General features: G+C 70.1%; 56 protein-coding genes (1 of these 56 running past the window's edge). 33 read left to right on the top strand and 23 right to left on the bottom strand.

Features of this window, described 5'->3' with window-relative positions:
* Positions 1-1313, bottom strand: the 5' portion of a protein-coding gene (locus WBA97_RS29795) for a GMC family oxidoreductase (protein ID WP_424234276.1). The gene continues 241 nt to the left of window position 1, outside the view; 1313 of the gene's 1554 nt are visible here — the first part of the coding sequence; it begins with the start codon at positions 1311-1313; its stop codon lies off the left edge, out of view.
* Between the two features lie 21 nt (positions 1314-1334).
* Entirely contained in the window at positions 1335-2342 is a 1008-nt protein-coding gene (locus WBA97_RS29790) for an NAD-dependent epimerase/dehydratase family protein (protein WP_424234275.1), read from the bottom strand.
* 201 nt (positions 2343-2543) lie between these two features.
* On the opposite strand from WBA97_RS29790, the gene purS reads away from it, so the two are divergent.
* The 3 genes from purS to purL are packed head-to-tail and all read left to right on the top strand — an operon-like array spanning position 2544 to position 5706.
* A complete protein-coding gene (gene purS, locus WBA97_RS29785; protein ID WP_424234274.1) occupies positions 2544-2783 on the top strand; it encodes a phosphoribosylformylglycinamidine synthase subunit PurS in 240 nt (79 codons plus the stop codon).
* Entirely contained in the window at positions 2780-3451 is a 672-nt protein-coding gene (gene purQ / locus WBA97_RS29780; RefSeq protein ID WP_424234273.1) for a phosphoribosylformylglycinamidine synthase subunit PurQ, read from the top strand. Before purS ends, purQ begins: the two co-directional genes overlap by 4 nt.
* On the top strand, positions 3448-5706 hold the full coding sequence (purL, locus tag WBA97_RS29775; RefSeq protein ID WP_424234272.1) for a phosphoribosylformylglycinamidine synthase subunit PurL: 2259 nt from the start codon (positions 3448-3450) through the stop codon (positions 5704-5706). Before purQ ends, purL begins: the two co-directional genes overlap by 4 nt.
* Positions 5707-5830: 124 nt before the next feature.
* Here purL and WBA97_RS29770 read toward each other — a convergent pair whose 3' ends face one another.
* The 4 genes from WBA97_RS29770 to WBA97_RS29755 form a co-directional block, all read right to left on the bottom strand.
* Positions 5831-6172, bottom strand: coding sequence for a hypothetical protein (locus tag WBA97_RS29770; RefSeq protein ID WP_424234271.1), 342 nt, complete (start codon positions 6170-6172; stop codon positions 5831-5833).
* Positions 6173-6299: 127 nt separating this feature from the next.
* A complete protein-coding gene (locus WBA97_RS29765; protein ID WP_424234270.1) occupies positions 6300-7352 on the bottom strand; it encodes a pentapeptide repeat-containing protein in 1053 nt (350 codons plus the stop codon).
* Positions 7353-7381: 29 nt separating this feature from the next.
* Positions 7382-8440: a hypothetical protein gene (locus tag WBA97_RS29760; protein WP_424234269.1), complete on the bottom strand. Its 1059-nt coding sequence runs from the start codon at positions 8438-8440 to the stop codon at positions 7382-7384.
* A 154-nt stretch (positions 8441-8594) separates the two neighbouring features.
* Positions 8595-9458, bottom strand: a complete 864-nt coding sequence (locus WBA97_RS29755; RefSeq protein WP_424234268.1) for a lysozyme — start codon at positions 9456-9458, stop codon at positions 8595-8597.
* A gap of 309 nt (positions 9459-9767) precedes the next feature.
* On the opposite strand from WBA97_RS29755, the gene WBA97_RS29750 reads away from it, so the two are divergent.
* Complete coding sequence (locus tag WBA97_RS29750; RefSeq protein ID WP_424234267.1) at positions 9768-11843, top strand: putative bifunctional diguanylate cyclase/phosphodiesterase; 2076 nt, start codon at positions 9768-9770, stop codon at positions 11841-11843.
* A 189-nt stretch (positions 11844-12032) separates the two neighbouring features.
* Here the strand turns inward: WBA97_RS29750 and WBA97_RS29745 are convergent, their stop codons facing one another.
* Positions 12033-12581, bottom strand: coding sequence for a type VII secretion system-associated protein (locus WBA97_RS29745; protein WP_424234266.1), 549 nt, complete (start codon positions 12579-12581; stop codon positions 12033-12035).
* A gap of 30 nt (positions 12582-12611) precedes the next feature.
* Between WBA97_RS29745 and WBA97_RS29740 the strand changes: the two genes are divergently transcribed.
* The 5 genes from WBA97_RS29740 (at position 12612) to WBA97_RS29720 (ending at position 16451) form a co-directional block, all read left to right on the top strand.
* Complete coding sequence (locus tag WBA97_RS29740) at positions 12612-13202, top strand: DUF3558 family protein (RefSeq protein WP_424234265.1); 591 nt, start codon at positions 12612-12614, stop codon at positions 13200-13202.
* Between the two features lie 139 nt (positions 13203-13341).
* Positions 13342-13722, top strand: a complete 381-nt coding sequence (locus WBA97_RS29735; protein ID WP_424234264.1) for a hypothetical protein — start codon at positions 13342-13344, stop codon at positions 13720-13722.
* Between the two features lie 20 nt (positions 13723-13742).
* A complete protein-coding gene (locus WBA97_RS29730; protein WP_424234263.1) occupies positions 13743-15206 on the top strand; it encodes a hypothetical protein in 1464 nt (487 codons plus the stop codon).
* Between the two features lie 70 nt (positions 15207-15276).
* A complete protein-coding gene (locus WBA97_RS29725; protein WP_424234262.1) occupies positions 15277-16089 on the top strand; it encodes an ESX secretion-associated protein EspG in 813 nt (270 codons plus the stop codon).
* On the top strand, positions 16086-16451 hold the full coding sequence (locus WBA97_RS29720; protein WP_424234261.1) for a sterol carrier family protein: 366 nt from the start codon (positions 16086-16088) through the stop codon (positions 16449-16451). The genes WBA97_RS29725 and WBA97_RS29720 overlap by 4 nt, the downstream gene beginning before the upstream one ends.
* Here the strand turns inward: WBA97_RS29720 and WBA97_RS29715 are convergent.
* Together WBA97_RS29715 and WBA97_RS29710 are read right to left on the bottom strand one after the other, a co-directional pair.
* The gene (locus WBA97_RS29715; RefSeq protein WP_424234260.1) at positions 16448-18229 is read right to left on the bottom strand and encodes an alpha/beta hydrolase; all 1782 of its coding nucleotides are present in this window, start codon (positions 18227-18229) and stop codon (positions 16448-16450) included. The genes WBA97_RS29720 and WBA97_RS29715 overlap by 4 nt on opposite strands.
* Positions 18226-18516 (bottom strand): hypothetical protein, encoded by a 291-nt coding sequence (locus tag WBA97_RS29710; protein WP_424234259.1) that lies wholly within the window; start codon positions 18514-18516, stop codon positions 18226-18228. The genes WBA97_RS29715 and WBA97_RS29710 overlap by 4 nt, the downstream gene beginning before the upstream one ends.
* A 79-nt stretch (positions 18517-18595) precedes the next feature.
* On the opposite strand from WBA97_RS29710, the gene WBA97_RS29705 reads away from it, so the two are divergent.
* The 6 genes from WBA97_RS29705 to WBA97_RS29680 all read left to right on the top strand — a co-directional run bounded on the left by WBA97_RS29705 (position 18596) and on the right by WBA97_RS29680 (position 25742).
* Positions 18596-19318: a maleylpyruvate isomerase N-terminal domain-containing protein gene (locus WBA97_RS29705; RefSeq protein ID WP_424234258.1), complete on the top strand. Its 723-nt coding sequence runs from the start codon at positions 18596-18598 to the stop codon at positions 19316-19318.
* A 70-nt stretch (positions 19319-19388) separates the two neighbouring features.
* Positions 19389-20930, top strand: a complete 1542-nt coding sequence (gene purF / locus WBA97_RS29700; RefSeq protein WP_424234303.1) for an amidophosphoribosyltransferase — start codon at positions 19389-19391, stop codon at positions 20928-20930.
* Positions 20931-20944: 14 nt separating this feature from the next.
* On the top strand, positions 20945-22030 hold the full coding sequence (gene purM / locus WBA97_RS29695) for a phosphoribosylformylglycinamidine cyclo-ligase (protein ID WP_424234257.1): 1086 nt from the start codon (positions 20945-20947) through the stop codon (positions 22028-22030).
* 15 nt (positions 22031-22045) lie between these two features.
* Positions 22046-22483, top strand: a complete 438-nt coding sequence (gene arfB / locus WBA97_RS29690; protein WP_424234302.1) for an alternative ribosome rescue aminoacyl-tRNA hydrolase ArfB — start codon at positions 22046-22048, stop codon at positions 22481-22483.
* 118 nt (positions 22484-22601) lie between these two features.
* Entirely contained in the window at positions 22602-23447 is an 846-nt protein-coding gene (locus tag WBA97_RS29685) for an SGNH/GDSL hydrolase family protein (RefSeq protein ID WP_424234256.1), read from the top strand.
* 606 nt (positions 23448-24053) lie between these two features.
* Positions 24054-25742, top strand: coding sequence for a hypothetical protein (locus WBA97_RS29680; RefSeq protein ID WP_424234255.1), 1689 nt, complete (start codon positions 24054-24056; stop codon positions 25740-25742).
* A gap of 130 nt (positions 25743-25872) precedes the next feature.
* Here the strand turns inward: WBA97_RS29680 and WBA97_RS29675 are convergent, their stop codons facing one another.
* Entirely contained in the window at positions 25873-26853 is a 981-nt protein-coding gene (locus WBA97_RS29675) for a LacI family DNA-binding transcriptional regulator (protein ID WP_424234254.1), read from the bottom strand.
* 76 nt (positions 26854-26929) lie between these two features.
* Here WBA97_RS29675 and WBA97_RS29670 point away from each other — a divergent pair, with 76 nt between their 5' ends.
* From WBA97_RS29670 to iolD, 6 genes are read left to right on the top strand one after another with little or no spacing between them, the layout of a single operon-like run.
* Positions 26930-27907: a Gfo/Idh/MocA family protein gene (locus tag WBA97_RS29670; RefSeq protein WP_424234253.1), complete on the top strand. Its 978-nt coding sequence runs from the start codon at positions 26930-26932 to the stop codon at positions 27905-27907.
* Positions 27904-28773 carry a TIM barrel protein gene (locus tag WBA97_RS29665; protein ID WP_424234252.1) on the top strand — a complete coding sequence of 290 codons (870 nt, stop codon included), beginning with the start codon at positions 27904-27906 and terminating at the stop codon, positions 28771-28773. Before WBA97_RS29670 ends, WBA97_RS29665 begins: the two co-directional genes overlap by 4 nt.
* Positions 28774-28791: 18 nt before the next feature.
* Positions 28792-29790, top strand: a complete 999-nt coding sequence (locus tag WBA97_RS29660) for a sugar ABC transporter substrate-binding protein (protein WP_424234251.1) — start codon at positions 28792-28794, stop codon at positions 29788-29790.
* The gene (locus WBA97_RS29655) at positions 29787-30815 is read left to right on the top strand and encodes an ABC transporter permease (protein ID WP_424234250.1); all 1029 of its coding nucleotides are present in this window, start codon (positions 29787-29789) and stop codon (positions 30813-30815) included. Before WBA97_RS29660 ends, WBA97_RS29655 begins: the two co-directional genes overlap by 4 nt.
* Positions 30812-31606, top strand: a complete 795-nt coding sequence (locus WBA97_RS29650; RefSeq protein ID WP_424234249.1) for an ATP-binding cassette domain-containing protein — start codon at positions 30812-30814, stop codon at positions 31604-31606. The genes WBA97_RS29655 and WBA97_RS29650 overlap by 4 nt, the downstream gene beginning before the upstream one ends.
* 42 nt (positions 31607-31648) lie before the next feature.
* Positions 31649-33505, top strand: coding sequence for a 3D-(3,5/4)-trihydroxycyclohexane-1,2-dione acylhydrolase (decyclizing) (iolD, locus tag WBA97_RS29645; RefSeq protein ID WP_424234248.1), 1857 nt, complete (start codon positions 31649-31651; stop codon positions 33503-33505).
* A gap of 12 nt (positions 33506-33517) precedes the next feature.
* Here the strand turns inward: iolD and WBA97_RS29640 are convergent, their stop codons facing one another.
* The gene (locus WBA97_RS29640; RefSeq protein WP_424234247.1) at positions 33518-33697 is read right to left on the bottom strand and encodes a DUF3073 domain-containing protein; all 180 of its coding nucleotides are present in this window, start codon (positions 33695-33697) and stop codon (positions 33518-33520) included.
* A gap of 173 nt (positions 33698-33870) precedes the next feature.
* Between WBA97_RS29640 and WBA97_RS29635 the strand changes: the two genes are divergently transcribed.
* Entirely contained in the window at positions 33871-34752 is an 882-nt protein-coding gene (locus tag WBA97_RS29635) for a hypothetical protein (protein WP_424234246.1), read from the top strand.
* A gap of 34 nt (positions 34753-34786) precedes the next feature.
* Here WBA97_RS29635 and WBA97_RS29630 read toward each other — a convergent pair whose 3' ends face one another.
* The 4 genes from WBA97_RS29630 to WBA97_RS29615 all read right to left on the bottom strand — a co-directional run bounded on the left by WBA97_RS29630 (position 34787) and on the right by WBA97_RS29615 (position 38017).
* On the bottom strand, positions 34787-35353 hold the full coding sequence (locus WBA97_RS29630; protein ID WP_424234245.1) for an aerial mycelium formation protein: 567 nt from the start codon (positions 35351-35353) through the stop codon (positions 34787-34789).
* A 46-nt stretch (positions 35354-35399) separates the two neighbouring features.
* Entirely contained in the window at positions 35400-36230 is an 831-nt protein-coding gene (locus tag WBA97_RS29625; protein WP_424234244.1) for a 3-keto-5-aminohexanoate cleavage protein, read from the bottom strand.
* A gap of 339 nt (positions 36231-36569) precedes the next feature.
* Positions 36570-37640, bottom strand: coding sequence for a YgfZ/GcvT domain-containing protein (locus WBA97_RS29620; protein WP_424234243.1), 1071 nt, complete (start codon positions 37638-37640; stop codon positions 36570-36572).
* The gene (locus WBA97_RS29615) at positions 37637-38017 is read right to left on the bottom strand and encodes a Fur family transcriptional regulator (protein ID WP_424234301.1); all 381 of its coding nucleotides are present in this window, start codon (positions 38015-38017) and stop codon (positions 37637-37639) included. Before WBA97_RS29615 ends, WBA97_RS29620 begins: the two co-directional genes overlap by 4 nt.
* A gap of 93 nt (positions 38018-38110) precedes the next feature.
* Here WBA97_RS29615 and WBA97_RS29610 point away from each other — a divergent pair, with 93 nt between their 5' ends.
* Positions 38111-38953 carry an aminodeoxychorismate lyase gene (locus WBA97_RS29610; protein WP_424234242.1) on the top strand — a complete coding sequence of 281 codons (843 nt, stop codon included), beginning with the start codon at positions 38111-38113 and terminating at the stop codon, positions 38951-38953.
* Here WBA97_RS29610 and WBA97_RS29605 read toward each other — a convergent pair.
* The 6 genes from WBA97_RS29605 to WBA97_RS29580 form a co-directional block, all read right to left on the bottom strand.
* The gene (locus tag WBA97_RS29605; protein WP_424234241.1) at positions 38950-39585 is read right to left on the bottom strand and encodes an FABP family protein; all 636 of its coding nucleotides are present in this window, start codon (positions 39583-39585) and stop codon (positions 38950-38952) included. The two genes, WBA97_RS29610 and WBA97_RS29605, sit on opposite strands and share 4 nt — an antisense overlap.
* 161 nt (positions 39586-39746) lie before the next feature.
* Positions 39747-40058, bottom strand: a complete 312-nt coding sequence (locus tag WBA97_RS29600) for a DUF1416 domain-containing protein (RefSeq protein WP_424234240.1) — start codon at positions 40056-40058, stop codon at positions 39747-39749.
* Positions 40059-40081: 23 nt separating this feature from the next.
* Positions 40082-40924 carry a sulfurtransferase gene (locus WBA97_RS29595; RefSeq protein ID WP_424234239.1) on the bottom strand — a complete coding sequence of 281 codons (843 nt, stop codon included), beginning with the start codon at positions 40922-40924 and terminating at the stop codon, positions 40082-40084.
* Positions 40921-41364, bottom strand: coding sequence for a DUF4395 domain-containing protein (locus WBA97_RS29590; protein ID WP_424234238.1), 444 nt, complete (start codon positions 41362-41364; stop codon positions 40921-40923). Before WBA97_RS29590 ends, WBA97_RS29595 begins: the two co-directional genes overlap by 4 nt.
* A 287-nt stretch (positions 41365-41651) precedes the next feature.
* Positions 41652-42059: a TlpA family protein disulfide reductase gene (locus WBA97_RS29585; RefSeq protein ID WP_424234237.1), complete on the bottom strand. Its 408-nt coding sequence runs from the start codon at positions 42057-42059 to the stop codon at positions 41652-41654.
* Between the two features lie 13 nt (positions 42060-42072).
* Complete coding sequence (locus tag WBA97_RS29580) at positions 42073-42954, bottom strand: DUF2993 domain-containing protein (protein ID WP_424234236.1); 882 nt, start codon at positions 42952-42954, stop codon at positions 42073-42075.
* Between the two features lie 282 nt (positions 42955-43236).
* Between WBA97_RS29580 and WBA97_RS29575 the strand changes: the two genes are divergently transcribed.
* The 10 genes from WBA97_RS29575 to WBA97_RS29530 all read left to right on the top strand — a co-directional run bounded on the left by WBA97_RS29575 (position 43237) and on the right by WBA97_RS29530 (position 52943).
* Entirely contained in the window at positions 43237-43959 is a 723-nt protein-coding gene (locus WBA97_RS29575) for a winged helix-turn-helix transcriptional regulator (RefSeq protein ID WP_424234235.1), read from the top strand.
* 159 nt (positions 43960-44118) lie between these two features.
* Complete coding sequence (gene mshD / locus WBA97_RS29570) at positions 44119-44985, top strand: mycothiol synthase (RefSeq protein ID WP_424234300.1); 867 nt, start codon at positions 44119-44121, stop codon at positions 44983-44985.
* A gap of 171 nt (positions 44986-45156) precedes the next feature.
* Positions 45157-46257 (top strand): phosphate ABC transporter substrate-binding protein PstS, encoded by a 1101-nt coding sequence (pstS, locus tag WBA97_RS29565; RefSeq protein WP_424234234.1) that lies wholly within the window; start codon positions 45157-45159, stop codon positions 46255-46257.
* A 90-nt stretch (positions 46258-46347) separates the two neighbouring features.
* On the top strand, positions 46348-47331 hold the full coding sequence (gene pstC / locus WBA97_RS29560) for a phosphate ABC transporter permease subunit PstC (protein ID WP_424234233.1): 984 nt from the start codon (positions 46348-46350) through the stop codon (positions 47329-47331).
* A complete protein-coding gene (gene pstA / locus WBA97_RS29555; RefSeq protein ID WP_424234232.1) occupies positions 47331-48422 on the top strand; it encodes a phosphate ABC transporter permease PstA in 1092 nt (363 codons plus the stop codon). The genes pstC and pstA overlap by 1 nt, the downstream gene beginning before the upstream one ends.
* Positions 48423-48448: 26 nt before the next feature.
* Complete coding sequence (gene pstB, locus WBA97_RS29550; protein ID WP_424234231.1) at positions 48449-49228, top strand: phosphate ABC transporter ATP-binding protein PstB; 780 nt, start codon at positions 48449-48451, stop codon at positions 49226-49228.
* Positions 49229-49460: 232 nt separating this feature from the next.
* On the top strand, positions 49461-49844 hold the full coding sequence (locus tag WBA97_RS29545) for a hypothetical protein (RefSeq protein ID WP_424234230.1): 384 nt from the start codon (positions 49461-49463) through the stop codon (positions 49842-49844).
* Positions 49837-50406 (top strand): DUF3558 family protein, encoded by a 570-nt coding sequence (locus tag WBA97_RS29540; protein WP_424234229.1) that lies wholly within the window; start codon positions 49837-49839, stop codon positions 50404-50406. The genes WBA97_RS29545 and WBA97_RS29540 overlap by 8 nt, the downstream gene beginning before the upstream one ends.
* 9 nt (positions 50407-50415) lie before the next feature.
* Positions 50416-52173 carry a PPE domain-containing protein gene (locus tag WBA97_RS29535; RefSeq protein WP_424234228.1) on the top strand — a complete coding sequence of 586 codons (1758 nt, stop codon included), beginning with the start codon at positions 50416-50418 and terminating at the stop codon, positions 52171-52173.
* On the top strand, positions 52173-52943 hold the full coding sequence (locus WBA97_RS29530; RefSeq protein ID WP_424234227.1) for an ESX secretion-associated protein EspG: 771 nt from the start codon (positions 52173-52175) through the stop codon (positions 52941-52943). The genes WBA97_RS29535 and WBA97_RS29530 overlap by 1 nt, the downstream gene beginning before the upstream one ends.
* Here the strand turns inward: WBA97_RS29530 and phoU are convergent.
* Together phoU and WBA97_RS29520 are read right to left on the bottom strand one after the other, a co-directional pair.
* Positions 52940-53605, bottom strand: coding sequence for a phosphate signaling complex protein PhoU (phoU, locus tag WBA97_RS29525; protein WP_424234226.1), 666 nt, complete (start codon positions 53603-53605; stop codon positions 52940-52942). The genes WBA97_RS29530 and phoU overlap by 4 nt on opposite strands.
* An 80-nt stretch (positions 53606-53685) precedes the next feature.
* A partial coding sequence (locus WBA97_RS29520; RefSeq protein ID WP_424234225.1) for an LCP family protein occupies positions 53686-56591 on the bottom strand: 2906 nt, incomplete at its 5' end.

Genomic DNA, 56591 nt, shown 5'->3' with positions numbered 1-56591 from the left:
GTCGCCGGCATGAACGGGCCGTCCAGGTACCTCGCCAGTGGGCTCGCGTCCGCGATCTCCCGCAGTGTGGTCATCGCCGCGAGCATGGCGTCGAAGTCCGTCGGGTCGTCGTAGTACGCCGGGTCGATCAGGGGGCGCCACCGTGGGTTCGCCGAGCGCAGCCGCAGCCGTCCCCGGGAGGCCACGTCCACGAGGGTCGCCCCCACCGTGATGCCAGGGACCGTCGGTTCCCGCAGGCCGTTGTCGTAGAAGAGGGTCGGGGCGACATGTACCTGCATGTCCGGGGCGGCCAGGCCGTCCCGGGTGTGGAAGAACGCACCCGCCTCACCGACGTTCGACGCGAAGGGGCCTCGGCCCGTCGCCTGCCAGCGCAGCATGCGGGCCGGTGTCGCCAGGTTGATCAGGTCGGTCGTGCCCCTGGTGCGCCACAGCAGTGCGGCCGCCGGGTGGTCGTGCAGGTTGTCTCCCACGCCAGGGAGGTTCGCGACGACCTCGATGTCCAGCTCGCGCAGGTGTTCGGCCGGGCCAACACCGGACAGCATCAACAGTTGCGGCGAGCCGACCGCGCCGCCGCACAGCAGGATCTCGGTGGACGCGCCCACCTCGAGCTCCTCGCCGTGGCGGGAGTAGGAGACCGCCGTCGCGCGGGTGCCGTCGAAGACGATGCGGTTGACCAGCGCGTGCGTGCGCACAGTCAGGTTCGACCGGCTCATCGCCGGGCGCAGGTACGCGTCCGCCGTGGACCAGCGGCGGCCGTTGCGGCACGTCACCTGGTACAGGCCCGCGCCTTCCTGCGACTCGCCGTTGAAGTCGTCCGTCGGCTTCATGCCCCACGTGACCGCCGAGTCGACCCACGCGTGTGACAGCTCGTGCGTGTACCTCCGGTCCTCGACGTGCAGTGGACCGTCGACGCCGTGGTACGGGCCGGCCAGCCTGGTGTTGTGCTCGGCACGCTTGAAGTACGGCAGCACCTCGTCGTACCGCCAGCCCGATGGCCACGCGTCGTAGTCCGCGCGGTTGCCTCGGATGTAGATCATCGCGTTCATCGACGAGCAGCCGCCCAGCATCTTCGCGCGCGGCCAGTACGCGGAGCGGTCGCCGAGGTTCTTCTGCTCGACCGTCTCGTAGTTCCAGTCGTACTTCGTCTTGAACAGCGCCGAGAACGCGACCGGCATGTGCACCTCGTCGGCGTCGTCCTCACCGCCAGCCTCGAGGAGCAGCACCCTGGCCGCCTCGTTCTCACTCAGCCGGTTCGCGAGCACACACCCCGCGGTACCGGCACCGACCACCACGTAGTCGAAGATCTCGGCCATCCCCCGACCCTGCCATCTTCGCTACAGCTTCGCGAGCAGAACCGTCTCGTCTTCTGTGGACAGGCCCGCCTTGCGCTCGCGGTGCAGGCCCAGCTCCCGCTCCCTGGCCAGCGCGTCCAGCACCGCGTCCGCGAACGACGTGATCTTCAGTCCTGCCTCGATCGACGGCGCCGGGTCGTGCGTCTTCACGCCCTCGTAGCCCGACGGTAGCCACAGCGGCAGCGACTTCGGGCCGCTCCACGGGTTCACGCCCGCCGCCGCCAGCCAGTCGGGTGACGCCTTCACGAGCTCGCCGTCGAAGCCGGTCACCGACGCGATCTCCTCGATCATCTCGATCGTGGGCCGGTGCGGGCCGACTGCGTCGTAGGTGCCCGCCGTGCCCCGCTCACCCGCGTCGACGATCCATCTGGCGAAGTCCTTCACGTCGATGATCTGGATCGGCGACGTGGTGTCCGGCACCAGCACCCGGCCGCCCCGCGCGAACCGGCCCGGCCAGTAACCGAACCGGTCACTGCGGTCCCACGATCCGGTGATCAGTCCAGGTCGGACCACGAACGCACGGTCACCCAGCGCGTCGCGCACCGCGTTCTCGCTCGCGACCTTGATGCCGCCGTAGAGCAGCACGCCGTCCTCGCCGCGGGCCATCATCTCGTCGCGGGTCGCGTGCTCCTCGATCGCCGGGACGAGCGGGCCGGTCGCGGGTGTCTGGCCGAGGGTCTCGTTGTCCGCGTACACGTTGATCGTCGACACGAAAGTCCAGTGACCAGCCCGGTCACCGAGCGCGGCCAGCGCCCGCGACACCCACGGGTGTGACAGCGGTGACACGTCCACCACCGCGTCGAAGGCCTCGCCCGCGAGCGGCGCGAGGCCGTCCTCGGTGTCCCGGTCGACCTTCACCAACCTCGCCCCGTCCGGGACCGCGCCGGACTCGCCCCGCGCCGCGCACACCACGTCGTGCCCCCGCGCCAGCCCCTCGGCCGCGACGGCGTGGCCGACGAAGATCGTTCCTCCCAGCACCAGAATCCTCATGCCGCCACCCTGTCCCGACGACGAGGCGGGCCGCCAGTCATCTCGCGCTGGGCGAACTACCGGCAGCCGCCGCGGCACACCGTGCGAGGAGGCGTTTCGCCTGCTGGCGTCGTGGGGCGCCGACGCGCCCGACAGGGTGAACCCGCAGCTCAGGTAGTCTCGCGGCGTACCAGACACCCCTCGAATTGGGAGCTGCCTGTCGTGGCCCGAGTCGTCGTCGACGTCATGCCCAAGCCCGAGATCCTCGACCCACAGGGTCAGGCCGTGGCCAATGCCCTGCCCCGCCTCGGCTTCACCGGAATCTCCGATGTCCGCCAGGGCAAGCACTTCGAGCTGGAAGTCGACGACAACGTCGACGACGAGACGCTCGCCAAGATCGCCGTCGGTTTCCTCTCGAACCCGGTGATCGAGGACTTCGTGATCCGCAGGACACCGTCGTGAGTCGTATCGGGGTCATCACCTTCCCCGGCACGCTGGACGACACCGACGCGGCGCGTGCCGTGCGTTACGCGGGCGGTGAGCCCGTCGCGCTCTGGCACGGCGACGCGGACCTGCGCGGTGTGGACGCGGTGATCGTCCCCGGCGGGTTCTCCTACGGCGACTACCTGCGGGCCGGCGCCATCGCCCGGTTCGCGCCGGTGATGGGCGAGGTCGTCGCGGCCGCCCGAGGCGGCATGCCGGTGCTCGGCATCTGCAACGGCTTCCAGATCCTGTGCGAGGCCGGGCTCCTGCCGGGTGCGCTGTCGCGCAACGCGGGCCTGCACTTCGTGTGCCGCGACCAGAAGCTGCGCGTCGAGCGGACCTCGACGGAGTGGACGTCCGGCTACGAGACCGGCGCCGAGATCGTCGTACCGGTCAAGAACATGGACGGCCGGTTCGCGGCCGCCAAGGCCACCGTGGACGAACTGGAGGGTGAGGGCCGGGTCGTGTTCCGCTACCTGGACGTCAACCCGAACGGCTCGCTCGGCGACATCGCCGGGATCTCCTCGGCGGACGGCCGGATCGTCGGCCTCATGCCGCATCCCGAGCACGCGATCGACGCGCTGACCGGGCCGGGAGACGACGGCCTCGCCATGTTCCGTTCGGTCCTGGGGACGGTGCTCGCATGACCACCACCGCACACGTCGACTCCGTCGACCACGCCACGTCCACTCCGGACACGCCGCAGCCGTACCGCGAGCTGGGGCTGAAGGACGACGAGTACACCCGGATCCGGGAGATCCTGGGCCGCCGCCCCACCGACGCCGAGCTGGCCATGTACTCGGTGATGTGGTCCGAGCACTGCTCGTACAAGTCGTCGAAGGTGCACCTCAGGTACTTCGGCGAGACCACGACCGAACAGATGCGCGAGAAGATGCTCGCGGGCATCGGCGAGAACGCCGGTGTGGTCGACATCGGCGACGGCTGGGCCATCACGTTCAAGGTCGAGTCGCACAACCACCCGTCCTATGTGGAGCCGTACCAGGGCGCGGCGACCGGTGTCGGCGGCATCGTGCGCGACATCCTCGCGATGGGCGCGCGGCCCCTGGCCGTGATGGACCCGCTGCGCTTCGGTGCCGCGGACGCGCAGGACACCCGCCGCGTGCTGCCCGGTGTGGTCGCCGGTGTCGGCGGCTACGGCAACTGCCTCGGCCTGCCCAACATCGGCGGCGAGGTCGTGTTCGACCAGTCGTACCAAGGAAACCCGCTCGTCAACGCGCTGTGCGTGGGTTCGATGCGGGTCGAGGACCTGCATCTCGCGCACGCCTCCGGGACGGGCAACAAGGTGATCCTGTTCGGTGCGCGGACCGGCCTCGACGGCATCGGCGGCGTTTCCGTGCTGGCGTCGGACACGTTCGCGGGCGACGAGGGCGGTAGCGGGCGCAAGAAGCTGCCCAGCGTGCAGGTCGGCGACCCGTTCACGGAGAAGGTGCTGATCGAGTGCTGCCTGGAGTTGTTCGGCGAGGGCATCGTCGTCGGCATCCAGGACCTCGGTGGTGCCGGGCTGTCGTGCGCGACCTCGGAGCTGGCCTCCGCCGGTGACGGCGGCATGCACGTGTACCTCGAGCGCGTTCCCTTGCGTGCCACGGGAATGACACCCGCCGAGATCCTGTCGTCCGAGTCGCAGGAACGCATGTGCGCGGTGGTCCGTCCGTCCGATGTGGACGCGTTCATGCGCGTGTGCCGCAAGTGGGACGTCATCGCGACGGAGATCGGCGAGGTCACCGATGGCGACCGGCTGGTGATCACCTGGCACGGCGAGACCGTCGTCGACGTCCCGCCACGCACAGTCGCGCACGAGGGCCCGGTGTACGAACGCCCGGTGTCGCGCCCGTCGTTCCAGGACGATGTCGTCGTCGCGGTGCCGGACTCACTCGCCCGTCCGTCCACTTCGGACGAACTGCGGGCGGAGATCCTGCGCATGGCCGGTTCGCCGAACCTGTCGTCGCGGCGGTGGGTGACCGAGCAGTACGACCGGTACGTCCGCGGCGGCACCGTGCTCGCGCAGCCGTCGGACTCGGGGATGATCCGCATCGACGAGGCGACCGGCCGCGGCGTCGCGATCTCCTGTGACTGCAACGGCCGCTACACCTATCTGGACCCGTACGCGGGGGCGCAGCTCGCACTGGCGGAGGCGTACCGGAACGTCGCGGTGTCCGGCGCCCGGCCGGTGGCGGTGACGAACTGCCTCAACTTCGGCTCGCCGGAGGACCCGGGGGTGATGTGGCAGTTCCAGCAGGCCGTGCGCGGTCTGGCGGATGGCTGCGTGAAGCTGGGCATCCCGGTGACCGGCGGCAACGTCAGCTTCTACAACCAGACCGGCACCACGGCGATCCTGCCGACGCCGGTCGTCGGTGTCCTCGGCGTGATCGACGACGTCGCCACCCGGATCCCGACCGGTCTCGGCAACCCGGGCGACACACTGGTCCTGCTCGGCGAGACCCGCGACGAACTCGGCGGTTCGGAGTGGGCACACGTCGTGCACGGCCACCTGGGCGGGCGACCCCCGGCCGTGAACCTCGGCCGTGAAGCCGCGATCGCCTCGGTCTTGCGCGATGGTGGGATCTCGGCCGCCCACGACCTGTCCGAGGGTGGCCTCGCACAGGCCTTGGTGGAGTCGACCCTGGTCACGGGCCGCGGCTGCGACGTCGAGCTGACCGGCGACCCGTTCGTCGCGCTGTTCAGTGAGTCGTCGGCGCGGGTGCTGGTGTCGGTGCCGGACACCGACGCGTTCACCGCACGCTGCGACGAGGCTGGCCTGCCGTGGCAGCGGCTCGGCGCGGTGTCGGAGACGTCCTCGCTGCGCATCGAGGGCATCGGCGAGCTGTCGCTGACGGAGCTGGCGGAAGTCTGGGAGGGCACGCTGCCCGCCCTGTTCGGTTAGGGCCTGTCCGATGGATCTTGGTGCGAGGTCTGGGGCTGATCAACGGTGACCTCAGGGGAACGTGACGGCACCAAGCACTAACCGCCTGCGGTCCGCGGCTGTCGCTGGGTCGGGACCAGCACTTTCAATGCCGGGGAGGCGGGCAGTCGGCCACTTCGGGGAGCCGGTTGGTGGGGCAGGTCAGGTACCAGCTGGCCACCCACCCCCGGTTCCCGCCGGGCGCGTCGACGTACACCCACCACGAGTTCCTGCCGACCAGCTGCCCCTTGCTCTGGCACACGGGGTAGAGGTTGTCACCGGGTTCGAGCCCGGCGAGGACGTCTGGGCAGTTCCCGGTGCCCGGGGTGTCGTCGCAGGCCGAGGGGCCGGACCGCAGCCGCACCCCGGACTCGCGCACCGTGTACGACCCTGGCACGTAGACCGACCCGTCGGTGGGCTTGCACCCGGACACCACCGTGAGGAGCACCAGAGCCCCCGCTAACGCCCCACCCCGCATTGCCGACCTCCCGCAACACTGCGAAACCTCGATCAGGTGATCGCTGAGTCACCCACATGCGTGACGCACTGTCAATGTTGCCGCCCGAACGGGCAGGTCACGGCCTTGCGGTGGGGACCAGGCGACCTGCCGGGTCCTGCTGCCAGCCAGGGGGCGGGGTCAGCGGGCCGCTGAACTCCGTGTGGGAGAAGTCCATCTCCTGGTCGAAGACCGTGTTCTCGAACGACGTCTCGCCGAGGAACTTGGCGTTGTCGAACCGCGTGGCCCGGTGGAACACCGTCTGCTCGAAGCTCACATTGGCGTGCGTGCTGACCTGCTTGAACCACGCGAGGTCGTGGAACTCCACGTGGTGGACCCACAGGTTGCCCCAGCTCTGGGTCGCGGTGAACCATGCCGGGCCGCGGATTTCGCAGTGGTGGAACGAGTTCGACTGATACAGCTTCATGGCCCGCGCGCTGAGCCTGCCGATGATCCGGTACGACAGGTCGCAGTACTCGAGCGTGGCGCCGGTCAGGTCGAGGTCGTACGCGGGGGCGTCGGGGGTGTCCACCTTCGGCAGCAGGTCGGCCAGCAAGCGTTGTGCCGTAAGGCGAACCACGCGCCACCGGTCCGCCTCGGCCGGATCCAGGTCACGTTCGAGCTTGTCGCCGCGGGCGTCGGAGTACTCGTTGTGTTCGAACGGGCGGCGCAGGTACGAGCAGATCACGTCGAGGACGTCCTGCGTGTAGGCCGGGCGGGCGCGGGCCACCCCCGCGAGCGCGTGCAGGGCGCCGACGCGAACCTGGTCCGCGTCGTGGCCCAGCAGTTCCACCGCTTTGAGGAAACGATCGTCCGCCGCGCGTTCGCGTTCGTGGGCCGCGCGGGCGTGCTCCAGTGTCTGCCGGGCCGTTTCGAGTTGCTGGCGTTGCTCGTCGACGCGGCGTCTGCGGTCGTTGAGCCACAACGCGTACAGCGCGACCACAGCGCCCGCTGCGAGGCCGCCCGTCTTCACCGCGTCCGCTCGCGACGCGGTGGGCAGCAGCCAGCCGGTGACCAGAGCGAGCGCGCCGAACGCCAGCAGCATCGTCGCGACCAGCCGCGACGACTTCGCGAACACGACGATGCCGCCGATGATCGCCACAGACCCGACTATGAGGAGTGTGACGGTCACCGGCGGCATCCGTTCCTAGGCGCGGAGGATCAGGAGGCGAAGAAGGTGTAGATGCACCACTTGCCTTTCTCAAGGAACGCGCTCGTGCGGCCCGTCGCCGGGGCGCCCGCGAGCGTGCCCTTGAGGTCGGCGCCAACGTAGGCGTCGTCCGCGGTCGTGCCACTCGGGTCCATCTCCAGTGCTGAGCCCTGCGTCGCGGCCTCGGTGATGTCCGACTGGCTGGTGCTGTCCGAGCATGACATGGCCGCCGCGCCCGCGCCGTCGCCGCCGTTCATCTTGTCCAGGAAGGTCTGCACGAACTTCTCGCCATCGGTGTCGCCGGTCGGGGCGTCTGTCGGCTCGGCCGTCTCGGAATCCTCCGCGGTGGGAGTCTCGGCGCTGGCGCTGTCGTCATCGCCGGTCGCGGTGCCCGCCTTGATGTCGTGCCAGCACCAGTCGCCGCCGTCCTTCTTGATGGTGACGGTGTCGTCTTCCTGCTTGCCCTCGTAGGTGATCGTGACGATGAACTCGATCTCGTCGTCGGACTCGTTCTTGACGTCGCCGAGCTTCGCGTTGTCGGTGCTGTCGATGGCGTCGATCGCGGAGTCCACTGTGTCCGTCGCATCGGAACACGCGAGCGATCGCAGTTCCGACTTGTTCTGCTCGTCGGCGGCCGTGACGAGCTTGTCCATGAACTCCTCGGCGCCGGTGTCCTTCTTCTCCGACGTCGTCTCGCCGGAGCCCGCGTTGTTGCCACCCTTGTCGTCGGACAGGAAGAAGCCGGGTGCGACGAAGCCGGTGATGCCGAGACCACCGAGCAGGAGCACGACGATCGCCACGATCGCGATGATGGGGCCGGTCTTGCTCTTCTGCGGTCCCGGCGGTCCGCCGAGGCCTCCGTACTGCTGGTAGCCGCCGCCGTACTGCGCGTTCGGGTCGTAGCCGCCGTACTGCCCGCTCGGCTGCTGCTGCGCGTTCGGGTCGTAGCCGCCGTACTGTCCACTCGGCTGCTGCTGCGGGTACCCGCCGCCGTACTGCGGCTGCTGCGGTCCCTGCTGTCCGTAGGGATCCGGCTGCTGGCCGTAAGGTCCTTGCGGTGGGTAAGTCATTGTCCCTCCCGGATCACGGTCTTCACGGGTCCGACGTGGTCACGGGGGTACTCGTTCCCTCAACTCACGCGATTCACGCGGAGCTTAAATGTACGAAGGGGACCCTCGCTCCACGTGGTGGAGGAAGGTCCCCTTCTGAGACGGAACAGACGGATCAGTCGTGGTTCGTCGCGAACACCTGCAGGCGGCTGTAGTCACCGTTGAAGGAGTTCTGGTCGATCGGCGAGGAGCTGTACTGCCACACCGTGTAGACACTCCAGCCGACCGGCAGCGTGCCGACCGACGACGCGTACCGCGCGACCCACAGCGGGTTGGTCGAGCCGAAGCTCGCGCCGACACACTGGTTCCACCAGCTGGTGGACGTGTAGATCGCCGGGTACTTGTTCCACCGCGCCTTGTAGGTGTCGCTGAAGTCGCGGATCCAGTTGGTCATGGCCGCTTTGGACAACCCGTAACAGGTTGCGCCGTAAGGGTTGTACTCCATGTCCAGTGCGCCGGGCAGCGTCTTGCCGTCGCCGGACCAGCCGCCGCCGTTGTTGGAGAAGTACGTCGCCTGTGCGGAGCCGGAGGACCGGTCCGGGAGCGCGAAGTGGTACGAGCCGCGGATGAAGCCCTGGTTGTAGGAACCGCCGTACTGCTGGTTGAAGTACGGGTTCTTGTAGCCGGTGCCTTCGGTCGCCTTGACCCACACGAACCGCCTGCCCGCGTTCCACTGGGCGGGCCAGTCCACGTTGCCCTGGTGGCCGCTCACGTCGATGCCCGCCACCGAGGCCTGGGCCCCGACGTCGGCCGGCACGCCGCGTGGCATCTGCGCGATGCCTTCGTGCTTGCGGATCTGGGACCCCATCTCGTGGTCCTGGGTCCGGATCATCTCGTCGACAGCCGCCTGGTCGCCTGCAGGGGTGGCAACCGGGTCGGCTTGCGCGGGACTGGCCAGCCCCGCGAGTAGCACTGTGGTGGTGACCGCAACGGCGGCGCTCAGCAAGCCCCGACGTCTCCCACGCCACACGATGTTCATGGGAAGCCCTTTCTCAATCGCCCTCGCGAATGGCAGCACCCGGGCAGGAGCTGCCAAGACACAGATTGTGGGCGCTCAGTACCGTTTTGTCACGTCGTCTGGTGAATTAGTAACGGTCTGTTAGGTAACGTTTGGTGCATGAGTGAGCACGGAAAATCACGATCCGCGACCGGGCCGGATTCCGGTTCCACCGCTGTGACCAGTGCGAACGGCTCACACGTGAGCATGGACGGAGTGTGTGCCCGGTCGTATCCTGACCCCTGCCACGCAGGCGGGTGCGTGAGTGAACTCTGCCGGAAGGTGTGAACGGTGGCAGGCCCGAAAGGCTCACGGCGTGACGCATTCGGCACCGCGTGGGTCGACGTGCTCGCGGCGACCGGGTATGTCTCGACCGGGCGCGTCGACCTCCGCGCACGGCTCGGCGAGCTCGCCGACGTGCTCACCTCGGCACTGGCCGAGGAGCGGTTCGACCCGGCACCCGCCGAACAGGTCGGTGAGGCACTCGTCGGGCTGCGGTTCTTCGCCGCGGAGTCGCTCGCGGGCACGATCGAGCTGATCGGCACGCGGCTCTCGTGCGACGACCCAGGCCGGATGTCGCAGGTCCAGGCCGCCGTGACCGCCGGGTTCGTGCGGGCCGTCCAGTCGCGGATCTTCAGCGAGCAGGAGTCGCTGCGCCGCTCCGCGCTCGAGGCCAGGGACGGTGCGGAGAGCGCGCGGCGGGCCAGCGAGGCCCGGTTCCGCGCCATGTTCACCTCCGCCGCCATCGGCATCGGCATCACCGACACCCACGGCAGGCTGCTCGAGGTCAACAACGCGATGGCGAACATGCTCGGCTACCGGCCCGAGCAGCTGCTCGACCTGAACCTCGTCGACTTCCTGCACCCGGACGACCCGCCCGAGCTGCGCAGGTACTTCAACGAGATGGTGGTGGGCGAGTGCGACCACTACCGGATCGAACGCCGCTTCCGCAAACGCGACGGCACGCCCCTGTGGACGAACGTGACCGTGTCGCTCGTGCGGGACGACGATGGCATGCCGCAGTACCTCGTCGGGATGGTCGAGGACAACACCGAGCGGCACCAGCTGTCCGAGAAGCTGCGGCACCAAGCCAACCACGACCACCTCACCGGGCTCGGCAACCGGGCCCTGTTCACCGAGCGGCTGCACGCGGCGTTCGGCGGGTCGCTCGGGCAACGGGTGGGGCTCTGCTACCTCGATCTCGACGGGTTCAAGGCCGTCAACGACACCCTCGGCCACGTGGTCGGCGACCTGCTGCTCGTCGAGGTCGGCAGACGGCTCGACTCGCTGGTGTCGGCGCCGGGGAGGCTGGTGGCGCGAATGGGCGGCGACGAGTTCGTCGTGCTGATCGAGCACGCCCAAGGCATGGACGAGCTGGAAGACGTGGCAGAGCGGATCCTCGCGGCGATCGCCGCACCCGTACAGGTTGGCGGGCACCGCCTGACGGTGTCGGCGAGCATCGGCCTCGTCGAGCGGTCGGTGTTCGACGCGTCGCCCTCGGAGACCATGCGGGACGCGGACGTGACGCTGCACTGGGCGAAGGTCGACGGCAAGAACCGGTGGGCGGCCTACGATCCGGAGCGCAACGCGCGCGAGATCGCGCGGATCACGCTGTCCAACGCGATGCCCGCGGCGCTGGAACGCGAGGAGTTCTACGTCGACTACCAGCCGATCGTCTCGCTGGTAGACGGGACACTGCTCGGGGTCGAAGCGCTGGTCCGGTGGGCACACCCGACGTCCGGCAGGCTCGGGCCGGACCAGTTCATCGGGCTCGCGGAGGAGACCGGCCTGATCGTGCCGCTCGGTCTGTGGGTGCTGGAGACCGCGTGCAAGCAGGCGATGAAGTGGCGTGACGCCGACCGGACGCCGTTCGTGAGCGTGAACCTGGCGGCCAGGCAGGTGGCCGAGCCGGACCTGGTCACGGCCGTCTCGGCGATCATCGAGCGGGTGGGGATCCCGCCGTCGTGGCTGCAGCTGGAGCTGACCGAGAGCGCGATCATGGGCACGACCGGCGAGCCGCTGTCCGCGCTGCGGCGGCTGGTCGACATGGGCGTGCGCATCGCGATCGACGACTTCGGCACCGGGTACTCGAACCTGGCGTACCTGCGGCACCTGCCGGTGCACGCGCTCAAGATCGCCGGGTCCTTTGTGGAAGGGCTGCGGGCCGGGGCGGCGGAGTCGGTCGACGCACGGATCGTGACGGCGCTGGTGTCGCTCGCGCACACGCTGAACCTGACCGTGATCGCGGAGGGTGTGGAGACCTGCGAGCAGGCACAGCTGCTGCAGCACATCGGCGCGGACTCGGCGCAGGGCTGGCTGTACGCGAAACCGGGCCCACCGGAGGACGTCGAAACCTGGCTGACGTGAGGCCGTGGCCTCCGGCCCCCTCGAACCACGCTACTGGAAGGCACCGACAGAACCGGGCCGAGCGCGGTCGCATGTGGACAACCACGCCACCTGTGGACAACCCGCGCTCGTGCGGCCGTCGTTGTCGGTGCCCTGCCGTAGCGTGGTGCCCGGGGGCCGGAGGCCGAACCGGCGTCGTGAACGCGCGGGCTACGCGAGTGCTGCCGCGGGAAGCAGTGCGGTGATCGGGCCGATCGGGTTGATCACCAGTGGGTGGTCGCCGAGCCGGGGGGCCAGGTCGCGGCCCTGGACCTCGCGCCAGCCTGGCCACGCGGCCGGGACGTTGGCGGCCGACGTGCAGGCGGGCACCATGATCCGGCCGGTCCGGTCGGGGAACGCGGTCACCGCGTGGTCGTCCGGGCCGGACGCGTACACCAGCAGCCGGGACCCGAGCACCGCGCCCGGCAGTTCCGACTCCTCCCGGTGACCGGTCGTGATCCACTGCAGCAGCCGTTCCAGGTCGCTTGCCGGGGCAGGCATCCGCAGGGCGGTCGGCGACGGGCGGTACTCCGTGTTGCGCCGGAACTCCGGGTCGATCCCACCGCCGCCGTCCACGCGGTACGCGCCGACCACGCCCCACGGCGGCACATCGGCACCGGCATCGAAGGCCGGGTCGATGACGTACAGCCAGGTGTTGGGATTGGCCATCGCGCTGGCACGCATCCGAGGGGTGATCTCGGGTGACGGGGTCTCCGGCATCAACCCATCGTAGGTCGGTACGTTGCGGTCATGCGCAGGTTGCTGCTCGTGACGGGACTGCTGCTCGCCGGCTGCACGACCCCTGAAGCCGGCTCGCCGACGCCGGGGGAACAGCCCACGGAGCCGCCGACGACCACCACGACCATCACCACGACCACGACCATCGCGGAGACCCAGGAGCGTCCGAGGGATCTCGAGATGGCCGGGCTGGACATCTGCGGACTGGTCGGGTCGCTGCCGCTCGCCACCTTCGGGCTCGACCAGGACCGCCCGCCGACCGGTGGCACCTCGACGAGCTTCCCCGGGTCGCAGGACTGCTTCGCCAACGGCGTCGAGGCGAACCTCGGGCTCACCATCGTCGCGGTCGTCGACCAGGGCGCCGCCGAGTACGCCGACGGCGCCAACGCCGAGGTCAGCGAGACCGTCGTGGACGGCTTCCCGCTCTACCTGCTGAAACCGGCCGCCCCCGACAGCTGTTTCGGCGCGGTCGACGTCGCCGACGGCCAGATGCTGTACGTCAACTACGGCCTCAGTTCGCCAGGTTCCGAGCCGGTCACTCCACAAGGAACACTCTGCGAACGTGTGCCGAGGATCGCCGCGGCGGCGCTGGCTGAACTCTGAATCGAGTGAGTGTCCACCACTCGATGGAAGATCTCGTGAAAAGTTCTTATAAGTGATTGATTCCTCGTGGGAACCACTCCACGGAGTCGTGCATCAGAGCTAGAGTCGTCGCAATCGCACAGACCGAGGGAGACGAACCGTGTTCGTGGCAGATGGCGGTGGTGGGAGCACAACGTCCGGCCCGACGTTCACCGGCACGCAGACCCTGCACATCGAGCCTTCCGCGATCCCGGAGGCGCTCAAGGCGTTCACCGAGGCGTACGACCGCGTGGCACGCAAGGTGCGCGACCTCTCCAGCCTGCCGGTCCAGGAGTGGGCGAGGGACCCGGTCAGCGGCGAGACCGCCAAGCAGTTCGCCGAGCGCACCAACACCGGTGGCGCCGACTCCGCGTTCGCGTGCCTCACCGGTTACCAGAAGCAGCTGCGGGCCGCGATCGAGTCACTGCAGAGCGCGCACGCCGACTACCTCGCCGTCGAGGGCAACAACACCGACCGCTGGGGCAAGTACGACCAGGCCTGATCCTTTTGTGAGGGAATCCCATGGGTTACCGCTGGCGGGGCTTCGAACACCCCGAGCTGTACAAGATGATCAACACCGGGCCCGGCTCCAGGGCGTCGGACCCGCAGACCATGTACTGGTCGTCGCTCTCCGAGGACCTGGCGCAGGTCGACCAGGACCTCAACACGAGGCTGTCCCAGCTCGGCTCGCGTTGGGAGGGCAAGGCGTCCGCGAGCGCGCAGGCCGGGCTGACCCCGCTCGCCGAGTGGGCCGGTGACGCCGAGACCGGTTCCGACGTCATGCGGATCTCGACGGAGAACCAGGGCGAGTACATCGTCGACGCGCGGGCCAACATGCCTGAGCCCGTCGAGGTGACCACCCAGGCCCCGTCCGGCTGGGCCGTTGCCGCGGCAGGCGTCGCCGCGGCCACCGGCAACGTCGGACCAGCCGTGCACGTGGCCGCGCAGGCCGCCGACCACGAGGCGCAGGAGGCCGCGCAGAGCGAGGCGGAGCAGCGCGCCATCGAGACCATGCGGACCTACGAGTCGAGCAGCACCTGGAACCGGGAGACGCTCGGCACGTTCGTCGCACCGCCGGACGTCGTGGTGTCGACCCCGGCACCGCAGGCCACCGGCACCGCGAGCGCGGTGCTGATCGGCAGCACGACGAGGTCGGTCCGGCCGGGCAGCGGCACCCAGTCCGGTGGTAGCGGCTCAGGCAGCCCGGCCGTGCACCAGCAGTCGCCCGGCACTCCGCAGGTCAACCCCGGCGGTTCTGGTGGCTCTGGTTCGGGTTCGGGTGGTTCCGGCGGCACCGTCGTGGGTGGCACTCCCGGCATCCCGAACGTGCAGGCCCCGCCCGCGGCGACCACCCCGCAGGAAGTGTTCGCCCCGCCGACGACCGCTCCCAACGGCCAGTACCCGCTCCCCAACCAGTTCCCGACCAACCCGTCGCCGACCCCGGGCCCGTCCTACCAGGGTGGCCAGCCGCCGTACTTCAACACCGGCCCCACGCTGCCCGGCCCGGTCGACAACGCGGGCGACATCGCCCGGCGTGCCATGCCGCTGCGGCCAGGCCTGCCGGGCATGCCAGGTATGCCTGGTGCGCCCGGTCAGAGTGGTCCGTTCGGTGGCCAGGGCGGCCCGTTCGGTGGCCAGGGCGGTCCGTTCGGTGGCGGTCAGGGTGGCGCGTTGCCAGGCGGCGGGATGCCCGGTGGCGGCGCTGGTGCCGGCGCGCTGGACGGTGAGCGTTCGCCGTCGCAGCTCGGCCGGGGTGGCGTCGCCGGTGGTGGCGTCGCAGGCGAGGGTGGTGTGGTCCGCAACGGGCCCGGCGCCGCCGGTGCCGCGGGTCGCGGCGGCAACGGTGTGCACGGTCCGGCTGGTGCCGCTGGCCGGCGTGCCGACGGCGAGGAGGACGAGGAGCACTACTCGCCCGACTACCTGCTGGAGAACGACGACGTGTTCGGCGACGACCGCAGGGTCTCGCCGACCGTGATCGGCGAATAATCCGTCCCTACCTTGGCGGGGAGTCGTTCCGGCGGCTCCCCGCCGCTGTCTTCGTAGGTAAGATTGCGCTGTGACCAGCACCTTCTCGATCGGTGACCGGGAGACCGCGCCGATCACGTTGACCGCACTCGAGTTCGACGTGCTGTGGGAGCATCTGAGGCTCGGTGCGCTGCCGCTCGTGGTGAAGGTGCCGTCCCCTGGCAAGACGTTCGAGGAGCGGGACCGGATCGAGGCCCGGGTGTGGGCCGACCTGGAGGCCAGGGGGCTCGGGCGGCCGATCGACGTGAACCCCGACATCGCGGAGCTGCTCTCGGTCCTTTCCCGGCCGGACCGCGAGGTCGACGTGCGTGCCTACGTCGGAAGCAACGTCCGGGTGCTCGCCGCCGCGGCCGGTGAGGTCGCCGCGGTCGCCGAGCTGTCGGAGGGGTCGGTGACGCTGCGGTCGGCGTCCGTGACCGGGCTGCCGTCCGCCGCGCTGGCCGTGCTGCCCTCGGTCGCCGCCGGGCCGGGGCAGTCGGTGACGTTGCGGACCGCCGACTTCGAGGCCGCCGCGAACGGCGCGGGTGGGACGCGGGAGGGGTTCGAGCAGTCGCTGCTCGCGAACGGGCTGCGGTCCGACGACGCCACCGCGCTCGCCGAGATGATCAAAGACGTGGCGCACATGGGTAACTTCGGCGCCGCCGCACGGGACAAGCTCGGCAGACGCAGACGGGCCGACCGGGTGGTGTCGTTCTTCGACACCGAGGACGGGCGGTACGTGCAGGTCCGGCGGCCCGCCGACGACGGGGCGCTGTGGACCACCATCTCGCCAGCCGACCTGCGCAAGCTCACGCACCACGTCGGTGAGCTGCTTGACGAAGTGGTCGCCGGGGCCAGTCAGTGAGCAGTGGTTCTTCCGTCGACCCCCGGGAGATGCGGGACGCGGTCGCCGCCGTGCTGCCATGGGACTCGCCTGCCCGCCCTGACCTGGCGAAGGCCGTGCGGCTGAGCCTGCGGACCCTCGCCAAGGTGGCGCCGGGGCGCAGCGTCGAGGTCCGGGTGCCGCCGTTCGCCGCCGTGCAGTGCGTCGAGGGGCCGAGGCACACCAGGGGCACGCCGCCGAACGTGGTGGAGATGGACGCCCGCACCTGGCTGGAGCTGGCGTCCGGCACTCTCCTGTGGACGGACGCGGTCACCGAGGGCCGGGTCACCGCGTCGGGGAACCGCGCGGACCTCTCCACGCTGCTCCCCATCATCCGGTTCTAGAAAATCCGGCCCAGCGTGTTGTCGTAGACCGACTTCCCGGCCTCCACCAGGTCGCCGGCACCGCCGAGGAGCACGTCGCCCGCGTCGTTCAGCAGCTCCCTGCCGGTGTCCTTCAGCTCGTCCCATGCCCCGTCCCAGTCGCCGTGGAGGGCGTCCCTGCCCGCCTCCCACAGGCCGCCACCGGCGTCCGACACGAGCTCGCCGGCGGAGTTGCCCTCCGGCGTGCCCTGGGTGACCGCGTCGTAGTTGCCGGTGGCGATGTTCGCCAGGTTGTTCAGCGACTGGTCGGAGTAGTACACGCTGTGGGCGCCGAGCACGTTTTCCTCGCCGGGCACCGCGAACTGGTTCGCGCCGAACTGCTCGTCGTACGGGCCGACCGAGCTGCCGTCGGCGGTGAACCAGCTGCCGCTCGTGGCCTGGACGATCGGGTCGTGCTCGGAGGCACCCGCCCACACGTGCCCGGCGCCGGGCGACAGCTGGTCCACACCGGACGCGCCGACCCCGGGGGCGCCGATGAATGCGATGTCGTCGGCCGCCAGGCCGTTCATGGCCGCGTAGCCGACCGTGGTGGCGCCGTAGCTGTGGCCGATGAGCGAGATGTGCTGCTGCGTCTGCGCCGAGGCCCGGTAGCCGTCCACATCGGACTTCAGCAGCTCGCCGCCCTCGATGGCGTTGTCCGGGGTGGCGACCGTGGTGTCCCAGGCCGGGGCGTCGTAGCCCAGCCACGCGATCGTGGCGTTGTTGCCGGGTTCCGCCTGGTCCATGGCCGCGCGCAGGTCCTGTGCGCTGCCGTTCGGGAAGCCGTTCTCCAGCGTTGTCGTCGTGCCGGGGACCACGACCGACACGTTGCTCGCCTGGTCCGGGTTCCCGTATGCGATCGCGAGGGTGCCCTCCTGCTTGCCGGGGCCGTACGGGTCGTAGGACAGGACGTAGGTGTCGTAGCCCGACCGCGCGGCCTCCTCGACGCGTGCGTTCGCGGCGGTCGCGTTGTCCAGCCCCCTGTTGGCGTCCTGGCGCTGGTCGAGCAGTTCGGCGAGCGCCGGTTCGTCGCGCAGCGCGCCCTCGTCGGCCGGGTCGATGCCCAGCTCGGCTGCCCGCGTGTTGATCTGGTTCGTGAGGTCCGTGTTCGCCGCCGCGAACCTGGTCACGTCCGCCTCGATGCGGTGGTGGTTGGCCTCGTTGAGCACCGGCGACGGCAGTCCGCGGAGGCGGCCGAGCGCGTCGAACTGCGTGGCCAGCAGCTCGTTCTGCGTCGTCTCCGGCAGCGACCTCCACCACTGCGCGACCTGACGCGGGTCGGTGCCGGGCGGCGGGACCGTCGCGCCCGACGCCGTCGTGGCACTGGCGGTCGTGGCGCCCGCGGTCGTGAAGGCCGGGCGGATGCCGCGCAGCGCGCCCGCGTAGGAACGCAGCACCTCCTCGTAGCTGGTCGTCAGCTGGGTCAGTACCGAGGCGGCCTGTGTGTCCGGGATGCCGCCCGACCGGTATGCCTGGATGGTCTGGTCCGCCGCGGTGCGCATGCGGCCGTACGCCGCCGCGGCCGCCTCGACCACGGACATCGCGTCGGTCAGCCGCTCCGCCGCCGTGGTCACGGCCGTCTTCGACGTGGTCAGCCGGGTGTCGAACGCCTGGGCCGCCGCACCAGCCCACTCGTTGACCGGCTTCAGTTCCACGTCCGTGAGCAGGGACTTCGCCGCGCCCATCGGCTCCAGCACCGCGAGGATCCTGCTCGTGTCGCCGCTCGCGAGCCGCGCGTACAGCTGCTCAGGGTCGGTCATATGCGGAACTCCTCACGGCGGATGTACTCGTCCGCGTTCTCGACCAGGCCGTCACCCGCGTCGGTCACCCACGACGCGCCACGTCTGAGGTCGTCCCCGTGCTCGCCGACGAACTCGGCGAACGCCGCCGCCAGGTCGTAGGCCGCGTCCACCTCACCGAGGGCCGCGGGCACCAGCTGTGCCACCGACAACCGCGCGGCCGCCTGTCCAACGGCGTCCGCACCCGTGTAAAACCCATCCGACGCGGCTCGCAACGCCGCGGGATCAACCTCATAACCGTCGGCCACGGAAGTGACCGTAACCCGGGGACGGTGGGCATAGGGTGGTTCATCGAACACTGTGTGCGTACGGGAAGGACAACATCACGTGTGGACGGCCCGCCGGTGGACCGGTGTGTTCGCGCAGCAGGCTGGTCTGTTCCGGACGGCCGTCGCCACGGCCAAGCAGGGCGACGACGTGCCGTCCTGCCCCGGCTGGACCTTCGCCGACCTGACCGTGCACGTCGCGCGGTTCCTGCACACGGCGACCCGCTACCTCACGAGTGGCAGCATCGTCGAGCTGCGGCCGCTGCCGGTGCGCAGAGACGTCGACCCGGTCGTCTACCTCGACGAACAGCTGGCCGCCGCCACGCAGGTGCTCAACAACACCTCCGGCAACCGTCCGGTGTGGACCTTCTCGCCGTCGGCGCCAGACCTCGCGTGGGTGTGGCACCGGCGGGTGGCGCACGAGCTGAACCTGCGGCGGTGGGACGCGCAGGCCGCGCTCCGCACGCTCACGCCGACCGACCGCGAGCAGGCCGCCGACGCCGTCGACGAACTGCTCGGCACGCTGCTCGCCGCCCGCATGCGTGGCGACTCGCCACCCGCGTTCAGCGGCACCGCCGTGGTGTCCTGCACGGATGGTCCGCAGGCGTGGCACGTGCGGATGACACCCGGCGAGGTGCCCGAGGTGCGGTCCGCGGACCGGAACGAGAAGGCCGACGGCCGACTGTCCAATCGCACCGCGAACGTCCTCTACCAGCTGCGCGGCCGCATGCAGCTCACTGGTGAGGGTGATCCCACAGTGCTGAAGGCATTGCGGATGAGCTGAACATCGCACCGGACGACCTACACTTGGGAAGCACCTGACGCCATCAAGCGGGGAGTTGCTCTCGGTGGTCATCGATCCGACCGTCTCCGACCAGACCGAACAGATCGACCAACCGGAACCCGAGCCTCGCGAGGAATGCGGCGTGTTCGGGGTGTGGGCAAAGGGCGAGGAAGTCGCCAAGCTCAGCTACTTCGGCCTCTACGCGCTGCAGCACCGAGGACAGGAAGCCGCGGGCATCTCGGTGTCCGACGGGCAGAAGATCGTCGTGTTCAAGGACCTGGGGCTCGTCTCCCAGGTGTTCGACGAGCAGGTACTCGTCTCGCTGCAGGGCCACATCGCCGTCGGCCACTGCCGCTACTCCACCACCGGGTCCACGACCTGGGAGAACGCGCAGCCGACGTTCCGCACCACCGCCACCGGCAGTGGGCTGTCGCTCGGCCACAACGGCAACCTCGTCAACACCGCCGAACTGCTCGACCGGGCCCGTGAGCTGGGCATCGCCATGAGCGGAGCCAGCGCCACGGGTGCCACCAGCGACTCCGACCTGCTCTCCGGCCTGCTGGCCGCCACCGCAGCGGACATCGGGATCGAGCAGGCCGCCATGAACCTCCTGCCCGGGGTTCGTGGCGCGTTCTGCCTCGTCTTCGCGGACGAGACCACGCTCTACGCGGCCCGCGACCCGCACGGTGTGCGGCCGCTGGTGCTCGGGCGGCTCGAACGGGGCTGGGTCGTCGCGTCCGAGACGGCCGCGCTCGACATCGTCGGCGCGTCGTTCGTGCGCGAGGTCGAGCCGGGCGAGCTGATCGCCATCGACGACCACGGGCTGCGGTCCTCCCGGTTCGCGAACCCCGAGCCGAAGGGCTGCGTGTTCGAGTACGTGTACCTGGCCCGGCCCGACACGACGATCGCGGGCCGGTCGGTGCACGCGGCCCGCGTCGACATCGGCCGCAGGCTCGCCGAGGAGCAGCCGGCCGAGGCGGACCTGGTCATCCCGGTGCCGGAGTCCGGCACCCCGGCCGCCATCGGGTACGCGCAGGGCTCCGGCATCTCCTACGGGTCCGGCCTGGTCAAGAACGCCTATGTCGGCCGCACGTTCATCCAGCCGTCGCAGACCATCCGCCAGCTGGGCATCCGGCTCAAGCTGAACCCGCTGCGCGACGTGATCCGCGGCAAGCGCCTTGTCGTGGTCGACGACTCGATCGTGCGTGGCAACACGCAGCGTGCGCTCATCCGCATGTTGCGGGAGGCGGGCGCGGTGGAGGTGCACGTCAGGATCGCCTCGCCACCGGTGCGCTGGCCGTGCTTCTACGGCATCGACTTCGCGTCCCGCGCCGAACTGGTCGCCAACGGTCTCGACCTGGACGGGATCCGCCGCTCCATCGGCGCGGACTCGCTCGGCTACGTGTCGCTCGACGGCCTGATCGCGGCCAGTGAGCAGCCCCGCAGCCGGCTGTGCACGGCGTGCTTCGACGGCGACTACCCGATCCCCATCCCCGACGAGGACCGGATCGGCAAGCACCTGCTCGAGGGCCTCGAGCGCGGGGTCGCGGGGTCCGCCGCCCCTGTCGTGCCTGCGGGGTACGGTGCCTCGGACGCACTCCAGCGTCCCTGACCCAAACCGGAGCCATGACCGACACCAGCGCGACTCCCGACTCCCCGCACGCCACCTACGCGGCAGCGGGAGTGAACATCGAGGCAGGCGAGGAAGCGGTCGAGCAGCTCAAGCCGTTCGCCGAGAAGGCGACCCGGCCCGAGGTTCTCGGCGGCATCGGCGGCTTCGCCGGGCTGTTCAAGCTCAGGCTGGATCGCTGGAAGGAGCCGGTGCTCGCGTCGTCCACCGACGGGGTCGGCACCAAGATCGCGGTCGCGCAGGCGCTGGACGTGCACGACACGGTCGGCATCGACCTGGTCGCCATGGTCGTCGACGACCTCGTCGTGTGCGGGGCGGAGCCGCTGTTCCTGCAGGACTACATCGCGGTCGGCACCGTCGTGCCGGAGCGGATCGCCGCGCTGGTCAAGGGCATCGCCGAGGGCTGCGTCCAGGCGGGCTGCGCGTTGCTCGGCGGCGAGACCGCCGAGCACCCCGGCCTCATGACCGACGGGGCCTACGACCTGTCCGCGACCGGGGTCGGCGTCGTCGAGGCCGACCGGCTGCTCGGCCCGGACCGGGTGCGGCCCGGCGACGTGCTCATCGCCATGGGGTCGTCCGGCCTGCACTCCAACGGATACTCGCTGGCCAGGCGCGTGCTGCTGGAGATCGGCCGCATGCCCCTGGAGGGTCAGGTCGAGGAGTTCGGCCACACCCTGGGCGAGGAACTACTCGAACCCACCCGCATCTACGCCAAGGACTGCCTCGCCGCGGCCGCGGAGGCCGACGTGCGCACGTTCGCGCACATCACCGGTGGCGGCATGGCCGCGAACGTCGCCCGCGTCATCCCGAGGGGCCTGCGTGCGCGACTGGACCGCGGCACGTGGACGCCCGCGCCGGTGTTCTCCCTGATCGCCCAGCGCGGCCGCGTCGAGCGGGCCGAGATGGAGAAGACGTTCAACATGGGTGTCGGCATGGTGGCCGTCGTGGCCGCCGACGAAATGGACCGCGTCCTGGCCGTGCTCACTGCGCGGCACGTGCCCGCGTGGGTGCTCGGCGAGGTCGGCCCGGCAGGCGACGACGGGCCGCGTGCCGAGCTGGTCGGCAACCACCCCAGGTTCTGAAGCTGATGATGAAGTCTGGTTTCAGTGTTTTCTGATCTGGTGGTGACGTCGGCGTTCGTGATTCCCGAAGCGGAGCTGCGGGAACGGTTCTCGCGGTCGTCCGGGCCCGGCGGGCAGGGGGTCAACACGGCGGACAGCCGCGTCGAGCTGTCGTGGGATGTGGCCGGGTCGCCTTCCGTGCCGGAATGGTTGCGGGAGCGGCTCGTCGCCCGGCTGGGGCGGCGGCTGGCCGGTGGGGTGTTGACGGTGGCGGTCAGTACGCAGCGGGCTCAGCTGGCCAACCGGGCCGAGGCCCGGGAGCGGCTGGCTTCCCTGTTGCGGGCCGCGGCATCGCCACCGCCTCCGCGCAGGCGGGCCACCCGGCCTTCCCGGGGGTCGGTCGAGCGGCGGCTGTCCGCCAAGAAGCGGCGGTCGCAGACCAAGAAGGGGCGCCGGGCTCAGTCCGACGAGTGAGCCGCCGGTGGATCGCCCACCTCGGCGCGTACGCGGCAGCCGGTTGGGTGATGGACAACCGGGGCCGGGAACCTGACACTGATTCACGTCCGGTTCCCTGCCCCGGAGGTCAATGACGATGCGCCGGCTGGTCCTGGTTGTGCTGCCCGTTGTGTTGGCGATGCTGGTACCGGGGGTGGCCTCGGCAGCTCCGCCGAAATACGTCGCGCTCGGCGACTCCGCCGCGTCGGGCCCGCTGATCCTGCCGCCCGACCTGAGCATGGCGGGCTGTTTCCGCTCCACCGTGAACTACCCGAAGCTGGCGGCCGCGCGGCTTGGGCTCGCGATCACCGACGTGACCTGCTCGGGTGCCGACACGAACGACATGTTCAACCCGCAGGAGACCGACCTCGGCACCGCGCCGCCGCAGCTCGACGCGCTGACCGCCGACACGTCGGTGGTCACGCTGCAGATCGGTGGCAACGACACCGGGCTCGTCGGACTCGCGGAGTCGTGCCTGAACGTCTGGCCCGAGTGGCTCTCCGGCTCGTCGTGCGCAGACGAGTACACCGCGGGCGGCCGTGACGTCTACGGCGAGCGGGTGGCCGCCGCGCGGCCCAAGGTCGACGCGGTGCTGGCGGCGATCCACCAGCGGGCACCGTCCGCGCGGGTGTTCGTGGTCGGCTACACGACCTACCTGCCGCAGAACGGCTGCTACCCGAGGGTGCAGGTCTGGGCCCGCGACGCGAACTACATCCAGGCCAAGATCGACCAGCTGAACCAGGTCCTCGCCGACGCGTCCTCGGCCGGTGGCGCGACCTATGTGGACATCAGGACGCCGGGCATCGGCAAGGACGTCTGCAAGTCCGCGTCGGTGCGCTGGACGGAACCGTTCATCCCCGAGAACGTGGCAGCCCCCCTGCACCCCAACGCGGCGGGCATGCGTGGCATGGCAGCGGTGGTAGGCGCGGCGATCGCCGGATAGCGGTTTGGCCTCCGGCCCCCGGTTGCGAGCCTACGGCGGGGGACCGACATTCCACGGCGCGCGAAAGCGGGTTGTCCACAGCGGACTCGACTGTCCCCAGGCGCAGCCCACCATCGCGAGGAATGTCGGTCCCCGTCGCTACGTTGGATTCCGGGGGCCGGAGGCCAATGTTCAGGATCTGGTCTCGTCTCACCTGATCTTGACACCCGGCACCCCGGCTCCGCCAACGATTTCGATATCGCCAACCGTCTCGTTGTCACCGGCCTGATCACCCTCTGCCGAGTTCACACCTGACCGGCGTGCCGCACGGCACTCACCCATTCGGGCGGTCCGTCGAATGGTGTTCCGTGGCGCGGCACGACGGCTGGTCGGCGCGCGTGGCCTGGTAGGAGACTGTGCGGTGCCGTCAGACTGGCATCGACGACAAGGGACCGAGGTTGGATTGTGTTGCGCCGGTTCGGCGGATTGTTCGGGCGTGTGCACACATTTCGGTGGAAATCCGAGCCGCGCCCATTCCGTGCGAATGAGGAGCACTCGATGATGGGTAAACGAAGCCGGGCCCTGGCTGGTTGGTGTGCGGCAGTGCTGATGTCGGGAGTGGTGTTGGTGGCCGGCGCACCGTCGGCGGCGGCGGTGTCCGACCCGGGCGAGGTCTACGGCTGGGGCGTCAACTTCGGCGGCAATGTCGGTGATGGCACGACCACCACCCGGTCGGTGCCGGTGCCGGTGTGCGCTCCCGGCGGCACCGCGCCGTGCGGCAGCGTGCTCGACGACGCGGTGCAGGTCGCCGACGCGTCGGACGGCCACAGCCTCGCGCTGCTGGCCGACGGGTCGGTCTACGCCTGGGGCGGCAACGGCAGCGGCCAACTCGGTAACGGCACCACCACCGGCAGCACGGTTCCGGTGCAGGTGTGTGCGGTCGGGCAGAGCGCTCCGTGCGGGGCATTCCTCGACGACGTGACCGCCATCTCGGCGGGAAGCTTGTTCAGCCTGGCGCTGTTGGCTGACGGCGGCGTCGTCGCCTGGGGCAACAACGTCTTCGGCGGGCTCGGCGACGGTACCAACACCAGCCGGAGTGTGCCGGTGCGGGTGTGTGCGGTCGGGCAGAGTGCCCCGTGCGGGACCTTCCTCGATGACGTGACCGCCATCTCGGCAGGCGGCTTCTTCGGCATGGCGATCGTGACCGGCGGCGCCGTCGTCGCCTGGGGCCACAACGACTTCGGGCAGCTCGGCGACAACTCCACCACCAACCGGTCGGTGCCGGGCGCCGTGTGCGACGACTCCCTGTGCGGTGGGCAACTGACCGGCGTCACCGCTATCGACGGCGGTCTGCGGCACTCGCTTGCCCTGCTGCCCAGCGGCTTCGCTCTGTCGTGGGGACGCAATGACGACGGGCAGTTGGGCGGCAACACCACCTCCAGCCGGAGCACCCCCGGCGACGTGTGCTCCGAAACCGGCTGCGGCACGGGCCTGTCCACCATCATCCAGGTCAGCGCCGGCTCGTTTTCCAGCGCCGCCGTCCTGGCCGACGGAACCGTGCGCAGCTGGGGCGGCAACTCCAGCGGACGGCTCGGCGACGGCACCACCACCGACAGCACGATTCCGGTGCGGGTGTGTGCGGTCGGGCAGAGTGCCCCGTGCGCCAACCTGCTGATGGGCGTCGAGGAGATCAGCATGGGCACGGTCCACACCCTCGCCCGCATCGACGACACCCTGGTCGGCTGGGGCGGCAACGGCTCAGGGCAACTCGGCGACGGGACGACCACCAACCGCACCGTCCCGGTGCAGGTCTGCGCACCCGGTCAGACCGCGCCCTGCGGTCAGTTCCTCGACCTGGTCGGCACCCTCACCGCAGGCGACTTCGTCTCGCACGCGATCCGGGTGACCACACCCCCGCCGGTCGACGAGGCCGACCTGGCCGTCACGTTGTCCGCCGCGGCGGTGCTCCTGCAACCCAGAATCAACTACACGGTCGGCGTCACCAACACCGGCCCTGACGCACTGTCCTCGGCCACCGTCGTCACCGCCGTCCCGTCCGCCACCACCTCGGTGACCAACCTCGGATCCTGCACCTACAACGGCACCCTCAAACAGGTCAGCTGCCCGGTCGGCGCCCTGGCCGCCAGCGCCAGCACCAACTTCACCTTCCGCGCCAACATCTCCACCCTCACCATCGGGCTCCCCCTCAACGCGGGAGCCCAACGCATCACCAGCGCCCCCAACGACCCCAACCCGGCCAACGACTTCGACAGCGCCAACTGCCTGGTCATCACCGGCCTGATCATCCTCTGCTGAGTCCACGAGCGTTGTTCGAAGTGGAGTGTGCGACAGCCCCGTCTTGCCGGATCGTTTCCTCTCGCGGAAACGATTGGCCAGGCGGGGCTGTTGGGGTGCGACCCAACGTCTCCGCCGCCGGAGGCCGCCGTCACGGCGGCGGACCAGTCGTGGCGCGGATGACCAGTGTCGGCCGCACCACCAGCCGCGCAGGTTCGGTTCGTTCGCCGCGTACCCGGGAGATCAGCGCGGATGCCGCCAGCCTGCCCATCTCGTCGCGGGGCTGGTCGATCGTCGTGAGGCCGATGTGCCGCAGCGCCGCGAGCCACGTGTTGTCGTACCCCACCACCGACACGTCCTCCGGCACACGCAGCCCCGCCTCCGCGAGCGCGGACAGCACCCCGACCGCGTTCAGGTCGTTCGCCGCGATCACCGCGGTGAACGGTCTTCGCAGCTCCCGGATCGCCGCGGCGCCCGCGGCTTCCGTGAACTCGCCGCGGACCACGCGGGGCGCCAGCCCGTGGCGGGTCATGGCCAGCCGGTAACCCGTGCGCCGGGGGGCCGCCTGCGAGCCGGTGCCGCCGTCGATGTGGACGATGTCGCGGTGGCCCAGTGCCACCAGGTGGTCGACGGCCAGCGCGCAGCCGGTTCTGCCGTCGTCATTCACTGTGTCCACTGTGGACAATCGGGATGATCGGGACACCAGCACCAGAGGGATGTCCGCCGCGGTCGTGATCGCCGACGACGGCACCACCGGTCCAAGCAACGCGATCCCGGCGGGCCGGAACGACGTCAGCGACCGCAGTGCCTGCTGTTCCCGCGCTGGGCTCCGCCCGCCCGTGTTGATCACCAGCTCGAACCCGGCTGCTCTGGCATGACCGTCGAGGCCGTCGACCACCTCGGCCCAGAACGGGTTGTGCAGATCGGACACCATCACGCCAAGCACGTGCGAGGTCCGCGACGCCAGCGACCTTGCCATCGCGTGCGGCGAGTACCCCAGCGCCGCCGCCGCCTCGAGCACCGCCGTGCGCCGGGCCGCGCTCACCTTCGGCGACCCGCGCATCACCAGCGACACCAGCGCCCGGGACACGCCGGCCCGCGCCGCGACGTCCTCCATGGTGGGGCGGGCCAACGGGGGACCTCCTTGACACTGATGTGACGGCCATTACAGGATAGGCGGATTAGAGCGCTCCAACGCAAGGAGCAGTATGCGGATCGGCGTGGCGGGTGTCGGGCGGATCGGGACCATGCACGCGGCGAACCTCGCCGCGTTGTCCCAGGTGGACGAGGTCCTGCTCTACGACCCGATCGCCGGGCGCGCCGATCGGGCGGCCACGCTGCCCAAGTCCCGCGCGGTGCCGGAACTGGCCGACCTCCTTGAGCAGAGCGACGGCGTTCTCGTCGCCACCCCGACCGACACACACCCGGTCCTGGTCCGCGCGTGTCTCGCGGCCGGGAGACCGGTGTTGTGCGAGAAGCCGATCGCCGCCGACCTGGCCGCGATGGCCGCGCTGGTCACGGAGATCGAGGCGGCGTCGGTGCCGGTGCTGGTCGGGTTCCAGCGACGGTTCGACCCGGCGATGGTCGAGCTGCACCGCCGCATCGGTGCCGGTGAGCTGGGCGCGGTCTACCAGGTGCGTGCCACCGGTTTCGACGCGCAGCCGCCGGACTTCTCCTACCTCCCCGGCTCCGGCGGCATCTTCCGTGACCTGCTAATCCACGACCTCGACGCCGTGCCGTGGCTGGTCGGCGAGCCGGTGGTGGAGGTGTACGCGTCCGGCTCGGTGCTCGTCGACGAGGCGTTCGCGGCCGCCGACGACGTGGACAACGCGGTGGTGCTGCTGAAGTTCGCCGGCGGCGCGCACGCGGTGCTGACCGGCGGGCGGCACGACCCGCTCGGCTACGACCACCGCATCGAGGTACTCGGCGCACGGGACTCGGTGGCGGTCGGCCTGGACGAGCGCACTCCCCTGAACGGCGTCACGGACGCCTACTCCGGCTTCCCCGACCGGTTCAGCCACGCCTACCGCAACGAGATGCGGGTGTTCACCGACGTGCTCGCCGGCCGCGCGGACAACCCGTCGCCCGCCAGGGACAGCCTCGTCAGCCTCCGGCTCGCGGACGCGTGCGACCAGTCTCGCCGCGGCGGGAAACCGGTGCGGACTCATCAATGGAGCACAGCATGACGAAGGTCGCGGCGGCACCGATCTCCTGGGGTGTCTGCGAAGTGCCGGGCTGGGGCCGGGTGTTGCCGAGGGCGACGGTGCTCGGGGAGATGGCCGCTCTCGGCATCGCCGCGACCGAACTTGGCCCGCCGGGTTACCTGCCGACCGAGGTGCCGGACCTGGTCGCGCTGCTGGACTCGCACGGACTCGGCCTCGTGGGCGGGTTCTTCGCATCCGCACTGCACAGCGTCGACGAGGCCACTGTGGACGATGCGATGGCGGTCGCGGAGCTGCTGGCCGGGGCGGGGGGCGAGGTGCTGGTGCTCGCCGCCGCGACCGGGCTCGACGGCTATGACGAGCGGCCCGCACTGTCCGACAAGGAATGGGCGACGCTGGTCGACACGGCCGCGCACATCGCGGAACGTGCCGCCGGACTCGGGCTGCGGACCGTGCTGCATCCGCACGTCGGCACGCACGTCGAGACCTACGCCGAGGTCGAGCGGTTCGTGCACGACTCAGAACTGCTGCTGTGCGTCGACACCGGGCACCTGCTGATCGGCGGCACCGACCCGGTCGACCTCGTGCGCCGCCACCCGAGGCGCGTCGGGCACGTGCACCTCAAGGACGTCCGCGAGGACCTCGCCGAGCAGGTGCGGACGGGCGCCATCACCTACACACAGGCCGTCAAGGACGGCATCTACGTGCCGTTGGGCGCGGGCGACGTCGACCTGCCGGCCATGCTGAAACTGTTGCGGGACAACGACTACGACGGCTGGTACGTGCTGGAGCAGGACACCTCCCTTCCGGACGACCCGGCGAAGGACCCCCTGCCGCGCACCCACACCAAACAGAGCCTGGATCATCTGGATCGACTCATGACCGCCTAGACAGGAGATAAGACAACGATGTCGAGGACCTCCGCCCGGGCACGACGAGCGCTATGGCCGGCCGCCGCGGCCTTCCTGCTCGCCGCGTGCACCGGGCCGTCAGCGGACACCGGCCAGGAAGAGCCGGCCCCCGACAGCGGGGGCGTGGACTCCACCGCACCGCTCGACTTCGCGGTGATCACCCACGGCAGCGAGGGCGACGCCTTCTGGAGCGTGGTGCAGAACGGCGCGCAGGACGCCGCGCGCGACCTCGGCGTGAAGGTCAGCTACCTCGCCGACGGCGACGCGGCCGCGCAGTCCAAGCTCATCGACAACGCCGTGGCGCAAGGGAAGACCGGCCTCGTGGTGTCGATGGCGAACCCGGACGCGCTCAAGTCGTCCATCGAGGCCGCCGTCCGCGCGGGCATCCCGGTGATCACGATCAACTCGGGCGCCGACCGCAGTGTCGAGTTCGGCGCGATCACGCACGTCGGCCAGGACGAGACGGTCGCGGGCGAGGCCGCGGGCAAGCGGCTCAAGGACGAGGGCAAGAAGAAGCTCCTCTGCGTGATCCACGAGGCGGGCAACTCCGGCCTCAACGACCGCTGCGCCGGTGCGAAGGAAGGCTTTGGCGGGAACGTCACGAACCTGCAGGTCGACGTCGCCAACCCGACCGACGCGGAGGCCCGCATGCGTGGCGCGCTGCAGACGGATCCGTCGATCGACGGCGTGCTGACGCTGAACTCGCAGGTCGCCGACCGTGCGGTCGCCGCGGCGGACGCGGCGGGCTCCTCCGCCGAGGTCGCCACGTTCGACCTCAACACCGACGTCGTCAAGTCCATCCAGGAGGGCAGGATCCTGTTCGCCGTGGACCAGCAGCAGTACCAGCAGGGCTACGTGCCGATCGTGATGCTGAAGCTGTACCGCGAGAACGGCAACACCCTCGGCGGCGGGCAGCCGGTGTTCACCGGGCCGGGATTCGTCGACGAGTCGAACGCCGACCAGGTCGAGACCTACACCGAGCGAGGCACCCGATGACCGCCGTGGATGAGCGGGTGGCTCAGAACCACCTTGTGCAGCGGGCGGTCGTCCGGCCCGAGATCGGCGCTCTGCTCGGTGCGCTGGTGGTGTTCCTGTTCTTCTCGATCGTGACCGACAAGTTCCTCACCATGGGCGGCGTCGCCACCTGGCTGGACGACTCGGCGACGCTCGGGATCATGGCGGTCGCGGTGGCGCTGCTGATGATCGGCGGCGAGTTCGACCTGTCGGCCGGTGTGATGACCGCGTCGACAGCACTGGTCACGGCCATCTTCGCGACACAGGTCGGCCTCAACGTGTGGCTGGCGCTGCTGCTCTCGCTGATCTTCGCGCTCGGCGTCGGCGCGCTCAACGGGTGGCTCGTCGTGCGGACCGGGCTGCCGAGCTTCATCGTCACGCTCGGCACCTTCCTCGCGTTGCAGGGCCTGAACCTGGGTGTCACCCGTCTGGTGACGAACAGCGTGCAGGTGTCCGGGATGCGCAGCGCCGACGGCTACGAGTCGGCGGGGTTCGTCTTCGCGTCCACGTTCGACATCGGCGGCACGTCGTTCCGGATCTCGATCATCTGGTGGCTCGGGTTCGCCGCGCTGGCCGGGTACCTGCTGGTGCGCACGAAGTTCGGCAACTGGATCTTCGCGGTCGGCGGCTCGGCGCCCAGCGCACGGGCGGTCGGCGTGCCGGTGGCCCGCACGAAGATCCTGCTGTTCATGACGACCGCGACCGCCGCGTGGCTGGTCGGCTCGATCAACATCCTGCGCTACACGACCGCGCAGGCCAACGAGGGCATCGGCCTCGAGTTCCAGTACATCATCGCGGCCGTGATCGGCGGCTGCCTGCTGACCGGCGGGTTCGGCTCGGCACTCGGCGCCGCCATCGGCGCGCTGATCTTCGGCATGGCCCGTCAGGGCATCGTGTTCGCGAACTGGAACTCCGACTGGTTCATGCTCTTCCTCGGCATCATGCTGCTCGGCGCGGTGCTGGTGAACAACACCTTCCGGCGTCGAGCGGAAAGGGTCCGGCGATGACGACAACACCGACCGCTCCACTGATCGAGGTCGACGGGATCGGCAAGAACTACGGCAGCGTGATCGCACTGCGGGACGTGTCGACGGTGGTCAACGCGGGTGAGGTGACCTGTGTGCTCGGCGACAACGGTGCCGGCAAGTCGACGCTGATCAAGATTCTTGCCGGGGTGCACCAGCACGACCGGGGGCGGCTCCTCGTGAACGGCGAGGAGACCCGGTTCACCTCGCCCCGCGACGCACTGGACGCCGGGATCGCGACCGTCTACCAGGACCTGGCGGTCGTGCCGCTGATGTCGGTGTGGCGGAACTTCTTCCTCGGCTCCGAGCCGACCGTCGGCGTCGGGCCACTCCAGCGGCTCGACCGCGGGCGCGGCAGGCAGATCGCCAGGGAAGCGCTCGCGGACATGGGCATCGACCTGCGGGACGTCGAGCAGCCGGTCGGCACGCTGTCCGGCGGTGAGCGGCAGTGCGTGGCGATCGCCCGCGCCATCCACTTCGGCGCGAAGGTGCTGATCCTCGACGAGCCGACCGCCGCGCTCGGCGTGAAGCAGTCCGGGGTGGTGCTGCGGTACGTGGCGCAGGCGCGGGACCGGGGGCTCGGCGTCGTGCTGATCACCCACAACCCGCACCACGCCTACCCCGTCGGCAACCGGTTCCTGCTGCTCAAGCGCGGCGCCAGCCTCGGCTCGTCCGAGAAGTCGGAGATCACCATCGAGGAGCTGACCCGTCAGATGGCAGGCGGCTCCGAACTGGAGGCGCTGGAACACGAGCTGCGGGAGGTCTCGAGCTAGTGTCCTGATCTTTGTGCAAGGCCGGAACTCGGGAGGCGGGCCATGCGGCTCACGACGGCACAGGCGCTGGTTCGCTGGCTGCTGGCGCAGCGGACCGAGCTGATGGACGGCGCAGGCGGCAACGCCGAGGCGCCGCTCTTCGCGGGGGTCTTCGCGATCTTCGGGCACGGGAACGTGCTCGGCCTGGGCACCGCCCTCGCCGAGCACCCCGAACTGCCCGTCTGGCGCGGGCACAACGAGCAGGGCATGGCGCTCGCCGCCGTCGGTCTGGCGAAGGCCACGCACCGGCGGCAGGTGGGCGTCGCGACGTCGTCGATCGGTCCCGGCGCGCTGAACATGGTCACCGCGGCAGGAGTGGCCCACGCCAACCGCCTCCCGCTGCTGCTCCTTCCGGGTGACACGTTCGTCAACCGCGCGCCGGACCCCGTGCTGCAACAGGTGGAGCACTTCGGCGACGGCACCGCGACCGTCAACGACGCGTTCCGTGCCGTCAGCCGCTACTTCGACCGCATCACCCGCCCGGAACAGCTGCTGTCGGCGCTGCCGCAGGTGGCCCGCGTGCTGACCGACCCGGCCGACTGCGGGCCGGTCACGCTCGCGCTGCCGCAGGACGTGCAGGCCGAGGCGTACGACTTCCCCGCGTCACTGTTCGAGCCGGTCGTGCACCGCCCGCAGCGGCCTCGGCCGGACCAGCGCACGCTCTCCCACGCGGCCAACCTGCTGCGGGCCAGCAGGCGGCCGCTGATGATCCTCGGTGGCGGCGTCCGCTACTCCGGCGCCACCCGCGCCGCGCTGGCGTTCGCCGAGCGCCACGGCGTGCCCGTCACCGAGACCACGGCCGGGCGCACGCTCGTCCCGCACGACCACCCACTGCACGCGGGCCCGCTCGGCATCACCGGCTCCGCCTCGGCGAACGCGCTGGCCGGGGACGCGGACCTGGTGCTCGCGGTCGGCACGCGGCTGCAGGACTTCACCACCGCGTCCTGGTCGGTGTTCGCCAAGGACGTGCGGCTGGTCAGCGTCAACACCGCCCGCTTCGACGCGGTCAAACACGGTGGGCTCGCCGTCGTCGGGGACGCCCGCGAAACCCTCGACGAGCTGTCGGTCGACTCGTGGCCGGTCGACAGGGACTGGACCACCATGGCCCACGTCGAACGGGCCCGCTGGGACACCTACATCGACGGGCTGCGTGCGCCATCGGCGGGGCTGCCGACGTACGCGCAGGTCGTCGGGGTCGTGAACGACGCGGCCGAGCCGGGCGACTACGTGATGACCGCGTCCGGCGGCCTGCCCGGCGAACTGATCGGCGGCTGGCGCGCGGCGAACCCCGGCATGGACGTCGAGTACGGGTTCTCGTGCATGGGCTACGAACTGGCCGGCGCGTGGGGTGCCGCGATCGGCCACCGGAACGGTGTCGTGACCACGCTGCTCGGTGACGGCTCGTACCTGATGCTCAACTCGGAGCTGTACTCCGCCGCCTTCGCCGGGCACGGCCTGGTCGCCGTGGTCTGCGACAACGACGGCTACGCCGTCATCGACCGGCTGCAACGCGGGAACGGCGCGTCGGCGTTCAACAACATGTACGCCGACTGCCGCTCACCGCACACACAACCGCCAAGAGTGGACTTCGCTTCGCACGCCGCAGCACTGGGCTGCGCCGTGCTCACGGCTGACAAGCTCGACGGACTCGCCGCCGCCTACGCGCAGGCCCGCACGCATGCGCGGGCTGGTACGCCCGCGGTCGTGGTGATCCGCACGCATCCTTCGTCGTGGACGGACGCCGGTGCCTGGTGGGAGGTGGGCGTGCCCGAGGTCTCGACCAGGGCCGAGATCGCCGACGCACGCACGGCGTCGGACAAGGCCAAGTCAGGCCAGGTCCGTTACCTCACGCATCCCTGAGGCTCGCGACGTCTAACGGTAGTCGTCGTCCTCGTACTCATCGTCGTCGAAGGACTCGTCGCCGTTGCCGCCCTCTGAGGACTTGGTGCCCGACAGCTCACGCTGAAGTGCATCGAAGTCCGTCTGACGAGTGCTGTATTTGAGCTCTCGGGCTACCTTGGTCTGCTTAGCCTTCGCCCGGCCGCGCCCCATGGCTCGACCCCCTCGCACAGTTGCGGGGCGGCCGGGGGAAACGGCGGCCCCGCTGATCTCGACAACTGGTTCCTGTCAACTACCGTACCGTGCCGAGGGGGTTCAGTGCGAAGGGGCACGACGTTCTGGTGCCGACTGATCGCGTTCGGCGGAACCGTGAAACCATGCGACACGTGCCTCGACCGTTCGTCGCCTACCTCCGGGTGTACGAACCGCTGTCAGCATTCGACTCGGACGTAGCAGACCGCCTGCGAGAAGCGGTGCAAAACGGACAGCTGGACTACGCTTCGGTCGCGGAGCGCGAGCGGGATCTGTGGTTCAGATCACAGCTCTCCCAGCCGCCGACGCTGCTGCCCGGCGAGCTGGCGAACGGTTCGCCGTCGCCACGCGCTCAGCGCGAGGTACTGGTGCTCGACCCGGCCGAGGTGCCAGGCGACGTCGGCGATGGCCCGCTTGTCTGCCCCCTGGACATCCGCGCCCGCTCCGCCGCCGCGCTCGTTGGCTTCCTGTCGACCGCGCACCCGTCACTGAAGGCGGCCGCGCTGACCTCGTCCGAGGACAGCGTGCGGGAGAAGGCGACGAGGGTGCTCGCGGAGCTGCCCAGCGGCGCCGTGCACACCGTCTCGACGACCTGGACCGTGCCGCTGCCGTGGTTCACGCTGGTGGACCCCGCGACCAGGCACCTGGTGCTGGCGCCGAGGGACGACGGGCGGCGGCAGTTGTGCTGGCGGGTGGCCATGTCCGACGCGCGGGCACGGGTCACGAAGGCGCACGAGCTGGCCTCGGGGGCGATGGGTGACCAGGGCCCGACGAAGGTCCTGGAGGACACCGGCCGCTGGCTGGAGCACTTCGACGACCAGTCGGCCGTCGAGCTGGACTACGGCGGGCTCGTGCAGCTGCTGACGGACGAGGAGCTGAAGGCGGACACGTCGGCGGCGGACGTGCACGCGATCCTCGACGCGCTCGAACGCGAGGACGTCGACGAGATCGCGAGCCGTTTCGAGAAGCTCCGCGACTTCTGGGGCGGCCTGGCCGTCCGCGAACGCTTCAATTAGTAGGAACTGCGCAATTCCGGGGAGGCGGACTGGTCTAATCCACTTCGCCTCGTTCGGCGGCCAGCAGCGTGTCCACCGAGGCGCTGCCTGCGCGGTAGCGCGCGCCGATCTCGTCGTTCAGGGCGTCGACGACCTTCTGGACCTCGCGCCTGCGCTTCGAGACCGACTCCTCCTCCGCCGCGTACGTGCGCAGCGCGAGGTCGAGCCGCTCGTCCGGTAGCGATGCCACATCGGACAGGTCGGCGTCCGACACGAGCGCTTCGACGTGCCTGCGGTGGGCCTCCGCGCGGGACGGCTCCAGGGTCTGGTGGCGGCCGGCGCCGGACGGGGCCGGCCCCACCACGTTGTCCGCCAGGATCTCCACGAGCCGCTCCACGACGGAGCTGGACCCGCCATCGCGGCGCCGCTGCTGCTCGGCCTTCACGATGTCGATCCGCCCGTGCAGCAGCCTGCGCAGGTAGGAAAGGTCGGTCTCCTCCTGGGCGGCATCGTCCCGGCGGCTGCGTACCTCGCCAAGGTCGAGCTGGGCGAGATCCTGCACATAGTCCGGCGCGAGCACTCGGTCGATACGCCTGCGTCCACCGGGACGGACTTCGATCACGTGCCTATCCTCCGGTACGCGGCCCCGTGCCGCCAACCTCGCCAAGTCAGTTGCTTTGGGCAACCTGCAAAAGGGTACGAACTTCGTCCGGCCGCATTGGCGGCCGCTGCGCGATTTTGGCCAACCCGGCGGCCCGGGCGACCAGCTGGGCGTTGTCGCGCACCCGTTCACCACGGGCGTAGGAGATGGTGTCCTCCATGCCGACCCGCAGATGACCGCCCGCCGACAGCGCCGCCAGCATCACCGGGATCGACGTGCGGCCGACACCCGTCGCCGAGAACGTGGCGCCCTCCGGGATCATCCGCAGCGCCGCGACCAGCGTCTCCGCGTCACCCGGCATGCCGCCCGGCACACCCATCACCAGGTCGACGTGCACGTGCCCGCCCGAGGGGAGGCCGTGCTGGTCGAGGAGGCGGCGCAGGCTGGCGAGCTGGCCAAGGTCGAAGATCTCGTACTCCGGCACGATGCCGCGGTCCCGCATCCGCTTGTGCAGCTCGACCACGAACTCCCAGCGGTTCATGAACACGTCGTCACCGAAGTTGACCGTGCCCATCGTGCAGCTCGCCGAGTCCGGCAGCGCGTCGAGCACCCGCAGCCGGTGCTCCTCCGGGTCGGTCACCGCGCCACCGGTGGACAGCTGCACGACCAGCGAAGTCTCTTCACGCAACGCGGCCACGGTGTCCTTCAGCCGCTGCAGGTCGAGCGTCGGCTGCGTATCCGCGCCACGGATGTGGACGTGGATCATCGAGGCGCCGACGCGCTCGCAGTCCTTCGCGGTGCGCACCAGCTCCTCGATGGTGACGGGGAGATTGGGGACGTAGGATTTCGCGTGCTCCGCGCCGGTGGGCGCGACCGTGATCAGCGTGCCGGTGGACATGGCCGCGATCGTATGCGGAACCGCACGCCGGCCCCACCCCTGGCTTCGCGACGACCCGGAGAAGTTGAGGAGATCCGTGAGGCTGGTGGGCGACCCGTCCTGACCTGATCATGGCGGCGAGCTTCCCAGCGGGCACCGGCCCCACAGGCCCACGCACAGGTCTCCAACGCCGTCACAGCCCCCGACCCGCGCCCCTGACCTGCGAAAACACGCAAACCGGCCGGATGCCAACCCCCACCCGTTCCCGGGGGCGTCCCGCCATGCCAGTTTACCGGCACCCACCGACAGAGGGACGGATGTCGATCTTGTTTGTGGATAACCGGTGCGGCTGTGGACAACTCAGCCGCGGAGGCGGCGGGCGGCTTCGCGGCCGAGGCCAGGGGTGGTCTCCGGCGCCGAGTCCGGGTCGATGGCGGCCTGCACGATCCGGTCGTCCTGCCCGACGAGCAGTTCGGCGTCCAGCGGCACGGAGTACTTGACCAGCGCCAGCGCGATCGGGCCCAGCTCGTGGTGCCGGATCACCGAGCCGACCCGGCCGACGGTGCGTTCGCCGTGCAGCACGGGGTCGCCGGTCTCCGGAAGGACCTCCGGCGAGCCATCCAGGTGCAGCAGCAGCAGCCGCCGAGGCGGGCGGCCCACGTTGTGCACCTTCGACACGGTCTCCTGGCCGCGGTAGCAGCCCTTGGCGACGTGCGCGGCGACGTGCACCCAGCGGACCTCGTGCGGGATCGTGCGCTCGTCGGTGTCGAGGTCCATGCGCGGCCGCACGGCCTCGACGCGGAACGCCTCGTAGCCCCAGCTGCCCATCGGCCGCGCGCCTGCCTCCGTGAGGCGGGCCCACCAGGTGCCGTGGACGTCCCTCGGCACGAGCAGGTCCACGCCCAGCGCGCCGCGACGCACGGTCACGTCGTCCCCGGCCGCGACCTGCTCGGGCACCGGCAGCCCGACCTTCGACAGCAGAGCGTCGGTCTCGGGGCCGAGCAGCGTCAGCACGGCCCGCTCGGCGGTCGCGTCCCGCAGCTCGACCTTGGACCAGAACACCATCGACTCGAGGTACTCGAGGAGCGGCTGCTTCCCGCCGCGCACGCCGGTGGCCGTGGCGCCCGGATCGGTGTCGAGCCAGACGGTGTCGCCGAGGTGCGCGACCTCCATGTGCGCGTCGACGCGGCCCTGGCTGTCGAGCACCAGTGCCTCGGTGGCGGCGCCGTCGGCGAGGTCGGTCATGTGCTGGGAGATCACGAGGTGCAGCCACGACAGGCGTTCCGGCCCGGTGACCGCGATAACCGCCCGGTTGGACCGGTCGACCACGGCGACCTTGCGTGCCGCCGACCGCTGCTCGGCGAACGGGTCACCGAAATGCCACGGCACACCCGCGTCCGGCGAACCTTCCGGGGCTTCGACCGCGGTCATGAGGTCTCCTTATGGCAGTTCTCGCACAGGCCGGACAACGCGAGGTGGCTCGCATCAAGTGCGAACCCGAAGTGGGCGCGGAGTGTTCCACGCAGGTCGTCCATGACGTCGCACGGCGCCTCCAGCACCCGGTCGCAGCTGTGGCAGACGAGGTGGACGTGCTTGTGCTCGTGCACCGAGTAGTTCGGCGCGCCGTGCCCGAGGTGCGTGTGCCGCACGACGCCGAGCGACTCCAGCAGCTCGAGCGTGCGGTAGATGGTCGTGATGTTGACCGTCGGCGTGCTGCGCTGCACGTGCTGGCAGACCTGCTCCGGGGTGGCGTGCTCCAGTTCGAGCAGCGCGTCCAGTACGAGCTGGCGTTGCGGCGTCATCCGCATGCCGCGCTCGTGCAGCGTGGACTTCAGCTGCGCCCGTTCCTCCTGGATGTTGGTCTCCACAACACCGATCGTAGGCCCGCGTACGCTTTCCCCATGCGCGTGCTGGCGATGCTCGACGGAACACTTACCGATCCGGAGACTCCGCTGATCCGGGTGGACGACCTGGGCATCACTCGCGGCGACGGCGTCTTCGAGACGATCCTCGTGGTGGACGGCAAGCCCCGCGAGCTGGGCCCGCACCTCGATCGCCTCGCCTACTCGGCCGCCATGCTGCAGCTCCCGGTACCCGATCGTGCGCAGTGGGAGCGCTGCGTCCAGGTGGTGCTGGACAACTGGCACGGCGACGGCGAGATGGCGCTGAAGCTCATCTACACCCGCGGCCCGGAGTTCGGCGACGGCTCACCGACCGGCTACGCGATGGGGCTGTCGATCGGCGAGAAGGTCCTCGCCGCCCGGTCGTCGGGAGTCGACGCGGTGCTGCTCGACCGCGGCTACGACCCGGAGATCGTTTCCCGCGCGCCGTGGCTGCTGCTGGGTGCGAAGTCGTTGTCGTACGCGGTGAACATGGCGGCCCTCCGGCACGCGGAGTCGGTCGGCGCGACCGAGGTGATCTTCGTGGCGGCGGACGGTTCGGTGCTGGAGGGTCCGACGTCGACGGTCGTCATCGCGACCGGCAGGACGCTCCGCACCACGCCGCCGTCGAGCGGGATTCTGAAGGGCACCACGCAGGGGGCGCTGTTCCGTGCGGCGGAGCGCGCGGGCTGGGTGACGAAGGTCGAGCCGCTGACCGTGCGGGAGCTGCGGGACGCCGATGGCGTCTTCCTGGCGTCGAGCGTCCGCAAGATCACTCGGGTGCGCACGCTGGACGGGGTTGCCCTGCCGGACACAGCGGAGCTGCACACGGAGCTGAACGCGCTGTACGAGTCGGAGTATTAGCCCGCGATCCGGCGTAGGTACGCGGAGGTGTGCGGCTGCAGAGGCTGGCCGACCATGGCGCGTTCCTCGACGTAGGCCAGGTCGCCGTTGTTGACCAGGCCGTACAGCCGCTTCGCGCCGTTGACCTCCTTGGCCGATGCCGTCCGCATGGTGACGTCCGTGGCCAGCTCCCAGGAGGTCTGCGTCCTCGACTCGCCGTAGTAGATCTCGATCACGCCGGTCGCGTGGGTGAGCAGTAGCTCGATCGTCCCGTCGGGCTGGGGGCGCCACCAGCCCATCTCGCGGGCGGCTGGCCGGATCACCTTGCCGTCCGCGTCGAGGAGCCACGCGCGGCTCTCGTAGTACACGAAGGGCCTGCCGTCGTGCGCGAACACGATCTGCTGGCCGAAGTGCTGCGACTCGATCGTCGGGTACACGACCTCGCCCTCGCCGCGCCACACGCCGATCAGCGGCAGCAGTGGCAGCAGCGCGTCGTGCAGGTTGGCGCCCTCGCGCAGGTTCGCGGTGTCGCCGGGGATCGGCAGGTCCGGCCACAGCGGGAGGTTGCGCTCGCGGGTGGTGTTCGCGCGTTCGGCGGCCACCCGCACGGCCTCGTCGCCGCTGCCGGGAACGGGCTGGTCAGGAGTGGTCATGAGCGTGCCCCGCGAACGTGCACGGCCAGACGGCCGAGCAGGACGGCGCCGGCGAGTGCGGCCGCGATCAGCGACAGGGTGACGAGCAGTTCCACCCGGTGAGGATATGGCAACGCGGGGCGGCCGACTTCAGGCCGCCCCGCGTTTTCGGGGTAAAGCTCTCAGGCGACCGACACGGCCACCGGGTGCAGGCCTGGTCCGTCGGCGGTCACCCTGGCCTCTCCGTTGCCGGAACGGTGCAGTGCGCGCACCGTCCACTGGCCCGGCGCGGCGAAGAACCGGAAGTCGCCGTCCTCCGAGGACACCACCTCGGCGGTGAACTCGCCGTTCGCGTCGAGCAGCCGGACGTACGCGCCGCCGATGGGCGCACCGTCCGCGGTCACCTTGCCGCCGAGCACGATCTCCTTGCCGAGGTCGATGCCCGAGGGCAGTACTGCGGTCTGCTCTGGTGCGCCGCAACCGTCGTTGGCCATGCGTGTCTCTCCTTCGGGAACCCTCAGTTGGTGCCGGGGCCGATCTCGACCGGCACGCCCACGAGTGAGCCGTACTCGGTCCAGGACCCGTCGTAGTTCTTGACATCCGAGTAGCCGAGCAGCTCGTGCAGTGCGAACCACGTGTGCGAGCTGCGCTCACCGATGCGGCAGTAGGCGATGGTGGCCTTGCCCTCGTCGATCCCGGCTTCCTTGTACAGCTCACGCAGCTCGTCGGAGGAGCGGAACGTGCCGTCCTCGTTGGCCGCCTTGCTCCACGGCACGTTGATCGCCGACGGGATGTGGCCCGCCCGCTGCGCCTGCTCCTGCGGCAGGTGGGCGGGGGCGAGCAGCTTGCCGGAGAACTCGTCCGGCGACCGCACGTCGACCAGGTTCTTGGCGTTGATGGCCTCGACGACCTCGTCGCGGAACGCGCGGATCGCGGAGTCCTGCTCCTGCGCCTTGTACTCGGTCTCGGCGCGGGTCACGACGTCCTTGGACAGCGGGCGCCCGTCGAGCTCCCACTTCTTGCGGCCACCGTCGAGCAGCTGCACCGCCTGGTGGCCGTACAGCTTGAAATACCAGTACGCGTACGCGGCGAACCAGTTGTTGTTGCCGCCGTACAGGATCACGCGGTCGTCGTTGCTGATGCCCTTGGCGGACAGCAGCTTCTCGAAGCCCGCACGGTCCACGAAGTCACGGCGCACCGTGTCCTGCAGCTCGGTCTTCCAGTCGATCTTCACCGCGCCGGGGATGTGCCCGCCGTCGTACGCGGAGGTGTCCTCGTCGACCTCGACGAACACCACCCCGGCGGTCTCCAGGTTGTTCTCGGCCCACTCGGCCGTCACCAGCACGTCTTCGCGGCTCATCGGAGCGCTCTCTCCTTCTCTGGGGTGAATCGACGGATCAGCGGATAGGTCTCGCAGCCGAGACAGAACGCGAACGCCGCGTTCAGGAACGCGGCAGCCAGCGCGAACGCCGTCGCCACGATGCCGAGCGCGGTAAGGCCGGTCGCGTAACCGAGCACGCCCACCACGGCGAACCCGAACCCGACACCCTGCGCGAACCGCAGCGGGGCGGTGTCCTCCCGCTCGTCGGTCGGCCCGAGCCTTGGCGCGGCGAACGCGCGGTAGAGGATCAAGTAGGGCGCGACACCGAACCCGGCGAACGCGCCGATGGCGAACACCACGCCCTGTGCGGCGAGCAACGGCCACCACCCGGTGACCAGCACGGCCGCGAGCACCACGGTGGTGACCCACGCGGCGAAGCGTGGCCCTCGGGGGTCGACCTGGGACGGTCCAGCGGACATGGCGGCACCTCCTGACTGCACGGCTGGGGAACCAGCCGGACGGCGGCCATGGAGACAGGGGGCCGTCCGGGTCAGTCAGTTGCCAGACACAGGCTGGAGTCGACGCGGCAGTAATCAACCGCGCGGCGCCTGGTCAGCAAGGTGTTCACGACTAGCACATTACCGCCGCATCCCTGTTACTGGGCTGAGGCGTCCACGTGGTGAGACGGACTCGGCGGCTCTTGACCGAGGTGAGCAAGCCGGGAGTCGTCCGGGCCCCTGACGTGGGGTTTCCGAGCCGGTTGTGCTCAGGTCAGGTGGGGCCGGAGCGCGGCAAGAAGCCGGTCCCGCCTGGGGACCCCGCCGACCCTCAGGATCTCGGTACCCGACCGGTCGATGGCCAGCGTCGTCGGCGTCCGCAGCACCGACAGCTCCTTCGCCAGCTCCGGTCGCTCGGTGAGGTCCAGCTCCGTGTGGTGCAGCCCGTCCGTGCGGGACGCCAGGTCGGACAGCAGCACCCGCGTGTGCCTGCACGGCGCGCAGAACACAGTGGACAGCTGGACCAGCGTGACCTTGCCCGGCGAGAGCACAGCCTGGACGTCGGGCGGCAGGTTCGAGGCCGAGGTGGTCCTCACGCGACCGTTGCGGGACTTCATGACCAGGCCGGCGACCGTGGCGAGCACGAGTGTGCCCACCAGCACCAGCACCCCGGTCATGCCCAGCTCCCTGCTAGCCGCCAAGCACCACGTCGATCGCCGTGCCTTTTACCGACAGTACGCCGGAGTCCACAGTGACCGCTGTGGGTGTGACGGTGAACGGCAGCTCGCCGGGGTCGAGGGTGAAGGTCAGCGCCTGCTTGGCGGCGGCGTCGAGGACCGGTGGCAGCTCACCGCTGCCCAGCACCGAGTTCCGCAGTTCGAGACGGCCCGGCGTGAAGGTCATCTTGGCGTCGACCAGCGAGATGATGCCGAACGCGCACAGCTCGGTCTCCTCGCCGCCGATGTCGACGGTCGCGCAGATCCGGGCGCCCGCGGTGGTGTCCTCGATCTCCGCCTCCGCCGCGCGGTCGGCCGCCTCCTGCTCGGCGTCCGTGCGGTCGTCCGGGTTGGTGACGACGTCCTGCTCGCTGACCGGGTCGATCGTGAGGTTCGTGATGGACCGGATCGCGGCGTTCTCGTTCTCGGCGACCGCGCGGTTCACGTCCGACGCCTTGACCTTGACCTGCCCCTCGACCTCGCGGACCAGGACCTCCTTGAGCGAGCCGGACACCAGGTCACCCAGCGGCGCCTGCACGTCCCGCAGCTCGATGTGCACCTCGAGGTCGCGCAGCGTGTCCTCGACGGGCACGCCCTTCGCGTCGATCATCACGTGGCCGTACTCGCCGGAGATCGCCTGCGCGAGGAACGAGAAGCCGCCGACCTTGACCGACGGGTCGTCGGCGAGGTGGAACTGGTCACGGGCCCGCTTGGACACCTGGTACTCGAACACGGCGGCGGCGCCGAAGTCCGCGACCACGAGCAGGCCCAGCAGCACGACCAGGGTGATGACGAGTCTGCGGACCGTCTTCCTGCGCTTGCGAGGCGCGGGCCGGGACGCTGTCTCTGTCGTCATCGTCGTCATACTGCCAATCGCTCTCTGGTGTTGGTGTGAAGCCAGTCAGCCGGCAGGTAAATGATCCTCGGTCCCGTGCACGAGTGGCACCGGGGTGGGGGCGATGCGGTCGCCGACGTTACGTCCATGTTTCGGTCCGCCACATCAGTCCCGTCAGTCCCAGGCCGCCGCTCGCGTGTTGGTGCAGACGTGTGACGCAGGTGTCACGACCAGGACATTTGCTCGGCACACCGGCTATTCTCCCGGAAAGCCACGGAGCGTTTCCAGAGAGGCGGGCCCCTTATGAGCCTCGACCTGCTGCTGCTCACCGCGGACCCAACGCCGGGCTCGGTTGTGCCGTCACTGATGTTGTTGCCCCACCACGTGCGCACCCAGGCGCCCGAGGTCACCGCCCTCCTCGAGGCCGGGTCCCGGGACGTCGTGCTGGTCGACGCGCGTACCGACCTCGCCGCCGCGAAGGGCCTCTGCAGGCTCCTCACGAGTGGTGGCGACAGCGCCCCGGTCATCGCGATCGTCAACGAGGGCGGTCTCGTCGCCGTCAACTCGGAATGGCGCGTGGATGACATTCTCCTGCCGACCGCGGGCCCCGCCGAGGTGGACGCAAGGCTGCGCCTGCTGACCACGCGTGGCCCCGCGGGCGCCCCCGGCGCCGACGGCGCACTGCGGCTCGGCGAGCTGGTCATCGACGAGGCGACCTACATGGCGCGGCTGCGTGGCCGCCCGCTCGACCTCACGTACAAGGAGTTCGAGCTGCTGAAGTACCTCGCGCAGCACGCGGGCCGGGTGTTCACCCGCGCGCAGCTGCTGCAGGAGGTGTGGGGCTACGACTTCTTCGGCGGCACCAGGACCGTCGACGTGCACGTCCGGCGCCTGCGCGCCAAGCTCGGCACCGAGCACGAGCAGATGATCGGCACCGTCCGCAACGTCGGCTACAAGTTCGTGCAGCCGCCCAAGGCGCAGCTCGCCGCGAGCGAGCCGATCGCCGAGCCGGTCGAGGTCAACTGACCCGGTTGTCCACAACCGCACCAGTTATCCACAGTCAAGATCGACAACGCCGCATTGTCAGCGCCAGCCGGTAAACTGGCATGGCGGGACGCCCCCGGGAACGGGTGGGGGTTGGCATCGTCGCGGTTTCGGTGAGTTGAGCTGCGCCGGTACGGTCGGATTGTGAAGCTGATCTGGTCGGATGACGCGGACGACACCATTTCCGGGCTGCTGGCAGCCGTGCGGGCCGAGGACGGTTCGCCGGAAGACACCGAGGACGGGTCGCTGCCCGCCGAGTTCCGTGCCGGGCGGCACCTGATCGCCCGGGATGGCGACGAGACGCTCGGGTACGCGCATGTCGACTCGCGTGGCGACTCGTTCGGCAACCGGATCGTCGAGCTGTTCGTCCACCCCGGCCACCGGCGGCGGGGCATCGGCACCGCGCTGGTCGACGAGGTCCTCACCATCGACGGCCCGCTGCGCCTGTGGTCCCACCGCGACCACCCCGGCGCGGCGCGGATCGCGGCCGCCAAGGGCCTGACCAGGGTCCGCGAGCTGTACCAGATGCGACTCGACAACAGCGTCGAACTGCCGGAGCGGACGAGCCCCCGGCCGGGTGTCACGCTGCGCACCTTCGTGCCCGGCCAGGACGAGCGGGCCATGGTCGACGTGAACAAGGCGGCCTTCGACTGGCATCCCGAGCAGGGCATGCTCACCGTCGCCGATGTCGAGGCCACGGAAAAGGAGGCCTGGTTCGACCCCGCGGGGTTCTTCCTCGCCGTCGACGAGGACGACAAGGTCGTCGGTTTCCACTGGACCAAGGTGCACCCCGACGGCACCGGCGAGGTCTACGTCGTCGGCATCCATCCGGCCGCGCAGGGTGGTGGGCTGGGCAGGGCGCTGACCCTCGCCGGCCTCCACCACCTGCGGGGACGGGGCGTGCCGGAGATCATCCTGTACGTGGAGTCAGACAACGCGCCCGCGCTGGCCGTGTACACCCGTCTGGGGTTCACCCTCGCGTACAACAACGTCGCGTACCAACGGTAAATAGGCCGATCACCGTTACCGTTAGCAACAAAAGTCACAATCCGGCGTTGTTCATCTTGCGTTCACCTGGATACCCGGGGTTGTCCACTCCCGCTCCCTAGCGTCCGCGCTGCACCCGCTGACAAGCGTGTGCGAGCAGTAGTGACTCACGAGTTGCCCCGAGAGGATCCAGTGAAGCGCATCCGCTATGGCCGTATCGCGGCCATCGTCACTGCCGGCGCCCTGGCGCTGACAGCCTGTGGAAACGACCCAGCGGCCGACTCCGGAAGCGGCGGCGGGGACAACGTCAGCGAGTCGAGCCTGTCGGGCACTCTCGCCGGTTCCGGTGCCACCTCCATGGAGTCCGCGCAGAACGCCTGGGCCGCGAAGTTCATGGCGCAGAACCCGGACGTCGATCTCTCCTACGACCCCGTCGGCTCCGGCGGCGGCCGCACCGCGTTCCTCGACGGCGGCGTCGCGTTCGCCGGTTCGGACTCGGCGCTCGACGAGGAGGAGCGCGCCAAGGCCAAGGACCGCTGCGCGGGCGGCGACGCGTACGACCTGCCGCTCTACATCAGCCCGATCGCGGTGGTCTACAACCTCCCCGAGGTCAAGGAGCTGAACCTCGCGCCATCGACGATCGCGAAGATCTTCGACGGCAAGATCGCCAAGTGGAACGACCCGGCGATCGCGGCGGACAACGCAGGCGCGACCCTGCCGGACCTCGCGATCACGCCGGTGAACCGCTCCGACGAGTCGGGCACCACGAAGAACTTCACCGAGTACCTTTCGAAGACCGCGGGTGCCGACTGGCCGCACGAGCCGAGCGGTGACTGGCCGCGCCAGGGCACCCAGTCCGCGCAGGGCACCTCCGGTGTCGTGCAGACGGTCCAGGGCGGCAAGGGCACCATCGCCTACGCCGACCACAGCCAGGCGGGCAGCCTGGGTGTCGCCAAGATCAAGGTCGGCGAGAAGTTCGTCGAGCCGACCGCCGAAGGTGCTGCGAAGGTCGTCGAGGAGTCGCCGAAGAAGGAGGGGCTGCCGGAGCACGCCCTGGCGATCGACCTCAAACGCGACACCACCACCGACGGCGCCTACCCGCTGGTGCTGGTCTCCTACATCGTCGTCTGCTCGAAGTACGAGGACACCGCCCAGGGCGACCTCGTGACGGCGTACGTGACCTACATCGCGAGCGCGGAGGGCCAGCAGGTCGCCGCCGACGAGGCCGGCTCCGCGCCGATCTCGGACGCACTGCGCACCGAAGTTGAAGCGGCCCTGAAGTCCATCGCCTAGTACGGTCCACATCGGCCCTGGTGGGCGGTCGCGAGAACGTGGCCGCCCACCGCGCCAGGTCCGTCACTCCCTGTCCACGGAGACCGCACAGTGACCACAACGGACGAGCCGAAGGCGAAGCACCGCAAGTCGTCGGCCGAGCAGCGTCCACCCCAGCGACCAGGCGACCGCGTCTTCTCCACGAGCGCGAAGTACGCCGGCGTCCTCATCCTCGTCGTACTCGCCGCCGTCGCCGTCTTCCTGATCGTCCAGGGCTGGCCCGCGTTGGCCACGCCCAGTGAGGAACTGACCGACACGGTCAGCTGGCTGGGTGGCCACTCGCTGCTCGGGTACGTCGGACCGCTCGTGTTCGGCACGATCCTCGCCGCGCTCATCGCGCTCGTCATCGCGACCCCGATCGCCATCGGGGTCGCGTTGTTCATCTCGCACTACGCGCCGAGGCGGGTCGCGTCCGGGCTCGGCTACGTCATCGACCTGCTCGCCGCCATCCCCAGCGTCGTCTACGGCCTGTGGGGCGCGCTCTGGCTGATGCCGAAGATCTTCCCGTTCACGGAGTGGCTGACCACCTACTTCGGCTGGATCCCGCTGTTCGCGGGCCCCGCCGCCGACCCGGCACGCACGATCTTCACCGCGGGCATCGTGCTCGCCGTGATGATCCTGCCGATCATCACGGCCGTGTCCCGCGAGATCTTCCTGCAGACGCCCACGCTGCACGAGGAGGCCGCGCTCGCGCTCGGCGCGACCCGCTGGGAGATGATCCGCATGGCGGTGCTGCCGTTCGCGCGGTCCGGCATCGTGTCGGCCACCATGCTCGGCCTCGGCCGCGCGCTCGGCGAGACCATGGCCGTCGCCATGGTCCTCTCGCCCGGCCTCATGTACTCGATCTTCATCCTGCAGCCGGGCCAGCAGCAGAACATCGCAGCCAACATCGCGCTCAAGTTCCCCGAGGCGTCCGGGCTCGGCGTGAACGTCCTGATCTTCACCGGCCTGGTGTTGTTCGTGATCACCCTTCTTGTCAACATGTTCGCCCGGTGGATCGTGTCCCGGCGCGCGGAGTTCTCGGGGGCCAACTGATGACGTCGGTAGAGAGCCCGCCTTCGCCGTCGCTGGCGCGCGTCAGCCTGACCGCGGGCAAGCTGCCGAGGTACGCGCCGATCGCGATGTTCGCGGCGTCGGTCGCGGTGACGGCCGGGCTGCTGGCCGCGGCAGGCTCGTTCGGCATCCCGCTCACGGTGGTGCTCGGCACGGTCCTGTACGCGGTGGCGCTGCTGATCACGTCCAGGATCGTCGAGGGTGGCCGGGCCTCGAAGGACCGCTTCGCGACCACCCTGATGTACAGCGCGTTCGTGCTCGCGCTGATCCCGCTGATCAGTCTCTTGTGGACGGTCGTGTCGGCGGGCATCGGCCGGTTCGACCTGTACTTCCTCACGTACACGATGCGTGGCGTGTTCGGCGGCATGGACGCGGGCGGCGCGTACCACGCGATCATCGGCACGCTGGAGATCACCGCGTTCGCGACGGTCATCTCGGTGCCGATCGGCCTGCTGACCGCCATCTACCTGGTGGAGTACGGGCCGACGCGGCTGGGCAGGACGATCACCTTCTTCGTGGACGTCATGACCGGCATCCCGTCGATCGTCGCGGGCCTGTTCGCCTACGCGCTGTTCGCGCTGATTTTCGGACCGGGCGTCCGGATGGGCGCGGCGGGCTCGGTGGCGCTGGCCGTGCTGATGATCCCGGTGGTCGTGCGCGCGTCCGAGGAGATGCTCAAGCTCGTGCCGAACGAGCTGCGTGAGGCCGCGTACGCGCTGGGGGTGCCGAAATGGCTGACCATCATGAAGGTCGTGCTGCGTACGGCCGCCGCGGGCCTGGTCACCGGTGTCACGCTCGCCATCGCGCGGGTCATCGGTGAGACGGCGCCGCTGCTCATCACCGCCGGGTTCGCCAACTCGGCGAACTACGACCTGTTCGACGGTCGCATGATGACGCTGCCGGTGTACGTGTTCCGCCAGTACAGCCAGGGCCTCGCGCCCAACGGGATCACCACCATCAACTACGACCGGGCATGGGCCGCGGCACTGACGCTGATCATCATCGTGATGCTGCTCAACCTGATCGCCAGGCTCATCTCGCGGTTCTTCGCCCCCAAGACCGGCCGCCGGTAGGACAAGGAAGACAGGCACACAAAGTCATGGCCAAGCGACTGGACATCTCCGACCTCAACATCTACTACGGCGAGTTCAAGGCCGTCGAAGGTGTGTCCATGGCGGTCGAGCCGCGTGCGGTGACGGCCCTCATCGGCCCGTCCGGGTGCGGCAAGTCGACCGTGCTGCGATCCCTCAACCGGATGCACGAGGTGATCCCGAGGGCGTACATCGAGGGCAAGATCGCGCTCGACGGCGAGGATCTGTACGGCCGCGGCGTCGACCCCGTGCAGGTGCGCCGGTCGATCGGCATGGTCTTCCAGCGGCCAAACCCGTTCCCGACCATGTCGATCCACGCCAACGTGCTCGCAGGCATGAAGCTCAACAACAAGCGCATGTCGAAGGCGGAGGCGGACGAGGTCGTCGAGACGTCCCTGCGCGGGGCGAACCTGTGGAACGAGGTGAAGGACCGCCTCAACAAGCCGGGTTCGTCGCTGTCCGGTGGGCAGCAGCAGCGCCTGTGCATCGCCCGCGCGATCGCCGTGCAGCCGGACGTGCTGCTGATGGACGAGCCGTGCTCGGCGCTGGACCCGATCTCGACGCTCGCGATCGAGGACCTGATCGGCAAGCTGAAGCAGGACTACACGATCGTCATCGTCACCCACAACATGCAGCAGGCCGCCCGCGTCAGCGACCAGACCGCGTTCTTCAACCTGGCGGGCGTCGGCCAGCCGGGCAAGCTGATCGAGATGGACGCGACGGAAAAGATCTTCTCGAACCCGAACCAGAAGGCCACGGAGGACTACATCTCCGGCCGCTTCGGCTGACAACCCCGCGTGTCCGACCCGCACGACCCGCGTGTCCAACCCGCACGACCCCCGAGTTGAACCCACTCGCATAACGACGTTATGGGGTTTGGTCGAACTGCTGGTCATCTCGGTTGGACACGCGGGTCGTTGGCGTTGGACACGCGGAGTTGGCGTTTACTTTGGGGAACCCTTGTGGGCCGGATTGCGTCAGAATGTGGTCGATTTGGGGTCGACTCCGAAGGGTGGGGCGATGCTTGACGCAGGTGGTGGCGGAGGGATGGCGGCGATGGCCGCCTCCATGAACGGGCTGAAGCAGGCCGCCGCGGACGGATCGTTCGCCGTCAACGAGACGGGCGGCAAGGCGCTGCTGGTGGCCATCCGCGAGATGGCCAAGTGGGTCGACGACAACCTCGCCGACCTCGGCACGCTCGCCCAGCAGCCCCCGCTCGGCACGAGCCACGGCGCCGAGGCGATGAAGCCGTACGTCACCGAGGTCGCCACCGACCAGGAGGGCTTCCTCACCATGCTGGCGCAGTTCCGCGCCTCGCTCGTCGACGCGGAGGCAGGCGTGATCGGCGCGATGAACAACTACCGGCACATCGAGTCATCCGTCGAGAGCAACTTCCGTGTCTAGACCGCTACTGGCGGCGACCGCCGCTCTCCTGCTTCTCCTGGCCGGCTGCGCGGAGCAGACCCAGGGCAGCCCGACCCCGGACGGCGACAGCACCGCGGAGCGGACCATCACCACCGATCCGGACGCGCCGACGGACTCGAGCGAACCGTCGACACCCGACGACGAACCGGGCGGCCTCGCCGACGTCGACCCGTGCGGGCTCGTCGACCAGGCCGCGCTCGGCTCGCTCGGCCTCACCGGCGGTGAGGGCAAGACGCTCGGCGAGGCCAGGGTCTGCCGCTACCGGCACGACGGGGCGACGCTCAACGAGAGCTTCACCGTCTCCGTCGAGCTGTTCGACACCCGAGGCCTCTCCGACATCGTCGGCACCAGCGTTACGCAACTGCCGAAGATCGGCGCGCACGACGCGGCGTCGTTCATCGGCCCGGCAGGCGGCTGCGGGGTCAGCCTCGGTGTCGGGGAGTCGTCGCGGGTGGACAACACCGCCGTCGGCGGCGACCAGCAGCAGGGATGCCAGCTCGCGGCGCAGCTCGCCGCACTCGTCGAACCGAAACTGCCCTGAGGACACGCGATGGTCACAAATCACCAGTCACGGGACGATGTGTCCGATCCGTACAGCCCGAACTACGACCGGTCGAGCCCGTACTACGACTCCACCCGGGACTCGAGCCGCTCGACCTACATCGACCGGCACCAGACCACGCAGACCGGCGAGGAGACCGAGCAGGACGCCGAGACCCAGGTGGACCGCGCGGTCGACCAGGGATCGGTGCTGGACCGGCTGATCGACATGTTCAACCATGGCAACCGCGTGGAGGACACGTACAACACGGAGATGAACACACGCGCGGCCGAGCTCGCGCAGGGTGTGCAGACCCGTGAGGGCCCGGTCATGATGAGCGCCAACTACATGTCGACGCCGCATCCGCAGCTCAAGACCATGGTCACCGAGGACGTGAACCCTGACGCCGTCGGCGAGTCCGGGGACCTGTGGATCTCGGCGGGCAACGCGATGACCCGCTTCCAGTCCGGTGTCGCGTCGGCCATCAACAACAGCGAGGGCGACTGGCAGGGCTCGGCCGGTGACTCGGCGCGGACGTTCATGGCGCAGGTCGGCAACTGGGTCGGCGACGCGGGCCAGAGCGCGCAGCTGGCCGGCACGCAGACGAACCTGCAGGCGTCCGCGCTCGCCCAGGCGAAGCGGGAGATGCCGGAGCCGGTGGACTTCGACATCGACGCCGCCAACGCGGACCTGCAGTCCGAGTCGAACCCGTTCGAGCTGATCCGCAAGCTCGACGACTACCAGGCGCAGTACGACGCGCAGCAGGCCGCGCACGAGCGCGCCGCCGGCGTCGTCGACACCTACGACAGCGGCCTGTCCGGCGCGAGCACCATGCCCGCGTTCGGTCCGCCGCCGACGCTGTCCAGCAGTTCGACGGGCACGACGAACATCGAGAACTCGAACGTCGGCCCGATCGGCACGAACACCCCGGGCACGAACGACCCCGGCGGCTTCACGCCGTCGGGCAGCGGCAACCCGCCAGGCAGCGGCAACCCGGGCAACCCGGGCGTGCCGACCGTGCCACCCGGCACGCCCGGCCCCGGCAACCCCGGTAACCCGGGCGGCCCGAACGGACCTGGCGGACCCAACGGCCCCGGCGGCCCGAACATCCCCGGTGTCCCGACCATCCCCGGCGGCCCGAACGGTCCGGGCGGCAGCGGCACCACCCCGAGCGGCGACGTGCCCGTACTGCCAGGTCCCGGCCAGTTCCCCGGTGGCGGGGGTGGCGGTGGTGGCAACCAGTTCGGCCAGAACCCGTCGGTCCCGCCGCTCCCGGTCACCGGCCTGCCCGGACCGAACGGCGGCGACTTCGACCGCGGCCGAGGCGGTGGCGGTAGCTACGGCGGCCGCGGCGGAGGCGGCGGAGGCGGCAACTTCGGCGGACGGGGTGGTTTCGGCGGTGGCCCCGGCTCAGGTGGCTTCGGCAGCGGCAGCGGCGGTGGCCCCGGCGGTGGCAGTGGTTCCGGCGTGGGCGGTGGCGGCAGTGGTTCCGGCGCGGGCGGCGGTCAGGGTGCGCCCGGCCGTGGTCTCGGTGCAGGCGGCATGGGCTCGGGCGGTGCGCTCGGAGAGGGTGCGCCCGTGCGTGGCGGTGCCGCGGGCGCGGCGGGCCGCGGTGGTGCGGGCGGCATGGGAGGGCCACTCGGCGGCCGCCGTGGCGATGGCGAGGAGGACGACGAGCACAAGCGACCGTCGTTCCTGGTCGAGGGCGACCCGGACGCCGTGTTCGGCACCGACCAGATGACCGCGCCGCCGGTGATCGGTGAGTGATGGCCGGTTACTTGCTCACGCTGGCCGAGGTGGATGTGCTCGCGCAGACGCTCGACGCCAACGTCCGGCAGTTTCCGTTCGACATCCCGAGCTTCGGTGAGTTCCAGGTCGACCGGCAGCGCATCGCCCGCGAGGTGTTCCTGGACCTGGGCAGGCGCGGCCTGATCCGCGGCACCGACATCGACCCGGACCTGACGCGTGCGTTCAAGGTCCTGTCGCAGCCGGTGATCTCGGTGGCCGTGATGGGCACGGCCGAGAAGACGCGGAAGGTGTACGCGCGGGCCGCCACCAACGGTGAGACGGGGGTGCTCGCGGCCAAGGAGGGCGAGAAGTTCCGGCTGGAGCCGATCCGGCCCACCGCGCTGGCCATCTCGCTGGTCGGGCTGCTGCCGAAGGTGGCGGCGGGCCCCGGCCAGTCGGTGACCGTCACCCGCCCCGGGCCGGTCCAGTCCGAGCAGGACGACGTCCTGACGCGGATACACGGCGGTAGCGGCAACGACCAGCAGATGCGGATCGCCGCGAGCTACCTCGCCAGGCCGCGCACCGGGACGGGGTTCTTCTCCGTCTCCGGGCGCGACCGGCGCACCGGCAAGGAGCTGCGTGGCGGCAACCTGACGTGGATCGACACGGACGCGGGCCGGTACCTGACGCTGTCGCGGCCGGTCGGCGACGACGGTCAGGTACGCAGCACGTTCAGCCCGGCCGACTCGGCCCGCCTGGCGTCGACGCTCGGCGAGATGATCGAGTCGGTGGCCCCGGTGACCCGCTAGACGTCCTCGTCCTCCACGTAGCCCGGCATGCGGCCGGTCACCACGAACACCACGCGCTTGGCGACCGATACCGCGTGGTCGGCGAAGCGCTCGTAGAACCGGCCGAGCAGGGTGACGTCCACCGCGGCCGCGACGCCGTGCGGCCAGTCCTTGTCCATGATCACCGAGAACAGGTGGCGGTGGAGGTCGTCCATCTCGTCGTCGGCCTGCTCCAGCGAGCGGGCCTGGTCGATGTCCTTGTTCAGGATGACCTGCTCCGCGTCGCGGGCCAGCTCGCCCGCCAGGCGCCCCATCTCGGCGAAGTACGGTCGCACCGGGTCCGGCAGCACCGGGTTCGGGTGACGGCGGCGTGCGGCCTTCGCCACGTGCAGCGCCAGGTCACCCATCCGCTCGAGGCTCTCCGCGGCGTGGATGGCGGCGAGGACCGTGCGGAGGTCGGTCGCCACCGGCGCCTGCAGCGCGAGGAGCGCGTAGGCGTGCTCCTCGCAGGACGACCTGGCGTCGTCGATCTTGACGTCGTCGCCGATCACCTGTTCGGCGAGGCCGAGATCGGTGTCCAGCAGCGCCCGGGTGGCGAGCTCCATCGCGGTCGCGGACATGGAGCACATGTTGGCCAGCTCTTCCGCGAGCTGACCGAGTTCGACATGGTAGGCCTCACGCATGGCGACAGCCTACGGGCGCCTACACACGGCAACCGGATTCCCGGATGAATCCCCGGTGAACCCGAGGCCACCAATGGGTGCTACGCGCAGGAACCGTCGCCCGCGTTGACCGTCGACAGGTTCTCGGGCACCTCGACCGGCTTGCCGCCGCCGTTGGGCGACACGACCTCGCCGTCGAAGCCGGGGCCGACGACCAGCAGGATCGCGCCCCCCACCGACGCGTCCTCGACCAGCTGCGAGCCAGGGACCGCGGCCTGCAGTGTCTGCGCCTCGGCGGTGCGTTCCTTGCTGTGCTTGATGATCGACGGCTTATCGATGTTCTCCGGTGCCGGGTCGACGCGCATGATCTGGAAGCCGTACTCGGCGAGCGCGTCCGCGGTGTCGCCCGCGATGCCGCCGGTCTCGTTGCCGCCGTTCAGCACCTGGATCTTGATGGTCTTCGGGTCGACAGGGCCCTGCGGCTCGTCCTGCTTGAGGCCGGACTGCTGCGCCGTCTTCTGCGACGCGTCGTCGGCGGGCTTGGGCGGGGTCTCGCCGGGGAGCGGGGTGTCCTGGCGGATCGCCTCGAAGAGCGCGTTCGTGTCGTCGGTGAGGAGGTCCTCGTTGCCTCGGTCGTTGGCTTCGCCGACGGTCGGCACGGTGATGAACGTGACCCGGCCCGCCTCGACGCCCTGCATCGACTGGCCGAGCATGAACAGCTGGTCCACGCCGACGTTGTCACCGAACGTGGCCTTCGAGAACGCGTCGACGAAGTCGGTCAGCTTGCCGGGGTTCAACAGCACCTCACCCGACATCGCCTTGCGCAGCAGGGAGGACAGGAACCGCTGCTGGCGGATGATGCGGCCGTAGTCGGAGGTGCCGTCACCCTCGACCTTCCTGGCACGCACGAAGTTCAGCGCCTGGTCGCCGGTGAGCCGCACGTTCTTGCCCGCCTCCGACACGATCGTGCCGAGAGTCTCGTCCTTCATCGGCCGCTCGACGCAGACCTCGACGCCCTCGACCGCGTCGACCATGTCCTTGAAGCCGTGGAAGTCGATGCCCACGAAGTGGTTGATGGCGAGGCCGGACAGCTCCTGCACCATCTTCGTCACGCACTTGGGCCCGCCGACCTGGTAGGCCGTGTTGATCTTGACCTGTTCCTCGGCCGGGTGCTGCTCGGCGTTCAGCTCGCCGGTCTTGGCGTCCCAGCCCTGGCAGGCCGGGCGGGTCACCTCGAGGTCGCGCGGAAAGGAGACGACCACGACCCGCTGCCGGTTCTTGGGGATGTGCGCGATCATCACGGTGTCGGACCGCGCGCCCTGGATCGTGTTCTCGTCGCCGACGCCATCCCCGGCGGCCGCACCCGAGCGGGTGTCGGAGCCGACGAGCAGGAAGTTCTCGTCACCCAGCTGCGCGTCGGCGTCCTGGATGGCCTTGGACTCGAGGTCGAGCGCGTCGACGGTCTGCGATTCGCCCTCCAGGTAGGCCTTGAAACTCCAGCCGGTCGCGGTGCCGACGAACACGAGCCCTGCGAAGAACACCACGAACGCCTTGCCCGCCGTCCGGCCGCGTAACTTCTTGCGCAGCTTCTTCTTGCGCTGGCGGGCCTTCTTGGGGTCTTCTTCCTCCGGCTCGTCCTCGTCGTCCCTCGGGACGGCGGGGATCTGCATCGCCATCGACTGCTGCGCGTCCAGCTCGTCGAGGCGGTCCATCTCGGTGTCGTCGTTCTGCCACGGCCGGAGCTTGCGGCGCTTGGCCTTCTTCTCCCGCTCCTCGGCCTTGATCTCGTCGTGGACGGCGGAGAAGCGCGCGAGCGTGTGGTCGATCGAGCGCCGCTTCTGCACCTCCTCGCCGATGGCCTCCATCTCGGTGGTCATCGAGACGAGGTCGTCGTCACCGCGCGGCGGCAGCGGCGGCGGAACCGGCGGGACACCGGTGGTCATGGGCCGGGACGGGGCCTCGGGGGCGTCGCCGGCCACCGGGGGCAGCCGAGGGTCGGACAGCGACTCCGCTGGCCACTGCCCGGGAGGTGGCGTCGGCGGGCCCTGGCGACGGGGGTCGTGCCCGGGCACCGGGTAGTGCGCGGAGGTCTCGCCTGCGCGGCGGCCGTTGAGGGGGGCGTCGTCGCGGGGGAAGACGGGGGGCTCGCCGGGAATCGCGAAGCGTGCGGGCGCCTCACCCGCGCGGTCGCGGGGGAAGCCGTTGGGGTCGCCGGGCACCGGGTAGTGGGCCGAGGTCTCGCCGACACGGCGGCCGTCGGGTGGGAAACCGTTCGGGCCACCGGGAATCGGGAGGTGGGCCGAGGCCTCACCCGGGCGGCGGGTGGTGCGCGGGTCCTCTGGGATGGCGTGGTGGGCGGACGATTCGCCCGCCCGGCGGCCGCCCCGGCGCGGGAGCGGGCTGGGAGCCTCGCCCGGGATGGCGTGGTGCGCGGAGGCCTCGCCCGGGGCGTGGGAGGTGTTCGGGAAGAACGCGGAGCCTTCGCCGGGAGCGTCGGGCAGGAACGCGCCGTGGGTGGCGTCGCGGCGGCCGTTGCGCGCCGCCTCACCGGGGTGGGGGCCGACGCGGCGGGACCGGGGCCCGGAGCCCTCACCGGGGGCGTCCGGCAGGAATGGGTCGGGCGCGGCGTTGCCGGGGCGGGGTGCGCCTCGGCGGGAGCGGGGGCCGGACCCTTCGCCGGGGGCCTCGGGCAGGAACGCCTCGGGGGTGGCGTTGCCGGGACGGGCGCCTCGTCGGGCGCGAGGGGCGGAGCCCTCACCGGGGGCGGCGGGCGGGAACGCGTCGCGGCGGCCGTTGCGGGCACCGGGCAGTACCGGGGCGTCACCTGTGCGGGCGCCGGGCAGTGCGGGGGCCTCACCGGTGCGGGCGTCGTGCGGGAAGGCCGGTGGCTCGCCGACCGCGAAGAAGCTGTTCCGGGTGCCGTCACCGGGGTGGGGAGCGTCCGACGGGAAACCGGGAGTCTCCGCCGCGCGGCGGCCGTTGCGGGCGGCCTCGCCGGGGTGAGGGG

Source organism: Actinophytocola sp., assembly GCF_049647105.1.
Lineage (GTDB): Bacteria > Actinomycetota > Actinomycetes > Mycobacteriales > Pseudonocardiaceae > Actinophytocola.
The sequence above is the reverse complement of the archived record's forward strand: the minus strand, read 5'-3'. Positions and strand labels throughout refer to the sequence as shown.

Excerpts from the sequence above, each read along its gene's own strand:
- WBA97_RS29600 (WP_424234240.1), bottom strand. The coding sequence starts at position 40,058 with ATGGCCAACGACGGTTGCGGCGCACCAGAGCAGACCGCAGTACTGCCC.
- WBA97_RS29685 (WP_424234256.1), top strand. The coding sequence starts at position 22,602 with ATGCGCCGGCTGGTCCTGGTTGTGCTGCCCGTTGTGTTGGCGATGCTG.
- WBA97_RS29655 (WP_424234250.1), top strand. The coding sequence starts at position 29,787 with ATGACCGCCGTGGATGAGCGGGTGGCTCAGAACCACCTTGTGCAGCGG.
- WBA97_RS29610 (WP_424234242.1), top strand. The coding sequence starts at position 38,111 with ATGCGCGTGCTGGCGATGCTCGACGGAACACTTACCGATCCGGAGACT.
- WBA97_RS29615 (WP_424234301.1), bottom strand. The coding sequence starts at position 38,017 with ATGCGGATGACGCCGCAACGCCAGCTCGTACTGGACGCGCTGCTCGAA.
- WBA97_RS29755 (WP_424234268.1), bottom strand. The coding sequence starts at position 9,458 with ATGAACATCGTGTGGCGTGGGAGACGTCGGGGCTTGCTGAGCGCCGCC.
- WBA97_RS29590 (WP_424234238.1), bottom strand. The coding sequence starts at position 41,364 with ATGTCCGCTGGACCGTCCCAGGTCGACCCCCGAGGGCCACGCTTCGCC.
- iolD (WP_424234248.1), top strand. The coding sequence starts at position 31,649 with ATGCGGCTCACGACGGCACAGGCGCTGGTTCGCTGGCTGCTGGCGCAG.
- WBA97_RS29535 (WP_424234228.1), top strand. The coding sequence starts at position 50,416 with ATGGTCACAAATCACCAGTCACGGGACGATGTGTCCGATCCGTACAGC.
- WBA97_RS29760 (WP_424234269.1), bottom strand. The coding sequence starts at position 8,440 with ATGACTTACCCACCGCAAGGACCTTACGGCCAGCAGCCGGATCCCTAC.
- pstB (WP_424234231.1), top strand. The coding sequence starts at position 48,449 with ATGGCCAAGCGACTGGACATCTCCGACCTCAACATCTACTACGGCGAG.
- WBA97_RS29605 (WP_424234241.1), bottom strand. The coding sequence starts at position 39,585 with ATGACCACTCCTGACCAGCCCGTTCCCGGCAGCGGCGACGAGGCCGTG.
- WBA97_RS29575 (WP_424234235.1), top strand. The coding sequence starts at position 43,237 with ATGAGCCTCGACCTGCTGCTGCTCACCGCGGACCCAACGCCGGGCTCG.
- WBA97_RS29585 (WP_424234237.1), bottom strand. The coding sequence starts at position 42,059 with ATGACCGGGGTGCTGGTGCTGGTGGGCACACTCGTGCTCGCCACGGTC.
- WBA97_RS29660 (WP_424234251.1), top strand. The coding sequence starts at position 28,792 with ATGTCGAGGACCTCCGCCCGGGCACGACGAGCGCTATGGCCGGCCGCC.
- purM (WP_424234257.1), top strand. The coding sequence starts at position 20,945 with ATGACCGACACCAGCGCGACTCCCGACTCCCCGCACGCCACCTACGCG.
- WBA97_RS29745 (WP_424234266.1), bottom strand. The coding sequence starts at position 12,581 with ATGCCGGAGACCCCGTCACCCGAGATCACCCCTCGGATGCGTGCCAGC.
- WBA97_RS29670 (WP_424234253.1), top strand. The coding sequence starts at position 26,930 with ATGCGGATCGGCGTGGCGGGTGTCGGGCGGATCGGGACCATGCACGCG.
- WBA97_RS29530 (WP_424234227.1), top strand. The coding sequence starts at position 52,173 with ATGGCCGGTTACTTGCTCACGCTGGCCGAGGTGGATGTGCTCGCGCAG.
- WBA97_RS29790 (WP_424234275.1), bottom strand. The coding sequence starts at position 2,342 with ATGAGGATTCTGGTGCTGGGAGGAACGATCTTCGTCGGCCACGCCGTC.
- WBA97_RS29620 (WP_424234243.1), bottom strand. The coding sequence starts at position 37,640 with ATGACCGCGGTCGAAGCCCCGGAAGGTTCGCCGGACGCGGGTGTGCCG.
- WBA97_RS29545 (WP_424234230.1), top strand. The coding sequence starts at position 49,461 with ATGCTTGACGCAGGTGGTGGCGGAGGGATGGCGGCGATGGCCGCCTCC.
- WBA97_RS29650 (WP_424234249.1), top strand. The coding sequence starts at position 30,812 with ATGACGACAACACCGACCGCTCCACTGATCGAGGTCGACGGGATCGGC.
- WBA97_RS29665 (WP_424234252.1), top strand. The coding sequence starts at position 27,904 with ATGACGAAGGTCGCGGCGGCACCGATCTCCTGGGGTGTCTGCGAAGTG.
- pstA (WP_424234232.1), top strand. The coding sequence starts at position 47,331 with ATGACGTCGGTAGAGAGCCCGCCTTCGCCGTCGCTGGCGCGCGTCAGC.
- WBA97_RS29640 (WP_424234247.1), bottom strand. The coding sequence starts at position 33,697 with ATGGGGCGCGGCCGGGCGAAGGCTAAGCAGACCAAGGTAGCCCGAGAG.
- phoU (WP_424234226.1), bottom strand. The coding sequence starts at position 53,605 with ATGCGTGAGGCCTACCATGTCGAACTCGGTCAGCTCGCGGAAGAGCTG.
- WBA97_RS29740 (WP_424234265.1), top strand. The coding sequence starts at position 12,612 with ATGCGCAGGTTGCTGCTCGTGACGGGACTGCTGCTCGCCGGCTGCACG.
- WBA97_RS29715 (WP_424234260.1), bottom strand. The coding sequence starts at position 18,229 with ATGACCGACCCTGAGCAGCTGTACGCGCGGCTCGCGAGCGGCGACACG.
- WBA97_RS29595 (WP_424234239.1), bottom strand. The coding sequence starts at position 40,924 with ATGAGCCGCGAAGACGTGCTGGTGACGGCCGAGTGGGCCGAGAACAAC.
- purL (WP_424234272.1), top strand. The coding sequence starts at position 3,448 with ATGACCACCACCGCACACGTCGACTCCGTCGACCACGCCACGTCCACT.
- WBA97_RS29730 (WP_424234263.1), top strand. The coding sequence starts at position 13,743 with ATGGGTTACCGCTGGCGGGGCTTCGAACACCCCGAGCTGTACAAGATG.
- WBA97_RS29625 (WP_424234244.1), bottom strand. The coding sequence starts at position 36,230 with ATGTCCACCGGCACGCTGATCACGGTCGCGCCCACCGGCGCGGAGCAC.
- WBA97_RS29580 (WP_424234236.1), bottom strand. The coding sequence starts at position 42,954 with ATGACGACAGAGACAGCGTCCCGGCCCGCGCCTCGCAAGCGCAGGAAG.